At 56.3% G+C, this 57,671-nt stretch carries 47 protein-coding genes (2 of these 47 running past the window's edge); 26 read left to right on the top strand and 21 right to left on the bottom strand.

All coding sequences use genetic code 11. The features are described from left to right. The 5 genes from ileS to rihC form a co-directional block, all read left to right on the top strand. Positions 1–1,907 carry the 3' portion of an isoleucine--tRNA ligase gene (gene ileS / locus IYV58_RS04045; protein WP_195729438.1) on the top strand. Its footprint begins 910 nt before the window's first position, so 1,907 of the gene's 2,817 nt are visible here — the last part of the coding sequence; the start codon falls outside the window, past its left edge; its stop codon occupies positions 1,905–1,907. Continuing rightward, a complete protein-coding gene (gene lspA / locus IYV58_RS04050) occupies positions 1,907–2,407 on the top strand; it encodes a signal peptidase II (protein WP_004098485.1) in 501 nt (166 codons plus the stop codon). The genes ileS and lspA overlap by 1 nt, the downstream gene beginning before the upstream one ends. A 54-nt stretch (positions 2,408–2,461) precedes the next feature. After that, positions 2,462–2,911, top strand: coding sequence for an FKBP-type peptidyl-prolyl cis-trans isomerase (fkpB, locus tag IYV58_RS04055; protein ID WP_004128778.1), 450 nt, complete (start codon positions 2,462–2,464; stop codon positions 2,909–2,911). A gap of 1 nt (position 2,912) precedes the next feature. Next, positions 2,913–3,863: a 4-hydroxy-3-methylbut-2-enyl diphosphate reductase gene (gene ispH, locus IYV58_RS04060; RefSeq protein WP_004128779.1), complete on the top strand. Its 951-nt coding sequence runs from the start codon at positions 2,913–2,915 to the stop codon at positions 3,861–3,863. Positions 3,864–3,928: 65 nt separating this feature from the next. Beyond that, positions 3,929–4,843 carry a ribonucleoside hydrolase RihC gene (rihC, locus tag IYV58_RS04065; RefSeq protein ID WP_004098488.1) on the top strand — a complete coding sequence of 305 codons (915 nt, stop codon included), beginning with the start codon at positions 3,929–3,931 and terminating at the stop codon, positions 4,841–4,843. Between the two features lie 29 nt (positions 4,844–4,872). On the opposite strand, the gene IYV58_RS04070 is transcribed toward rihC, so the two are convergent. Further along, entirely contained in the window at positions 4,873–5,811 is a 939-nt protein-coding gene (locus IYV58_RS04070) for a LysR family transcriptional regulator (RefSeq protein WP_004128780.1), read from the bottom strand. 278 nt (positions 5,812–6,089) lie between these two features. On the opposite strand from IYV58_RS04070, the gene IYV58_RS04075 reads away from it, so the two are divergent. From IYV58_RS04075 to IYV58_RS04095, 5 genes are all read left to right on the top strand, one after another. Then, on the top strand, positions 6,090–7,145 hold the full coding sequence (locus tag IYV58_RS04075) for a 4-oxalomesaconate tautomerase (protein WP_004128782.1): 1,056 nt from the start codon (positions 6,090–6,092) through the stop codon (positions 7,143–7,145). 107 nt (positions 7,146–7,252) lie between these two features. Beyond that, positions 7,253–8,686, top strand: coding sequence for an anion permease (locus tag IYV58_RS04080; RefSeq protein ID WP_032742245.1), 1,434 nt, complete (start codon positions 7,253–7,255; stop codon positions 8,684–8,686). A 179-nt stretch (positions 8,687–8,865) separates the two neighbouring features. Further along, a complete protein-coding gene (locus IYV58_RS04085) occupies positions 8,866–10,125 on the top strand; it encodes an SLC13 family permease (RefSeq protein WP_142481028.1) in 1,260 nt (419 codons plus the stop codon). Positions 10,126–10,202: 77 nt separating this feature from the next. Further along, on the top strand, positions 10,203–12,494 hold the full coding sequence (locus tag IYV58_RS04090; protein ID WP_004128791.1) for a hydratase: 2,292 nt from the start codon (positions 10,203–10,205) through the stop codon (positions 12,492–12,494). Positions 12,495–12,679: 185 nt separating this feature from the next. Next, complete coding sequence (locus IYV58_RS04095) at positions 12,680–13,042, top strand: DUF805 domain-containing protein (RefSeq protein WP_087828609.1); 363 nt, start codon at positions 12,680–12,682, stop codon at positions 13,040–13,042. Here the strand turns inward: IYV58_RS04095 and IYV58_RS04100 are convergent. Then, the gene (locus IYV58_RS04100) at positions 12,975–13,919 is read right to left on the bottom strand and encodes a LysR family transcriptional regulator (RefSeq protein WP_049123170.1); all 945 of its coding nucleotides are present in this window, start codon (positions 13,917–13,919) and stop codon (positions 12,975–12,977) included. The genes IYV58_RS04095 and IYV58_RS04100 overlap by 68 nt on opposite strands. A 92-nt stretch (positions 13,920–14,011) precedes the next feature. Between IYV58_RS04100 and IYV58_RS04105 the strand changes: the two genes are divergently transcribed. Then, entirely contained in the window at positions 14,012–14,641 is a 630-nt protein-coding gene (locus tag IYV58_RS04105; RefSeq protein ID WP_004128797.1) for an alanyl-tRNA editing protein, read from the top strand. Between the two features lie 44 nt (positions 14,642–14,685). Here the strand turns inward: IYV58_RS04105 and IYV58_RS04110 are convergent, their stop codons facing one another. The 6 genes from IYV58_RS04110 to citS form a co-directional block, all read right to left on the bottom strand. Continuing rightward, positions 14,686–15,384 (bottom strand): citrate response regulator transcription factor CitB, encoded by a 699-nt coding sequence (locus IYV58_RS04110; protein WP_004128800.1) that lies wholly within the window; start codon positions 15,382–15,384, stop codon positions 14,686–14,688. Further along, positions 15,377–17,005, bottom strand: a complete 1,629-nt coding sequence (locus IYV58_RS04115) for a citrate sensor histidine kinase CitA (protein WP_004128802.1) — start codon at positions 17,003–17,005, stop codon at positions 15,377–15,379. The genes IYV58_RS04110 and IYV58_RS04115 overlap by 8 nt, the downstream gene beginning before the upstream one ends. Positions 17,006–17,260: 255 nt before the next feature. After that, positions 17,261–18,562 carry an oxaloacetate decarboxylase subunit beta gene (locus IYV58_RS04120; protein ID WP_004125763.1) on the bottom strand — a complete coding sequence of 434 codons (1,302 nt, stop codon included), beginning with the start codon at positions 18,560–18,562 and terminating at the stop codon, positions 17,261–17,263. 15 nt (positions 18,563–18,577) lie between these two features. Further along, positions 18,578–20,353 carry a sodium-extruding oxaloacetate decarboxylase subunit alpha gene (gene oadA / locus IYV58_RS04125; RefSeq protein WP_004125768.1) on the bottom strand — a complete coding sequence of 592 codons (1,776 nt, stop codon included), beginning with the start codon at positions 20,351–20,353 and terminating at the stop codon, positions 18,578–18,580. A gap of 15 nt (positions 20,354–20,368) precedes the next feature. Continuing rightward, positions 20,369–20,614 carry an oxaloacetate decarboxylase subunit gamma gene (locus tag IYV58_RS04130; RefSeq protein ID WP_142481962.1) on the bottom strand — a complete coding sequence of 82 codons (246 nt, stop codon included), beginning with the start codon at positions 20,612–20,614 and terminating at the stop codon, positions 20,369–20,371. 160 nt (positions 20,615–20,774) lie between these two features. Next, positions 20,775–22,115, bottom strand: a complete 1,341-nt coding sequence (gene citS, locus IYV58_RS04135) for a citrate/sodium symporter CitS (protein WP_004128807.1) — start codon at positions 22,113–22,115, stop codon at positions 20,775–20,777. Between the two features lie 403 nt (positions 22,116–22,518). On the opposite strand from citS, the gene citC reads away from it, so the two are divergent. The 12 genes from citC to folA all read left to right on the top strand — a co-directional run bounded on the left by citC (position 22,519) and on the right by folA (position 36,978). Next, complete coding sequence (citC, locus tag IYV58_RS04140) at positions 22,519–23,547, top strand: [citrate (pro-3S)-lyase] ligase (protein WP_195729439.1); 1,029 nt, start codon at positions 22,519–22,521, stop codon at positions 23,545–23,547. Between the two features lie 29 nt (positions 23,548–23,576). Continuing rightward, positions 23,577–23,870 (top strand): citrate lyase acyl carrier protein, encoded by a 294-nt coding sequence (citD, locus tag IYV58_RS04145; RefSeq protein WP_004128811.1) that lies wholly within the window; start codon positions 23,577–23,579, stop codon positions 23,868–23,870. Beyond that, positions 23,867–24,736, top strand: a complete 870-nt coding sequence (gene citE / locus IYV58_RS04150; protein WP_004128813.1) for a citrate (pro-3S)-lyase subunit beta — start codon at positions 23,867–23,869, stop codon at positions 24,734–24,736. The genes citD and citE overlap by 4 nt, the downstream gene beginning before the upstream one ends. A 10-nt stretch (positions 24,737–24,746) precedes the next feature. After that, positions 24,747–26,273, top strand: a complete 1,527-nt coding sequence (gene citF, locus IYV58_RS04155; RefSeq protein WP_049122859.1) for a citrate lyase subunit alpha — start codon at positions 24,747–24,749, stop codon at positions 26,271–26,273. A 33-nt stretch (positions 26,274–26,306) separates the two neighbouring features. After that, the gene (gene citG, locus IYV58_RS04160; protein WP_369894326.1) at positions 26,307–27,200 is read left to right on the top strand and encodes a triphosphoribosyl-dephospho-CoA synthase CitG; all 894 of its coding nucleotides are present in this window, start codon (positions 26,307–26,309) and stop codon (positions 27,198–27,200) included. A gap of 247 nt (positions 27,201–27,447) precedes the next feature. Then, on the top strand, positions 27,448–28,269 hold the full coding sequence (gene dapB, locus IYV58_RS04165; protein WP_004128819.1) for a 4-hydroxy-tetrahydrodipicolinate reductase: 822 nt from the start codon (positions 27,448–27,450) through the stop codon (positions 28,267–28,269). A 457-nt stretch (positions 28,270–28,726) separates the two neighbouring features. Beyond that, entirely contained in the window at positions 28,727–29,875 is a 1,149-nt protein-coding gene (gene carA, locus IYV58_RS04170; RefSeq protein ID WP_004128821.1) for a glutamine-hydrolyzing carbamoyl-phosphate synthase small subunit, read from the top strand. 18 nt (positions 29,876–29,893) lie between these two features. Next, positions 29,894–33,118, top strand: coding sequence for a carbamoyl-phosphate synthase large subunit (gene carB / locus IYV58_RS04175; RefSeq protein ID WP_004098519.1), 3,225 nt, complete (start codon positions 29,894–29,896; stop codon positions 33,116–33,118). 390 nt (positions 33,119–33,508) lie between these two features. Beyond that, positions 33,509–33,742 carry a YgdI/YgdR family lipoprotein gene (locus IYV58_RS04180; RefSeq protein ID WP_004098521.1) on the top strand — a complete coding sequence of 78 codons (234 nt, stop codon included), beginning with the start codon at positions 33,509–33,511 and terminating at the stop codon, positions 33,740–33,742. Between the two features lie 167 nt (positions 33,743–33,909). Continuing rightward, a complete protein-coding gene (kefF, locus tag IYV58_RS04185; protein ID WP_004128823.1) occupies positions 33,910–34,443 on the top strand; it encodes a glutathione-regulated potassium-efflux system oxidoreductase KefF in 534 nt (177 codons plus the stop codon). Further along, positions 34,436–36,301, top strand: a complete 1,866-nt coding sequence (gene kefC, locus IYV58_RS04190; RefSeq protein ID WP_004128825.1) for a glutathione-regulated potassium-efflux system protein KefC — start codon at positions 34,436–34,438, stop codon at positions 36,299–36,301. Before kefF ends, kefC begins: the two co-directional genes overlap by 8 nt. Before the next feature lie 197 nt (positions 36,302–36,498). Continuing rightward, positions 36,499–36,978, top strand: coding sequence for a type 3 dihydrofolate reductase (gene folA, locus IYV58_RS04195; protein ID WP_004128826.1), 480 nt, complete (start codon positions 36,499–36,501; stop codon positions 36,976–36,978). Positions 36,979–37,016: 38 nt separating this feature from the next. Here the strand turns inward: folA and apaH are convergent, their stop codons facing one another. The 6 genes from apaH to lptD form a co-directional block, all read right to left on the bottom strand. Next, a complete protein-coding gene (gene apaH / locus IYV58_RS04200; RefSeq protein WP_004128827.1) occupies positions 37,017–37,865 on the bottom strand; it encodes a bis(5'-nucleosyl)-tetraphosphatase (symmetrical) ApaH in 849 nt (282 codons plus the stop codon). Between the two features lie 4 nt (positions 37,866–37,869). Further along, a complete protein-coding gene (gene apaG / locus IYV58_RS04205; protein ID WP_004128828.1) occupies positions 37,870–38,247 on the bottom strand; it encodes a Co2+/Mg2+ efflux protein ApaG in 378 nt (125 codons plus the stop codon). Positions 38,248–38,249: 2 nt separating this feature from the next. Next, the gene (gene rsmA / locus IYV58_RS04210) at positions 38,250–39,071 is read right to left on the bottom strand and encodes a 16S rRNA (adenine(1518)-N(6)/adenine(1519)-N(6))-dimethyltransferase RsmA (protein ID WP_004098527.1); all 822 of its coding nucleotides are present in this window, start codon (positions 39,069–39,071) and stop codon (positions 38,250–38,252) included. After that, entirely contained in the window at positions 39,068–40,048 is a 981-nt protein-coding gene (pdxA, locus tag IYV58_RS04215; RefSeq protein WP_087828470.1) for a 4-hydroxythreonine-4-phosphate dehydrogenase PdxA, read from the bottom strand. Before pdxA ends, rsmA begins: the two co-directional genes overlap by 4 nt. Before the next feature lie 121 nt (positions 40,049–40,169). Beyond that, positions 40,170–41,456, bottom strand: coding sequence for a peptidylprolyl isomerase SurA (surA, locus tag IYV58_RS04220; RefSeq protein ID WP_004128832.1), 1,287 nt, complete (start codon positions 41,454–41,456; stop codon positions 40,170–40,172). 54 nt (positions 41,457–41,510) lie between these two features. Then, positions 41,511–43,853: an LPS assembly protein LptD gene (gene lptD / locus IYV58_RS04225; protein WP_032742034.1), complete on the bottom strand. Its 2,343-nt coding sequence runs from the start codon at positions 43,851–43,853 to the stop codon at positions 41,511–41,513. A gap of 244 nt (positions 43,854–44,097) precedes the next feature. On the opposite strand from lptD, the gene djlA reads away from it, so the two are divergent. Next, positions 44,098–44,925 (top strand): co-chaperone DjlA, encoded by an 828-nt coding sequence (djlA, locus tag IYV58_RS04230; RefSeq protein ID WP_195729440.1) that lies wholly within the window; start codon positions 44,098–44,100, stop codon positions 44,923–44,925. Positions 44,926–44,955: 30 nt separating this feature from the next. On the opposite strand, the gene IYV58_RS04235 is transcribed toward djlA, so the two are convergent. Further along, on the bottom strand, positions 44,956–45,654 hold the full coding sequence (locus IYV58_RS04235; RefSeq protein ID WP_195729441.1) for a response regulator: 699 nt from the start codon (positions 45,652–45,654) through the stop codon (positions 44,956–44,958). Continuing rightward, positions 45,644–47,269 (bottom strand): ATP-binding protein, encoded by a 1,626-nt coding sequence (locus IYV58_RS04240; RefSeq protein WP_004128840.1) that lies wholly within the window; start codon positions 47,267–47,269, stop codon positions 45,644–45,646. Before IYV58_RS04240 ends, IYV58_RS04235 begins: the two co-directional genes overlap by 11 nt. 515 nt (positions 47,270–47,784) lie before the next feature. Here IYV58_RS04240 and IYV58_RS04245 point away from each other — a divergent pair. Next, positions 47,785–49,140 (top strand): 2-hydroxycarboxylate transporter family protein, encoded by a 1,356-nt coding sequence (locus tag IYV58_RS04245; protein ID WP_004128842.1) that lies wholly within the window; start codon positions 47,785–47,787, stop codon positions 49,138–49,140. A gap of 168 nt (positions 49,141–49,308) precedes the next feature. Continuing rightward, positions 49,309–49,848, top strand: a complete 540-nt coding sequence (citX, locus tag IYV58_RS04250) for a citrate lyase holo-[acyl-carrier protein] synthase (RefSeq protein ID WP_004098536.1) — start codon at positions 49,309–49,311, stop codon at positions 49,846–49,848. Between the two features lie 81 nt (positions 49,849–49,929). On the opposite strand, the gene rluA is transcribed toward citX, so the two are convergent. From rluA to araA, 5 genes are all read right to left on the bottom strand, one after another. Next, a complete protein-coding gene (gene rluA, locus IYV58_RS04255; RefSeq protein ID WP_049112711.1) occupies positions 49,930–50,589 on the bottom strand; it encodes a bifunctional tRNA pseudouridine(32) synthase/23S rRNA pseudouridine(746) synthase RluA in 660 nt (219 codons plus the stop codon). A gap of 12 nt (positions 50,590–50,601) precedes the next feature. Then, a complete protein-coding gene (gene rapA / locus IYV58_RS04260) occupies positions 50,602–53,508 on the bottom strand; it encodes an RNA polymerase-associated protein RapA (RefSeq protein WP_004128858.1) in 2,907 nt (968 codons plus the stop codon). Between the two features lie 187 nt (positions 53,509–53,695). Next, positions 53,696–56,053 (bottom strand): DNA polymerase II, encoded by a 2,358-nt coding sequence (gene polB / locus IYV58_RS04265; protein WP_195729442.1) that lies wholly within the window; start codon positions 56,051–56,053, stop codon positions 53,696–53,698. A 197-nt stretch (positions 56,054–56,250) separates the two neighbouring features. Beyond that, a complete protein-coding gene (gene araD / locus IYV58_RS04270; protein WP_195729443.1) occupies positions 56,251–56,946 on the bottom strand; it encodes an L-ribulose-5-phosphate 4-epimerase in 696 nt (231 codons plus the stop codon). A gap of 67 nt (positions 56,947–57,013) precedes the next feature. Further along, positions 57,014–57,671: the 3' portion of an L-arabinose isomerase gene (araA, locus tag IYV58_RS04275; protein WP_195729444.1), read on the bottom strand. 845 nt of this gene lie beyond the right edge of the window; the window shows 658 of its 1,503 coding nt (coding positions 846–1,503); its start codon lies beyond the right edge, outside the window — the gene reads right to left on this strand; the stop codon is at positions 57,014–57,016.

A 57,671-nucleotide genomic window follows, 5' to 3' on the forward strand; every position in this document is an offset into this window, starting at 1 on the left:
TGCGCTTTAAGCATCCGTTCCTCGATTTCGACGTCCCGGCGATCCTGGGCGATCACGTCACGCTGGACGCGGGTACCGGTGCGGTACATACCGCGCCAGGCCACGGCCCGGATGACTATGTCATCGGTCAAAAATATGGTCTGGAAGTCGCTAACCCGGTTGGCCCGGACGGCGCCTATCTGCCGGGAACTTACCCGACGCTGGACGGCGTAAACGTCTTCAAAGCCAACGAGGTTGTCGTTGCGCTGTTGTCAGAAAAAGGCGCGCTGCTGCACGTTGAAAAAATGCAGCACAGCTACCCGTGCTGCTGGCGCCACAAAACGCCAATCATCTTCCGCGCCACGCCGCAGTGGTTCGTGAGCATGGATCAAAAAGGCCTGCGCGCGCAGTCGCTTTCCGAAATCAAAGGCGTGCAGTGGATCCCGGACTGGGGCCAGGCGCGTATCGAATCGATGGTCGCCAACCGTCCTGACTGGTGTATCTCCCGTCAGCGCACCTGGGGCGTACCGATGTCGCTGTTCGTGCATAAAGAGACGCAAGAGCTGCACCCGCGTACGCTGGAGCTGATGGAAGAAGTCGCTAAACGCGTAGAAGTCGACGGCATCCAGGCGTGGTGGGATCTCGATTCCCGCGATATCCTCGGCGCCGACGCGGATAGCTACGAGAAGGTGCCGGATACGCTGGACGTGTGGTTTGACTCCGGGTCGACCCACTCCTCCGTTGTTGACGTGCGTCCGGAATTTACCGGTCACGCCGCCGATATGTATCTGGAAGGTTCCGACCAGCACCGCGGCTGGTTCATGTCATCCCTGATGATCTCTACCGCGATGAAGGGCAAAGCGCCTTATCGCCAGGTACTGACCCACGGCTTTACCGTTGATGGTCAGGGCCGCAAGATGTCCAAATCCATCGGCAACACCGTTTCTCCGCAGGACGTGATGAACAAGCTGGGGGCGGATATTCTGCGCCTGTGGGTGGCTTCCACCGACTACACCGGCGAGATGGCCGTCTCCGACGAGATCCTCAAACGCGCCGCCGACAGCTATCGTCGTATCCGTAACACCGCGCGCTTCCTGCTGGCGAACCTCAACGGCTTCGACCCGGCAAAAGACATGGTGAAACCGGAAGAGATGGTCGTGCTGGACCGCTGGGCCGTAGGCTGTGCGCAAGCAGCGCAGGACGATATCGTCAAAGCCTACGAATCTTACGATTTCCACGAAGTGGTGCAGCGCCTGATGCGCTTCTGCTCCATCGAAATGGGTTCGTTCTGGCTCGATATCATTAAAGATCGCCAGTACACCACCAAGGCGGACAGCATCGCGCGTCGTAGCTGCCAGACCGCGCTGTACCATATTGCCGAAGCGCTGGTGCGCTGGATGGCGCCGATCATGTCCTTTACCGCTGACGAAATCTGGGGTTACCTGCCGGGCGACCGCGAGAAATACGTCTTTACCGGCGAATGGTATACCGGCCTGTTTGGCCTGGACGCGGACGAAGCGATGAACGACGGCTTCTGGGACGCGCTGCTGAAGGTGCGTGGCGAAGTCAATAAGGTCATTGAGCAGGCGCGTACGGATAAGCAGGTTGGCGGCTCGCTGGAGGCGGCAGTGACGCTCTACGCCGATGCCGATCTGGCGGCGAAGCTGAACGCGCTGGGCGATGAATTACGATTTGTCCTGTTGACCTCAGGGGCGAAAGTTGCCGATTATGCGCAGGCTCCGGCCGACGCCTGGCAGAGTGAGCTGCTGAAAGGCCTGAAAGTCGTGCTGAGCAAAGCCGAAGGTGACAAGTGCCCGCGCTGCTGGCATTACACCACGGATATCGGCAAGGTGGCGGAACACGCGGATATCTGCGGACGCTGTGTCAGCAACATCGCCGGTGACGGCGAAAAACGTAAGTTTGCCTGATGAGTAAACCGATTTGTTCAACGGGGCTACGCTGGCTGTGGGTCGTCGTAGCCGTGCTGATTATCGATTTAGGCAGTAAATTCCTGATCCTCCAGAACTTTGCTCTGGGGGATACGGTATCGCTGTTCCCATCGCTTAATCTGCACTATGCGCGCAACTATGGCGCGGCTTTTAGCTTCCTTGCCGACAGCGGCGGCTGGCAGCGCTGGTTCTTCGCCGGTATCGCTATCGGTATCTGCGTGATCCTCGCGGTGCTGATGTATCGTTCTAAGGCGACGCAGAAGCTGAATAACATTGCCTATGCGCTGATTATTGGCGGCGCGCTGGGGAATTTATTCGACAGGCTGTGGCATGGTTTTGTCGTCGATATGATCGATTTCTACGTCGGGAACTGGCACTTCGCCACCTTCAACCTCGCCGATACCGCTATCTGTATCGGCGCGGCGCTGATCGTGCTGGAAGGCTTCTTACCGAACGCGGCTGCGAAGAAACAGGCGTAACAAAACTCGCCCGGCGGCGCCACCGCCGCCGGGTAAAACAAGTGAGCAACCTGCATGTCTAAATCAGTACAGAGCAACAGTGCGGTGCTGGTGCACTTCACCTTAAAGCTCGACGACGGCTCCACCGCAGAGTCAACCCGCAATAACGGTAAACCCGCGCTCTTTCGCCTGGGCGATACCTCGCTTTCTGAAGGCCTGGAACAGCATCTGCTGGGGCTGAAAGAAGGGGATAAAACCACCTTTTCGCTGGAGCCGGACGCTGCATTTGGCGTACCGAGCCCGGACCTGATCCAATACTTCTCGCGCCGGGAATTTATCGACGCGGGCGAGCCGGAAGTCGGCGCGATTATGCTCTTTACAGCAATGGATGGCAGCGAAATGCCCGGCGTGATCCGCGAAGTGAACGGCGATTCGATCACCGTTGATTTCAACCACCCGCTGGCTGGGCGTACCGTTCATTTTGATGTTGACGTGCTGGAGATCGATCCGGCGCTGGAGGGGTAAGATGCAGATTCTGTTGGCTAACCCGCGCGGCTTCTGCGCAGGCGTTGACCGCGCTATCAGCATTGTTGAAAACGCGCTGACGCTATACGGCGCGCCGATCTACGTGCGTCATGAAGTCGTGCACAACCGTTATGTTGTCGACAGCCTGCGTCAACGCGGTGCGATTTTTATCGAGCAGATTAGCGAAGTGCCGGACGGCGCAATCCTGATCTTCTCCGCCCACGGCGTCTCTCAGGCCGTTCGCAACGAGGCGAAAAGCCGCGATCTGACGGTGTTTGACGCCACCTGTCCTCTGGTCACCAAAGTGCATATGGAAGTCGCCCGCGCCAGCCGTCGCGGCGAAGAATCCATTTTGATTGGCCACGCTGGTCACCCGGAAGTCGAAGGCACCATGGGCCAGTACAGCAACCCGCTGGGGGGAATGTACCTGGTGGAATCGCCGGACGATGTCTGGACGCTGGACGTGAAAAACGACGCTAAACTGTCGTTTATGACCCAGACGACGCTCTCCGTCGACGATACCTCCGACGTGATTGACGCTCTGCGCGAGCGTTTCCCGAAAATCGTCGGGCCGCGTAAAGATGATATCTGCTACGCCACGACTAACCGTCAGGAAGCCGTCCGCGCGCTGGCCGGGCAGGCCGATGTGGTGCTGGTGGTGGGGTCGAAGAACTCCTCGAACTCAAACCGCCTTGCCGAGCTGGCCCAGCGGATGGGAAAAGCGGCCTATCTGATTGACGACGCGACCGATATCCAGGAAGCCTGGGTGAAAGAAGCGGGCTGCGTCGGCGTGACCGCGGGCGCATCGGCGCCGGATATCCTGGTACAGAACGTGATTTCGCGTTTGCAGGAGCTGGGCGGTGGCGATGCGGTGCCGCTGGAAGGCCGCGAAGAGAACATTGTTTTCGAGGTGCCGAAAGAGCTGCGCGTAGATGTCCGTGAAGTAGAGTAAGTTCTTTTCAGCTGCAGTATGAGAAGATGCCAGACTTAACGTCTGGCATTTTTTATGGAGAAACGATGCGCTTACCTATCATTCTGGATACCGATCCCGGCATTGATGATGCCGCGGCGATTGCCGCCGCGCTATTCGCCCCCGAGCTTGATCTGCAGCTGATGACCACGGTAGCGGGCAACGTGTCGGTGGAGAAAACGACCCGCAACGCCCTTCAGCTTCTGCATTTCTGGAACGCCGATGTTCCCCTGGCCCAGGGCGCGTCGATGCCGCTGGTTCGCCCTCTGCGCGACGCCGCCTCGGTGCACGGCGAGTCCGGGATGGAAGGCTACGATTTCGTTGAACATCACCGCCAGCCGCTGGCGAAACCGGCGTTTCAGGCGATCCGCGACGCGCTGATGCACGCCCCGGAGCCGATGACCCTGGTGGCGATCGGCCCGCTAACCAATATTGCGCTACTGCTGACCCAGTACCCAGAATGCCGCTTTAATATCCGTCGCCTGGTGATCATGGGCGGCTCCGCCGGGCGCGGCAATTTTACGCCGAACGCGGAATTTAACATCGCCATCGACCCGGAAGCGGCGGCTAAAGTGTTCAACAGCGGGTTGGATATCGTCATGTGCGGGCTGGACGTCACTAATCAGGCGATGCTGGCGCCGGATTATCTCGCCACTCTGCCGACGTTGAATCAGACCGGGAAAATGCTGCACGCGCTGTTTAGCCACTACCGTAGCGGCAGCATGAGCAGCGGTCTGCGTATGCATGACCTGTGCGCGATTGCGTGGCTGGTTCGCCCGCAGCTTTTTACCCTTGCACCGTGCTTCGTGGCGGTAGAAACCCAGGGTACATGGACTTCAGGCACCACGGTGGTGGATATCGAAGGTAAACTTGGCCAACCGGCAAATGCGCAGGTGGCGCTGGGGCTGGATGTCGAAGGATTTCAGCGCTGGGCGGCCGAGGTGATTGCGTTGGCGCCCTAGCCCGGTAATAAAGCGGCCGGGCATGGTGCTCAGGTGTTTTGAATGGGGTCGACGACGTTGCGCCATAACGTGCCCGCTTCATCGGTCCACATCAGCAGTAGTAGCGACGCTAATCGTTCTGCCGCCGCGGAAAGGGGCCGGTTCTTTACGCGGATCATACCAAGCGTGCGCCGGATCACCGGCTCGACAAGCGGAACGCTCACGACGGTGCTGTTGCCGCTATGGGGCATCGCCAGACAGGGGAGCGCTGAGACGCCCAGCCCGGCTTCGACAAGACCGAGCGAGGTCGACAAGTGTCGGACTTCATAAAACCAATCCAGTCGCCAGGGCTTATCCGCCAGGCATTTCTCGATTAACTGTCTGTTGCCGCTTGATTTCCTGACGCCGATTAAGGTTTGGCTCACCAGTTCACGCCACTCGACTAATTGTCTCCCCGCCAGCGGATGGTCTTGCCGACACGCCAGAACGAAAGGTTCATTCACCAGAGGGATAAAATCGATGTCTGGATATGTGATGAAGTTCATATTTATTCCAAAATCAACATCGCCTTTGCGTACTGAGTTCATGCACGTTTCTATACCTTGTTCATAAATTCGTACTTTGATGTTGGGATAGCTTTGATTAAATTGCACGATAGCACGCGGTAAAAAGTAAAATACGGCGGTCGGAATGCAAGATAGCGTCACCGTATCATGTATTTGAGACGTTAAATCGTTGAGGTTAAATATTGCCGCATCAAGGCTGGCAATCAACGCTTTGGCCTTTGGGAGAAGCATTTTTCCGGCCTGAGTAAGCGCAATTTTTCGCGTGGTTCGTTCGAACAACGCAATGTTCAGATTACCCTCTATTTTTTTTATTTTTTTGGTCAGCGCGGGTTGCGTGAGATTGAGCTGCTCGGCTGCTTTACTAAATGAGCCAAGCTCCGCAACCGTGACAAAGGCTTTCATACCGGATAGTTCATTTTTCATTATTGCTCCGTAGGGTTTAATAAGCGTTTCTCTAAGTAGATGACAAGTCATTATTAAGCGGGAGTATTTTTTAATTAATGCTCAGCAGGAATAACTCTTATGGCAAAATTTTATCAACCGGTGGAATTCTTGCAAGTAGAATGAATTTGTAAAATGCCTGAGGTGATTGTTTTGGCCGTTAATTAAGTAAATAAAAATCTTAAAAAACATAAAACCAATTAAATTCACGAAGCCGTTTTACACCATTCTTCTATTTCTTAGCGAATAAGGAACATGCTATGAAGAGCATTCCCTGTGTATTAATGCGTGGCGGGACATCGAAAGGTGCCTTTTTATTAGCAGATGATTTACCCAAGGATATTCAGCAACGTGATGACTGCTTATTAGCGATCATGGGCTCGGGTCATGAGCTGGAAATTGACGGCATTGGCGGAGGGAGCCCACAAACCAGTAAGGTGGCGATTATCAGTCAATCGCTTAGCGAAGAAGCGGATATCGATTATCTGTTTGTTCAGGTCATCGTCAATGAACGGCGGGTGGATACGACGCCAAACTGCGGCAATATGCTGTGTGCGGTAGGCGGCTTTGCGATTGAGCATGGGTTAGTTGAGGCGGCGTCTCCGGTTACGCGAGTGCGTATAAGAAACGTGAACACCAATACTTTTATTGATGCTGACGTTCAAACACCTGAAGGAAAGGTTATCTATGAAGGGGATAGCCAAATCGATGGCGTTCCGGGCCGCGCTGCGCCGGTGGCATTGACTTTTTTGAATGCGGCGGGGGCAAAATCCGGACGCCTTTTTCCGACAGGTAATCGCATGGACGTATTCGATAATGTGCGAGTGACCTGTATTGATATGGCGATGCCCATGGTGGTGATCCCGGCTCAGAGTCTGGGCAAAACCGGATATGAATCTGCAAGTGAATTAGATCGGGATAGCGCGTTATTAAAATCGCTTGAATCTATTCGTATCCAGGCTGGCAAGGCGATGGGGTTTGGGGATGTAACTAATATGGTTATCCCTAAACCGGTTCTGATTTCTCCTGCGCTAAGTGGCGGAAGTATAAACGTACGCTATTTTATGCCGCATAATTGCCATAAATCGCTGGCGATTACCGGTGCTATCGGTCTGGCAAGCGCATGTATTATTCCGGAAACCATTGCTAATGAACTGACGAATCTATCAGGCGACGGAATCATTAAAGTCGAACATCCCAGCGGCGGTATTGAAGTCGACTTAAGTCAGACTGCTGAACGCCCAGAAAATATCCGCGCATCGGTTATTCGCACCGCGCGGAAGATCCTTTCAGGAACGGTTTACATTCCCGAATAAATACCCACTCTCTTAGTATCTATAAAAATACCCGGAATCGGGGAGGGGAGTGATGTGAATACGTTTCACCAGCATCCTTAAATATTGATTACAGGGAAAGAATGGAAATGCAAAAGAATAAATTATGGAAGCTGCTTGTTATAATAGCAATACCGTTACTCATCAGTTTATTCCCAGCGCCAGAAGGGTTATCAAAACTTGCCTGGGTATTATCCGGTATCTATCTGGCAGCGATCGTCGGGTTAGTCATTAAACCCTTTGCTGAGCCCGTGGTCCTCCTGATCGCGGTAGCCGCATCAATGGTGGTCGTGGGAAATTTAGGCGACGGTTCGATAAAAGCGGCCAGCGTGTTAAGCGGATATTCATCAGGTACCACCTGGTTGGTGTTTTCTGCATTTACTCTGAGCGCGGCATTTGTCATTACCGGATTGGGTAAAAGAATTGCGTATATTCTGATCGGCAAAATTGGTAGTACGACGTTGGGCCTGGGCTATGTTACCGCTTTTCTTGACCTGATTCTGGCGCCCGCCACGCCGTCGAATACGGCCCGTGCCGGCGGCATCGTCTTACCCATAATCAATAGTGTCGCCGTCGCCTTAGGGTCAGAGCCGGAGAGGAGCGCGAAGCGCGTGGGCCATTACCTCATGCTGAACATCTATATGGTCACTAAAACGACCAGCTACATGTTCTTCACCGCTATGGCCGGGAATATCCTTGCGCTGAAAATGATCGAAGATATTTGCCACATAAAATTGAGCTGGGGAGGATGGGCGCTGGCCGCTGGACTACCTGGCATCATTATGTTGCTGCTGACGCCGCTGATTACCTACAAGCTATATCCGCCAGAATTAAAGCGAGTTGATAATAAAAAGATCGCTCAGACAGGCATAGACGCTTTGGGGCCCATGACGGTGCGGGAAAAGATGCTGTCTTGCCTCTTTGTTCTTGCGCTCGGCGGTTGGGTATTCAGCAGCGCCCTGGGGGTCAATGAGTCTACTGTTGCAATCTGTGTAATGGCGCTGATGCTGGTATTGAAAATCGTGACCTGGGATGACGTGATTAAGAATAAGGGGGGGTGGAATACGCTCATATGGTACGGTGGTATTATTGGTTTAAGTTCCCTGCTCTCTAAAGTTGGCTTTTTCTTATGGCTGGCTGAATTATTAAAAAATAATATTTCATTTAACGGTCATGGTAATGTTGCTTTCATCGTTATTGTTGCCTTAAGCATTTTAGTTCGTTACTTCTTTGCGTCGGGTAGCGCTTATATTGTCGCCATGGTACCGGTCTTTGCCATGCTGGCGAATGTTTCTGGCGCGCCGGTCATGCTAACCGCGCTGGCCTTACTCTTCAGCAACTCTTATGGTGGCATGGTAACCCACTACGGCGGGGCTGCAGGGCCAGTTATTTTTGGCGTTGGCTATAATGATATTAAATCATGGTGGATTATCGGTGGAATATTAGCGTTACTTACTTTCCTCCTGCAAATCACGCTAGGGGTATGGTGGTGGGAAATATTAATCGCCTGGAAGGTAATTTAAACTATTCTTGAGAAAATGATGGATTACCTGGGCATCGCAGGATGCCCATGGGCAAGATTTATTATTCAGAGCGGCATGGAGCTTTTCTGTTGTTTTATTTGAGCGTTTAAGTGTGGGTGAAGTTACCTGATTTTAAATATGATTATATGGCCTTTGATAAGGTGAGGTGTGATATATTTATGTCTCCAGTTACGATTACATTGTCGCTATTGGTTTTTTCTGTAGTAATGTTTGTGTGGGAAAAAATCCCTTTGGCTGTAACGGCCATGATTGTTTGTATTACCTTGGTGGTTACCGGCGTTTTTGATGTGCAAACGGCATTTTCCGGTTTTATTAATCAAAATGTCATTTTGTTTGTGGCAATGTTTGTGGTTGGCGGAGCCTTATTTGAAACCGGCGTAACGGATAAGATTGGCGGTATTGTGACGCGTTATGCGCGGAGCGAAAAGCAGCTCATTGTCATCATTATGTTAGTCTGTGGGATCCTTTCCGGAGTATTGTCCAATACCGGCACGGCGGCGGTTTTAATTCCTGTGGTGATAGGCGCAGCGATAAAATCAGGGTACGCCCGCTCTCGACTGCTTATGCCACTGGCGTGTGCCTCTGCGTTGGGCGGAAATCTTTCGCTGATCGGTTCACCCGGCAACCTGATCGCGCAATCGGCGCTGGAACAGGTTGGCCAAAGTTTTAGCTTTTTTGAATATGCTAAGTTAGGTATTCCCATGTTAGCCTGCGGTATTCTCTATTTTGTGACTATCGGCTACCGGATATTACCCGACAAAAATACGCTCCAGAAGCACGGCGTTGAAAGCATCAGGACGGTCGATTGCCCGACGTACAAGCAGGTGATTGCGCTGGCGGTATTGATCGCGACGGTATTGGGCATGATCTTCGAAAAGAGCATTGGTATACCGATTGCGATTATTGGTTCGATTGGTGCTTTATCGTTGGTTATTACCCGGGTGATTACTGAAAAACAGGCCTACCAGGCCATCGACTCGCAAACGATTTTCCTGTTCGGCGGCACTCTGGCATTAGCAAAGGCGCTGGAAACCACCGGTGCTGGGGCGATCATGGCGCGCTCAATAATAGATTTGCTCGGGGACCAGGCCTCGCCTTTCTTACTTTTAAGCGCCGTATTAATCATCTCCTGTATTTTAACCAATTTTATGTCGAATACGGCAACGGCGGCTTTATTAATGCCGATTGGCCTGTCTATTGCCCATTCGATGGGCGCCGATCCTCGGGCGGTGTTAATGGCGATTGTTATCGGCTGTTCATGCGCTTATGCGACGCCAGTGGGAACGCCTGCCAATATGATGATTTTTTCCGCCGGCGGATATAAGTTTGTCGACTATGTAAAAGTTGGCTTGCCGCTTATGTTGATATCGGCAATTGTGAGCTTTATCTTGCTGCCCATTTTCTTTCCATTTTATTAATTGCGGTCAGCGATTTTTTAAAATAAGTAGGGCTAATCGTTCAGGCGTGATTTTTTCTACATCTAAGGATATATGTCATGATTAAATTATATGACCATGGAGTCTATATCTCGCATCAGCATGGTATTATTTGTGCTGATAATCACTCAGCCGCGGTAGAGGAGAAGGAGGAGGCGCGCAAGAGAACGATCTCGTGGTCGATTCTCTCCGCACATAATACGTCAGGGAATGATCGTAAGTTAAAAATTAAGTTTGATTCGATGGCTTCCCACGATATTACTTTTGTGGGCATCATCCAGACCGCTAAGGCATCAGGAATGGAGCGTTTTCCATTACCATATGTTTTAACGAATTGTCATAACTCGCTTTGCGCAGTCGGCGGCACGATCAATAGCGATGACCATATATTTGGTTTGTCATCAGCGCAAAAATATGGCGGCATTTATGTCCCGCCCCATATTTCCGTTATTCATCAATATATGCGTGAGATGATGGCCGGCGGCGGGAAAATGATACTGGGCTCAGACAGTCATACCCGGTATGGCGCGCTGGGAACGATGGCGGTTGGCGAGGGGGGCGGAGAGTTAGTTAAACAGCTGCTGGGTGAGACCTGGGATATTGATTATCCAGAGGTGGTTGCGGTGTATCTGACGGGTAAACCTTCGCCCGGCGTTGGCCCTCAGGATATTGCCCTGGCGATAATTGGCGCGGTGTTCGAGCGCGGTTACGTGAAAAATAAAATTATGGAATTTGTTGGCCCGGGCGTGGCGACGATGTCTACCGACTTCAGAAATAGCGTGGATGTGATGACAACAGAGACCACGTGTCTATCGTCTATCTGGCAAACCGATGAAGAGACCAAACACTACTTACGTATTCATGGCAGGGAGCAGGACTATTGTCCGCTCTCAGCGAAAGAGATGGCATACTATGATGGCTGCATAGAGGTGGACTTAAGTAGTATCAAGCCGATGATCGCCTTGCCCTTTCATCCCGCCAACGTCTACGAAATTGATACGCTTAATGACAATTTGCAGGATATTTTGCATGAGGTCGAAACGGCGGCCGATAAAATTTCCCAGGGACGCGCAGCGCTCACCCTGCGGGATAAAATCGAAAATGGTAAGCTGCGGATTCAGCAAGGGATCATCGCCGGTTGCGCCGGCGGAAACTATGTTAACGTGGTCGAAGCGGCGCATGCCTTAAAAAACCACTCCTGTGGTGACAACGCTTTCTCTCTGTCGATATATCCCTCCTCCCAACCGGTATTGATGGACCTGACTAAAAAAGGCATGACCAGCGCGCTGTTGAGCGCCGGCGCGATTATGCGCACCGCATTTTGTGGACCCTGTTTTGGCGCAGGCGATACGCCCATGCATAACGGATTAAGCATTCGCCACACGACGCGTAATTTTCCAAACCGGGAAGGATCAAAACCGGGGAATGGGCAAATGTCGGCTGTCGCGCTGATGGATGCCCGCTCCATTGCGGCGACGGCAGCCAATGGGGGCGTGCTGACATCGGCTTGCGAACTCGATTGCTGGGAAAACATTCCGCAGTATGAATTTGATGCTTCGCCTTATAAAAATCGCGTTTATCAAGGCTTTATTAAGGGGGCGACGCAACAATCGCTGATTTATGGTCCGAATATTAAAGACTGGCCGGAGATGAGTGCGCTAACGGAAAATATTCTGTTAAACGTGACCTCAAAGATAATGGATCCGGTGACCACCACCGATGAACTAATTCCATCCGGAGAAACCTCATCATTCCGCTCCAATCCTTTAGGGCTGGCCGAGTTTACCCTTTCACGACGCGATCCGGGCTACGTTGGCCGCAGTAAGAAGATTGCCGCTCTGGAAACACTGCGGATGACAGGCGACAACCCTTGCCGTCTGGAGCCGGAGCTTGAGGCGGTTTTTTCTCGGATCCGGCAACTGCCGGGACAGGAAAATGTCACCCTCGAGCAGACGGAGATAGGCAGTATGGTGTATGCGGTTAAACCCGGCGATGGCTCCGCGCGCGAGCAGGCTGCCAGCTGCCAGCGAGTCCTTGGCGGCCTGGCGAATATTGCCCAGCAGTATGCGACCAAGCGCTATCGTTCAAACGTTATCAACTGGGGGATGCTGCCGCTGCAGATGGAGGCGCTGCCGGAGTTTGAAGTGGGCGACTTTATCTATATCCCGGGAATCAAGTCAGCTTTGGAAAGCGATCTGAGCCAGATTACCGCCTTCGTGATTAGCCCTCAGCATCCCGTCAAAGAGATCTCGCTTTATATGGAGGGATTAACCGCATCAGAGCGGGAGATTATTAAAGCGGGGAGCTTAATTAATTATAATAAATTACACTTAACAACCCACCAACATTAAATGATATTCATCGTCAAGATGAATAAGCGGGGATGATATATCATCCCCGTTTTATTTATAGTCGAGATAAAATAACTCACGTTCAAAATTCTTGCTGCTTTACGCTATCGCACGATGGGTTATTCTGGCGTAATCTCTCCGGTACGCAGCCAATACTGGATTGGGCTATGAACAGGGAGAGAAAAATGACGAATGGACAAGCGTATTTTAACGGATGGAAAAAGGGCCTCGATTTTAGCGGAGTGGCCAGCAGGCAGGAGTTTTGGTCTTTTTTGCTCATCAACCTGTTGATTCTTGCCTTGCCGCTGGCGACCTGGTTTTTGGCGGTGCAGCATAACTCTGAGTACGGCGTGTTCATTTTTTTCGCTGTGCCGCTCAGCGGTATTCTGTTACTGCTGATGATTGTCCCGCTGCTGGCCGTTGGCTGCCGCAGGATGCACGATATCGGTCGTTCAGGATGGTGGTTCGCCCTGTGCCTTATTATTCCATGGTTTTTGATCGTCGCACTATGGCTGTGCTGCCTGAAGCCGGCTGCATCTTCTCGCTAAGATAATCAATCATCGCCCGCATTCTGGCGGGCATATGCTTATTGCCCGACCACAGTAGCCACAGCTGGCCGGAATAGCTGCTGATAAACTCCCACTCCGGTAAAACCTGCACAATCTCGCCGCGCGCCAGCGCCTCACGGGCGGTAAACAGCGGCAGGCTACCGATCCCCAGATTCTGCTTCACGGCATCGAGGCGTACGGCGGTGTGGTTGGCGGCGTAGCGGCCGTGGGTCTGGATCGTCTCCGTTTTCCCCCCTCGGCGGAACTTCCAGCGCGCATCGGCGGGCGTTTCGCCAAGGCTGATACAGCTATGATCGCGCAGGTCCTGCGGCGTTCGCGGCTTTCCATATTGCTCCAGGTAGCCGGGCGTCGCGCAGATGACGTGGCTGATGGTCATCAAAGGCTTACCGTGTAGCCCCGGTGAGGGAGTAGGGGTGATACGCAGCGCCAGGTCAATACCGTCATCAATAAAATCGAGAACCCGATCCTCGAGCCGCAGACAGACGTCGACCTGTGGATAGCGGGTAAAAAATTCCAGCATGAGCGGGTGAATGGCAAACCGGCCCACGGCTTTCGGCACGCTTAGCGTGAGCTTGCCCTGCGCCACCGCCTGGGTACTGCTGGCGGAATCGATAGCCAGACGCGCCGACTCCAGCATCTCCAGCGCATGTTCATACACCGTCTTACCGGGCTCGCTGAGGCGTAGCTTGCGCGTTGTACGGTGCAGCAGCTTGCAGCCCATCTCCTGTTCAAGGCGCGAAACGCTGCGGCTGATAGCTGAAGGCGTCGCGCCCGCCTGGCGCGCGACGGCGGAAAAGCTGCCCTGTTCGACAATCTGCACAAACAGGGCGAGGTCGGGCAGTAGGCTCAGATTCATTCGTGCTTCCAGAGCAAAATTGCATTGATGTCAGGCGGGATTATCGCCACCAGTAATATCAATATACTGTCCTGACAGAGAGGAGGACAACCATGACTGAACGCCTTTATTACACCAGCGACGCCACTGAATGCCTGGCGCGAGTCGTCAACTGCCTGAGCGAAGCCGATGGCCGCTATGCCATTGAGTTGGACCGCACGCTGTTTCACCCGCAGGGTGGCGGGCAGCCGGCGGATCGCGGCTGGATTGCCGATCTGGCGGTCGAAGGCGTGGTTTCGCGCGGCGATAGCGTAGCGCATATCGTTTCACAGCCGCTGCCGCCAGGCGAGGTCACGATCCGTATCGATGCCGAAAGCCGGCGGCTTCACGCGCGCCTGCACTCCGCCGGGCACGTGCTTGCCCAGGCCGGCGAGCAGTCAGGCTGGCAGCCGATGAAAGGACATCACTGGCCGGGAGAAAGCCGTATCATTTTTGCCGTGGGGGCTAACGGTGGGCTGCCCGAAGCCAGCGCACTGCTGGAAAAAGTCGCCGCCTGGCAGGCAGAAAATTTACCGCTTCAGGTCGCTTTTGCCGATGGCCTGCGCCAGGTTGGGTTCGGCGATATGCAGAGCTATCCTTGCGGCGGTACGCACGTTGCCAGCCTGTCCGAGCTGGGGAAAATCGTCATTAACCAGGTGAAGATGAAAAAAGGCCAAATTATTGTCAGCTACACCGTGGAATAAGCGCATGAAAGGAGATGCGCGATGAACAGGGCATCTCCTGGGACTTAAATATGCGCAGGATGTTTACCGTGATAAATCCGCTCCGGTCTGCCGACTTTGCCATAGCTGATTTCAGCTTCAAGAAAATCGTTTTTAACCCCCTGCTCAAGGTATCGGCGGGCGGTGGTTTTACTGCTGCCGAGAATACGGGCGAGCGTGTCTGCGGTATGGACCGTTTCCGGGTCGGCGAAAAGCTGTAATACCCGGTTAAAGGTGCTCTCATCAATACCGCGCAGCGGAGAGCCTGCGGCTTCCGTATGCTCTTTTGCCTGGATATTGAACAGGGCGTCAACATGGGTTTGGCTTGCCTGTTCGCTCGAGCGCAGAGAGCTGCGATAGCGGGCAAAACGCTCAAGGGTATGCTGTAATCGCTGATAATGAACCGGTTTAATCAGGTAATCAAAAACGCCCATCCGCAGGGCTTCGCTGATGGTATCCATATGGTTATCGGCAGTGATGAAAATGATGCGCCCTTGATAATGCGTGTTGACGGCGTGGCGGATCAAATCGAGCCCTTTACCATCGGGCAAGAAGTTATCCAGCAGAGTGAGCTGGGGCTGATAGAGGCGAAGCAGCTTTTTCGCGCTTTCCAGTTTATCGGCAATACCAATGACTTCGAACTGGGGAAATTGCTTGATCGTATCCACCAGGATTTCCGCCAGCATAGGTTCGTCTTCAACGATGAGAGTTGTAATGCTATCCATGATGTTCATCTCTGGTCAGGGGGATATAAAGGGTAAAAATGGTGCCAAAAGGAATGTTGTTATCGACGACGATATTACCGCCGGCCTGCTCAACGTAACTGCGAACCAGCCAGAGTCCAATGCCGTGATCGCCGCTGCCGCTGCTGGTGACGCCGCGTTCAAAAATACGATCGCGCAGCGATTCGTCAATTCCACAGCCCTGGTCGGCGATCTCGACAATCGCTTCGTCGCCCTCGCTGTTGATCAGGCATTCGATCTGCCTTGAACCTGTCGGCTGGCGCAAGGTGGCGTTGTAGGCATTGTCCAGCAAATTACCGACGATCGAGATCCACTCATTATGCGAAAGCGACGAGGGTAAGCTCTCAACGTGGCAGGCGGGATCGAATACCAGCTCTATTCCGAGCTCTTTGGCGCGGTAATACTTGCCGATCAGCAGCCCGGCAAGGTGATTCACTTTAAAATTACGGGCAATAAAATCGAGCACCTTCTGGTGGCTTTCAGATTGCTGCTGAATAAGATCCAGCGCGTTGTCATAGCGTTTTAAAAACAGCAGCCCGGCTATGGTGGAGATCAGATTGCGATGCTCGTGCTGCACGGCCCGCAGATTATCCGCGTACTGCTGAACCTGGCTGAGCTGCAGGCTCAGGGTGTTGATATCGTCTTTACTGCGAAAGCTAATGACCCAGCCCTGAGGCTCGCTATTGAGCGTGACGGCCATGCGGCTGGCGATCACTTTAATCTGGTTAAAGGTGACGATTTCGTCTTTTTTATTGGTCTGCGGCGCGTCATAGAAGAATGTCTCCTGAGAGATCACGCTGCTGATGCTTTTGCCAATCAGAATGGTTTCCGGCTGGCTCAGGTTTAATAGCCTCCTTGCGGTTTGATTGATGGCGGTAATTCGGTAGTGGGAGTCAATGGCTATCAGCCCCTCAAAGACCGATTCAAACAGGACGCTCTGCTGGATAAGCAGCTGTGAGAGCTGCTGGGGTTCCATATTCAGCATCTGTTTTTTAATGTGGAGCGAGAAGCGCCGGGCGCAGTAGAGCAGCAGAAGCAGCATGATCGCCATCGGGATCATCAGCGATCCGATTTGCAGACTCAGCCAGTTTTCTAACTGTTCGATGGTGTAGCCCACCGATACAATACCGATCACCTTCCCGGTGCTGTCCTGGATCGGCGACTTGCCGCGTAGTGAAGAACCGAGCGATCCTTTACGCACCGACACGTAGCTTTTAGCGTTATATAGCGCCTCGTCGCTGTCTCCGCCTTCCATCGATTTACCGATCTCCTCTGGATTCACGTGATACAGGCGCCGGCCTTTCGCGTCGCCGACGGTGATATAGGTAGCGTCGGAAAACGAACGCATCGGGTCGATAAGTGCTTTAATGCGCGGTAGATCATGTTTCTCCACCGCGTCAACCAGTTCGGGCATAGCGGAGATCTGCATCGCCTGAATCAGCGCGCGCTGTCCGACCTGGTAATGCAGGCGCTCCTCGGTAATGCTGGTGAGATACCATGACATCGCCAGCATCACGATTGTCGAGGTAAACAGGATCAACAGGAAGATGCGGTTCTGAAACGAACGTCGGGCAAACCAGTGCGTGATTTTTCGGGCAAACATTGGGCGAATTGATATCAAAAGGTTATTTTCTCTTTTTTAGCGGCCGACGGCGCGGAATTGGCCCACAAATTTACTGATTTCAGAACACGTTTAGTCGGAATACGACGTTTTACGTACCTCCGGTTTGGGCTTTGGCGCCGCCTGGGATATTTCCCGGAGGCGGCGCGTAGCGCCTGTCCGGGCTCCCTATCCGCAGACGGCGGTGCATTTGTAGCCCGGATAAGGCGTCAGCCATAATCCGGGAAAGGTAACGGTTTACATCGCCAGCACGTACTTGAGCATCACCCCGGCGGCAATCGCCGAGCCAATCACTCCCGCCACGTTCGGGCCCATCGCGTGCATCAGCAGGAAGTTCTGCGCATCCGACTCCAGCCCCACTTTGTTCGACACCCGCGCCGCCATCGGTACCGCCGACACGCCCGCCGAGCCAATCAGCGGGTTGATTTTGTGCTTACTGCACAGGTTCAGCAGCTTCGCCATCAGCACGCCCGCCGCCGTCCCCACGCAGAACGCAATCACCCCCAGCACCAGTATCCCCAGCGTCTGCGGCTGCAGGAACTTGTCCGCCACCAGCTTCGCCCCTACCGATAACCCGAGGAATATCGTCACGATATTTATCAGCCCGTTCTGCACCGTGTCGCTCAGGCGCTCCACCACCCCGCTCTCGCGCATCAGGTTGCCGAAGCAGAACATCCCCAGCAGCGGCGCCGCGTCCGGCAGCAGCAGCGCCACCAGCAGCAGCAGTACCGCCGGGAACAGAATCTTCTCCCGCTTACTCACCGTGCGCAGCTGCACCATGCGGATTTTCCGCTCCTTCTCGCTGGTCAGCGCCTTCATAATCGGCGGCTGGATTAACGGCACCAGCGCCATATACGAGTACGCCGCCACCGCGATGGCGCCCAGCAGCTCCGGCGCCAGTTTCCCGGAGAGGTAAATCGCCGTCGGCCCGTCCGCGCCGCCGATGATGCCGATGGCCGCCGCCTGCGGCAGGGTGAAGCTGATAATCCCGAAGTAGTTCAGCGTCAGCGCCCCGAGCACCGTGGCGAAGATGCCGAACTGCGCCGCCGCCCCCAGCAGCAGGGTCCTCGGGTTGGCCAGCAGCGGGCCGAAGTCGGTCATCGCCCCGACGCCCATAAATATCACCAGCGGGGCGATGCCCGAGCCGATGGCGACCTTATAAAAAATCGCCAGCACCCCGGCGGAGTAGCCCATATCCACGGCGAGGTCTTCCATCTGCCCCTGCACCGACGGCAGCGCCAGGGCCAGCGCCTCCTTGATGGCATGAACGTCCGGCGTACAGTTAAGCTTCGCCGCAATCACCGCCAGCTGCCCGGCGTCGTGATGGGCCAGCAGGCTCTCCAGGGCGGTCAGCGCCAGCCCGGCCTCGGGAATATTCGACAGCAGCCCGCCGAAGCCAATCGGCAGCAGCAGCAGCGGCTCGAACTTCTTCGCGATGGCCAGCCACAGCAGCAGCAGGCTCACCAGCAGCATGACGGCCTGGCCGCCGCCGAGGTGCATCAGCCCCATGCCCTGAATCAGGGCGTTCAGACTTTCCATTTCCGTTCCTCTTCCTTACGCCAGGGCCAGCAGGGTGTCGCCCACCGCGACCGCGTCCCCGGATTTCACCGCGATACCGCGCACGGTCCCGGCCTGCGCGGCGCGGATTTCGGTTTCCATCTTCATGGCCTCCAGAATCAGCAGTACGTCGCCCTCGGCCACGCTCTGGCCCTCGGTGGCCAGCACCTTCCAGATAGTGCCCGCCAGCGGCGCGGTCACCGGCGTACCGGCGCCTGCCGGGGCGGCAGCCTGAGCCGGGGCGGAAGGCGCCGCCGGAGCGGCCGCTGTCAGCGGGCTGATATCGCCGCCGTCGCTGACCTTCACCACAAAGGCTTTCCCTTCCACTTCCACGGTGTAGACGCCGGAAGCGGCAGCTTTCACCGGAGCGGCGGCAGGTTTTGCCTCTTCCGCCTGCGGCAGCGGCTCAAAGGCCGCCGGGTTATGGCGGTTCTCAAGGAACTTCAGGCCGACCTGCGGGAACAGCGCCACGGTGAGCACGTCGTCGATGGCGTTCTCCGCAAGCGTGATGCCCTTCTCCTGCGCCTGGCGCTTCACGTCGGCTTCCAGCTCCGCCAGCTCCGGCTTCAGCAGGTCCGCCGGGCGGCAGGTGATGGCTTCGGCGCCGTCCAGTACGCGGGCCTGTAATGCCGCGTTGACCGGCACCGGGGTGTGGCCGTACTCGCCCTTCAGAATGCCGGCGGTCTCCTTCGCAATGGTTTTGTAGCGCTCCCCGGTGAGGACGTTAAGCACCGCCTGGGTGCCGACAATCTGCGAGGTGGGGGTGACCAGCGGGATAAAGCCGAGGTCTTCGCGCACGCGGGGGATTTCCGCCAGCACCTCATCCAGACGGTGGGCGGCGTTCTGCTGCTTCAGCTGGCCTTCGAGGTTGGTGAGCATGCCGCCCGGCACCTGGGCCACGAGGATACGGCTGTCGGTGCCCTTCAGCTGGCCTTCGAAGGCGTGGTATTTTCTGCGCACTTCGCGGAAGTACGCGGCGATGCTCTCCAGCTTCAGGATATCCAGCCCGGTGTCATGCTCCGTTCCGGCCAGCGTCGCCACCAGCGCCTCGGTGGCCGGGTGGCCGTAGGTGGCACTCATGGACGAGATGGCGGTATCGACGCCGTCGACGCCGGCCTCGATGGCCTTCAGCAGGGCCATCTCCGCCATCCCGGTGGTGGCGTGACAGTGCAGGTGCAGCTTCACGTCATAACGTTTTTTGATTTCACTCACCAGCTCAAAGGCGGCCATCGGGGTGAGAATGCCCGACATGTCTTTAATCGCAATGGAATCGACGCCGGTTTCCAGCAGCTGTTCGGTCAGGTCGAGCCAGGTCTGCAGGGTGTGAGCCGGACTGGTGGTGTAGGAGAGCGTGCCCTGGGCGTGCGCGCCGTGGCTGCGCACTGCCTGCAGGGCGGCCTGCATATTGCGCGGGTCGTTCATGGCGTCGAAGACGCGGAACACGTCCATGCCGTTTTTGACGGCGCGCTCAACGAAGCGCTGCACCACGTCATCGGCGTAGTGGCGGTAGCCGAGCAGATTCTGGCCGCGGAGCAGCATCTGCAGCGGGGTCTTCGGCATGGCCTTTTTCAGTTCGCGCAGGCGGACCCAGGGGTCTTCGCCGAGGAAGCGGATGCAGGCGTCGAAGGTGGCGCCGCCCCAGCATTCGAGGGAGCCGTAGCCCACGTCGTCGAGCCGCGCGGCGACGGGGAGCATATCGTCGAGGCGCAGGCGGGTGGCAAAAAGGGACTGGTGGGCGTCGCGCAGGACGACATCGGTAATGGCAACGGTCATGGATTCCTCCGTGAATTAAGGGTTAAGGCGGCGATGGTGGTGAATAGCGGCGACAATTACCGGCTTTAAGCGGGCGAAGTCGTCAGCGGGCGCGGCGGCAGGTGTGGCCTTCAGCGCGGGAGCCGGTTCCGGGAAGAAGCGGTTGACGGCGGCGGACATGCTGCGGATGGCGAAAATCAGCAGGAACAGAAACGACAGCACAAAGCCCATGCCGAGGCACATCAGGGTGAAGCCTTCACCCAGCAGAACTGCATCACTCATGAAAAGATCCAAAAGTAAGGGCACGATGGCGTGCCTGAAGGCTAACCAACCGGTGCTTCCGGCTAAGGAGTAGGGTGGATTTCCCGAAGCCGCCCCCGGCTCTGGACCCTAAATAGCACCGCTGTGGTTGACGCTCAAACATCGCCATCGTGCGTGTTGGTTACATCATCATGCCGAACACGATGCTGGCAATGACCAGCACAATACCGCCGCCCAGACGGGAGGAGATTTGCGCATAAGAGATAAGATTCATACGGTTACAGGCAGAGAGTACTTCCAGGTCGCCCGAGCCGCCGCGGTTAGCCATGCACAGACCGGCGGTGATCGCGGATTCAATCGGGAAGAAGCCAATCATCCAGCCGCCGATGGCCGCGCCGATGACCGCGCCCACGACGATCACCGCCGCGATGATGACGTTCGCAAAGGTAATCGCGTCGATAATTTCCTGCAGGTCGGTGTAGCACACGCCGACGCCGACCATCAGTACCCACAGCAGTTGCTTAGAGAAGAAGTCAGACAGGCGTTTAGCGCCAGCTTTAATCTCAGGCGAGCAGAGGCCGGAAGCGTTCAGCGCCGCGACGATCAGCACCATCCAGGCGAAATAGTGGATAGATACGCCGCCAATGCTTGGCAGAATTTTCTTGGCGATAACGTAGGCCAGCAGGAAGCAGGTTGTGGCGAGCACCAGGCCGACGGCCGTTTCGCGATGGGTAATCTGGCCCGCTTTTTCATCATCTTCTACTTTGAAAGAGGCCTTGCGCACCAGCTCGCCTTCGCCGCTCAGCCAGGTGTGCTTTTTACCGATAATATCGAGCAGCGCGGCAAACACGATGGCAAAGATGTTGGCGATGGTCAGGATAGCAATCGCGGTGGAGTAGTACTCTTCACGCGAACGGCCGGTGACGGAGTGATAAATTTCAGATAGCGGCACCGCGCCCGCGCCGTTGCCGCCACCCATAATAGGCAGGACGTACAGCATCATAATGCGGTCGATGGAGATACCGAAGCACAAGCCGATGAGAATCCCGAAGATGGATGCGCCGAGGATCCCCATTAAAATGGTCGGAATATAACCCAGCAGAGATTTCAGCAGCAGCTTACGGTTAACCGAGAGGATTGCACCAGTAATCAATACTGCGATGAATAAGTTCAGGAAGTTACTTTTATCCATCACATTAGTGATCGCATCAATTTCTTTCTGGGTGAAAATGCCTGCATAAACGAAATAGGCGGCCACGAGGAAGATCATCACCGGCGCGCCGCCGATATATTTATTGAAGATCGGCAGGCGTTTGCCAATTTCTCCAAAAACGGCGCCAATAATAAACATGATGGCGAAGCCGCCGACAATGTCGGTCGGCAGGGCATTATAAAAGTGTGAAAGTAGTAAAGTGATTAACGCAAAGGCGTAAAGCGGTAGCGGCATGCCGAAGATTTTAAACCCCAGAATATCGCTAACGCCTTTTTTCTCTGCAGATGGAGCCTGGCTCATATTAGTCATATGACGTCACCCTGTTAAAAAAAGGAATATACACATCATCCTTCAAGCTCCCTCTTTGTTGGCAGCCTTCACTCACCCCAGTCACTTACTATGCGTAAGCTCCTGGGATTCATTCAGTTACCGCCTCGATGCAACTTGAATGATTTTGTGTATTAATGCCGTTAGAAAAAGCAATAATAGGACGGCGGCATAATAATAAATGTACCTCAGGATGATATGTGATTATCTTCACTTATTGGCCGTGTTTTTAATTAATTTAATTGTTTTTATTCTTCTGAATTAATTAACAACATAAAAACCATAAAGCCAATTAAGGTTCGGGGAAAAGTGTGATTTAAATAAAAGAACCGCTATGCGAACGATGGCGAAATACAGCTCGTTTTGGTTAATGAAGCGCAGAAAAATGAATCTGATATTAAAACGCGTCGCGTTGCAAAAAGATCCCCGGCGGCGAGAGGCGATTGACCTCTTTCTTCACCAGCATCAGCTTTCGCTGGAGGTGGACTGCGAAATCGTGATTGTTGCCGAATACCAGCGGCGGATTGTCGGCTGCGGCGCGATTGCCGGCTGCGTGCTCAAATGTATTGCCGTCGATCCTTCGCTCCAGGGGGAGGGGCTCAGTCTGAAGCTGCTGACTGAATTGATGACCCAGGCGTATGAACTGGGCCGTAGCGAACTGTTTTTGTTCACCAAACCCTACAATGCGGCGCTATTTTCCTGTGCCGGATTCTGGCCTATCGCCCGCGCGGGGGATCAGGCTGTATTAATGGAGAATAGCCGCGAGCGTCTGTCGCGCTATTGCCGCCAGCTGACGATGTATCGCCAGCCCGGGGAGAAAATCGGCGCCATCGTGATGAACGCCAATCCCTTTACCCTGGGGCATCATTGGCTGGTGGAGCAAGCCGCTCGCCAGTGTGACTGGCTGCACCTGTTCGTGGTGAAGGAAGATGCTTCGTTTTTCAGCTATCGCGATCGCGTGGCGCTGATTGAACAGGGGATCGCCGGGATCGCCAATGTGACCCTGCATCCCGGATCGGCCTACCTGATCTCCCGGGCCACGTTTCCGGGCTACTTCCTTAAAGATCAGGGCGTGGTTGACGATTGTCACTGTCAGATCGATCTACAACTCTTCCGTGAACGTTTAGCCCCGGCGCTGGGCGTAACCCACCGCTTTGTCGGCAGCGAACCGCTGTGCGAATTAACCCGCCAGTACAACCTGCGCATGCGCCAACTGCTGGAAGCGCCCGGCGACGCGCCGGCCATTCAGGTGGTTGAGCTGGCGCGGGTTGAGAAAGAGGGTGGGCCGATTTCCGCCTCTCGGGTGCGCAGGCTATATCAGCAGCGCCAGTGGTCGGCGATTGCGCCGCTGGTACCGCCGGGAACTCTCTCTTTTCTAATGCATCTGGCGGAAAGCGAACATCAAACCGCCTGATTTACCTCCATAACTAAGGATCAGCTTCTATGGAAATGAAGATTGACGCCCTGGCCGGCACGCTGGAATCCAGCGATGTGATGGTCAGGATCGGGCCGGCTAATGAGCCAGGCATTCAGCTTGAGATCGACAGCATTGTGAAGCAGCAGTTTGGCGCGGCGATTGAACGGGTGGTCAGAGAGACGCTGACGCAGCTTGGCGTTACCCGGGCGAACGTCGTCGTCGATGATAAAGGCGCGCTCGAATGCGTGCTGAAGGCTCGCGTTCAGGCCGCGGCGCTGCGCGCGGCGCAACAATCTCAACCGCAATGGAGCCAGATATGAAACCTCGTCGCAGTATGCTGTTTATCCCCGGCGCCAACGCCGCGATGTTAAGCACCTCGTTTGTGTACGGCGCTGACGCGGTGATGTTTGACCTCGAAGATGCCGTCTCGCTCCGTGAAAAAGATACCGCCCGCCTGCTGGTGCATCACGCGCTACAGCATCCGCTCTATCGGGATGTGGAAACCGTGGTGCGTATTAACCCGCTCAATACGCCGTTTGGTCTCGCCGATCTTGAAGCGGTAGTGCGCGCGGGCGTGGACATGGTGCGCCTGCCGAAAACCGACAGCAAAGAAGATATCCACGAACTGGAAGCGCACGTCGAGCGGATTGAACGCGAGTGCGGACGGGAAGTAGGGAGCACTAAGCTAATGGCGGCGATTGAGTCGGCGCTGGGCGTGGTGAACGCCGTTGAGATTGCTCGCGCCAGCCCGCGCCTGTCGGCGATCGCGCTGGCGGCTTTCGATTACGTCATGGATATGGGCACCTGCCGCGGCGACGGCACCGAGCTGTTTTACGCCCGCTGCGCGGTGCTGCACGCGGCGCGAGTCGCCGGGATCGCGGCTTACGACGTGGTGTGGTCGGATATTAACAATGAAGAGGGGTTCCTCGCGGAAGCGAACCTGGCGAAAAATCTTGGCTTTAACGGCAAATCGCTGGTCAACCCGCGCCAGATCGAACTGCTGCATCAGGTCTATGCCCCAACGCTGAAAGACGTTGAGCATGCGCGGGACGTTATCGCGGCGGCGGAAGAGGCGGAACAGCGCGGTCTGGGCGTGGTATCGCTGAACGGTAAGATGATAGATGGACCGATTATCGACCATGCGCGCAAAGTCGTGGCGCTGTCGGCTTCCGGCATTCGTGATTAAGGAGCAAATAATGAAAGAAACCGTAGCAATGCTTAATCAGCAGTACGTGATGCCGGAAGGATTAGCGCCCTATGCGGGTGTGACGGCGAAAAGCCCGTGGCTGGCCAGTGAAAGCGAAAAGCGCCAACGTAAAATCTGCGCCTCGCTGGAGGAGGCGATTCGCCGTTCGGGCCTGCAAAACGGCATGACCATCTCCTTTCACCACGCCTTTCGCGGCGGCGACAAAGTGATCAATATGGTGATGGCGAAGCTGGCTGAAATGGGTTTTCGCGATCTGACGCTGGCCTCAAGTTCGTTGATCGATGCCCACTGGCCGCTGATTGAGCATATTAAAAATGGCGTGGTCCGCCAGATTTACACCTCCGGCCTGCGCGGTAAACTGGGAGAAGAGATTTCCGCTGGTCTGATGGAAAACCCGGTACAAATCCACTCCCACGGCGGCCGCGCGCATTTAGTACAAACTGGCGAGCTGACCATTGATGTGGCATTTCTTGGCGTGCCCTGTTGCGATGAATATGGCAATGCCAACGGCTTTAGCGGTAAATCCCGCTGCGGCTCGCTGGGTTACGCCAAAGTCGATGCAGAAGCCGCAAAATGCGTGGTGCTACTAACCGAAGAGTGGGTTGATTATCCGAATTACCCGGCGAGCATTGCCCAGGATCAGGTTGATCTGATCGTTCAGGTCGATGAAGTCGGCGATCCGGCAAAAATTACCGCCGGGGCGATCCGGTTGACCAGTAATCCGCGTGAGCTGCTGATCGCGCGCCAGGCAGCCAAAGTGATCGAACACTCAGGCTACTTCAAAGATGGATTCTCTTTGCAAACCGGCACCGGCGGCGCGTCGCTGGCGGTGACTCGATTCCTCGAAGATAAAATGCGTCGCAATGAGATCACCGCCAGCTTTGGTCTGGGTGGGATCACCGGCACGATGGTCGATCTGCATGAAAAGGGCCTGATTAAAGCGCTGCTGGATACTCAGTCCTTCGACGGAGATGCCGCGCGTTCGCTGGCGAATAACCCCAACCATATTGAAATTTCTGCTAACCAATATGCCAACCCAAGCTCTAAAGGTATCGCTTGCGAACGCCTGAATGTGGTGATGCTGAGCGCCCTGGAAATCGATATCGGATTCAACGTTAACGTGATGACCGGTTCTAACGGCGTGCTGCGCGGGGCATCCGGCGGCCACAGCGATACGGCGGCAGGCGCTGATTTAACCATTATCACCGCACCGCTGGTGCGCGGACGCATTCCGTGCGTGGTAGAGAAAGTGCTGACGCGCGTGACGCCGGGCGCCAGCGTAGATGTGCTGGTAACCGATCACGGTATCGCTGTTAACCCGGCTCGTCAGGATCTGATTGATACCCTACGCAATGCCGGTATCCCATTGATGACCATCGAAGAGCTGCAGCAGCGCGCCGAGCTGTTAACCGGTAAACCTGAGCCTATCGAATTTACCGACCGCGTCGTGGCCGTCGTGCGCTATCGCGACGGTTCGGTAATTGATGTGATTCATCAGGTTAAAAACGCCAGCTAACGCATCGAGGAGGAAGGCATGAGCGAAGTGATAATGAGCCAGCAACGCCCGTTGAGCCGTCAAACGGTGGCGGCGGAGGAGATGGTTTCTCGCGTAGAACGGGCGCTGTTGACCGAAGTTCGCCTGACGCCGAAGCCCGGGCTGGTGGATATTCGTAACGCCGGCGCCCATCGGGATATGGATCTCGCCTCTTTTGAGGCCAGCACGGCGGTTGTCGCCCCATGGATGGAGAAGTTTTTCATTATGGGCCACGACACGGCCAATATCATGCCGGAACAGGTGCTGACTATGCTGCGTCCGGTGGGCATGGCCTGCGAGACGGATATGCTGGCAGCTACCGGCGGGGTGAATACCCATCGCGGCGCGATCTTCGCTTTTGGCCTACTCAGCGCGGCGGCGGGAAGGCTGGTGGCCAGAGGGGAGCCAGTTGAGCAGCATCGGGTTTGCGATCAGGTGGCCCGCTTCTGCCGGGGCCTGGTCGGGCGAGAGCTCTCCTCTCCCGAAGGAAAGAAGGTGAGTAAAGGCGAGGGGCATTTCCTGCGCTACGGGCTATCCGGCGCACGGGGCGAAGCGGAAAGCGGCTTTCGCACTGTGCGCACCCAGGCGATGCCGGTATTCAATCGCGTTATGGCGGAGACCGGCGATACCAATCTGGCGTTATTGCAGACCTTGCTGCACCTGATGGCCTGGAATGACGACACCAACCTGGTGTCGCGTGGCGGGCTTGAAGGGCTGAATTTTGTTCAGCAGCAGGCGCAAAGGCTACTGTGGGAAGGTGGTGTGCTGACTGACGGCGGCCTGGAAGCGCTCCGCCAGCTGGATGATGAACTGATTGTCCGCCACCTTAGCCCCGGTGGCAGCGCCGACCTGCTGGCGGTCACCTCGTTCCTGTCCGGTTTCCCGGCCGGGGAGCTGTTCCTGCACTAATCGCTCGCTTTTATCTCGACGGTTCACCCGGATTGGCCAGCAGAGGGCCGATCCGGGGTTGCGGACCGCGCTTGCTCCTTTCTCCTCACTACTCAACGGCAAATTCACGGCACAATCTTATAGTTTTTACTGATATCGGCGGCAGTTTGTCATAAATTTCTAATTATTGGTGTTTTTGAGTAGCGGCCCATCGATGGGCTGGTTACTCTGAAAACAATTTACGTAGTGTTAACAAAAGAGAATAGCTATGCATGATGCACAAATCCGCGTGGCCATCGCGGGCGCGGGCGGCCGGATGGGACGCCAGTTAATTCAGGCGGTACAGCAGATGGACGGCGCGGCGCTTGGCGCGGCGCTGGAACGCGAAGGTTCGTCGCTGCTCGGCAGCGATGCGGGCGAGCTGGCGGGCGTAGGCAAGGCGGGGGTTGTGGTGCAAAGCAGCCTTGAGGCGGTAAAAGACGATTTCGACGTTTTCATCGACTTTACCCGCCCGGAAGGCACGCTGAACCATCTCGCCTTTTGCCGTCAACACGGTAAAGGAATGGTTATCGGCACCACCGGGTTTGACGACGCCGGCAAACAGGCCATTCGCGAGGCTTCGCAGGAGATCGCCATCGTCTTTGCCGCCAACTTCAGCGTTGGGGTCAACGTGATGCTCAAGCTGCTGGAGAAGGCGGCGAAGGTGATGGGCAACTATACCGATATTGAGATTATCGAAGCGCATCATCGCCACAAAGTGGATGCGCCATCGGGTACGGCGCTGGCGATGGGAGAAGCGATTGCCGGTGCGCTGGATAAAGATCTGAAAGCGTGTGCGGTCTACAGTCGCGAAGGCTACACCGGCGAACGTGTTCCCGGCACTATCGGTTTTGCGACCGTCCGCGCCGGGGATATCGTCGGCGAGCACACGGCGATGTTTGCGGATATCGGTGAACGCATTGAAATCAGTCACAAGGCCTCCAGCCGGATGACATTTGCGAATGGCGCCGTACGCTCTGCTTTATGGTTAAAAGGTAAGAAAAACGGCCTTTTTGATATGCGAGATGTGCTTGAACTGAACTCTTTATAATGATTATTACCCATCGTGATGTGGTTATTGCATTCAATAAGTAATTGATTGCAAGGGGCAATGCTTTATTGCCCTTTTTTATTTTTGGTTGTTTAGATGATTTTCATCGTTAAGCGTTCAAAATAGTACGTTATCTATGTTTTTTTTGTTGTTTTATTGTGAATTTTGACCGTCTGGTCTACTTTTTCGATCCCTGCGCTAAGATTCTACAATCATTCTCTTCCGCAAGCGTTTTCCCAGTCTAGTTAGTTGATCTTTTTGCCCATTAAGACCGATATTGCTGAATAGTCGCCTGAAACAAGATTAAAAATATCCGCTTTAAGTTGACTTTTACCGGCCATCTCTCCAGAATGCCGCCGTTTGCCAAAATTCTGCGGGCAACAGATTTGCATTGATTCAGATCTACATTATGAATTAATATGCAAATAAAGTGAGTGGATATTCTCTGGAGGGTGTTTTGATTAAGTCAGCGCTATTGGTTCTGGAAGACGGAACCCAGTTTCACGGTCGGGCCATAGGGGCTACCGGCACGGCGGTTGGGGAAGTCGTTTTCAATACTTCAATGACCGGTTATCAAGAAATCCTCACTGATCCTTCCTATTCCCGCCAAATCGTCACTCTAACCTATCCCCATATCGGCAACGTCGGCACCAATGCCGCCGATGAAGAGTCTTCTCAGGTACATGCTCAGGGTCTGGTCATTCGCGATCTGCCGCTGATTGCCAGCAACTTCCGCAATACCGAAGACCTCTCTTCTTATCTGAAGCGCCATAACATCGTGGCGATTGCCGATATTGATACGCGTAAGCTGACCCGTCTGCTGCGTGAAAAAGGCGCGCAGAACGGCTGCATCATCGCCGGCGACAGCCCGGACGCGCAGCTGGCGCTGGAAAAAGCGAAAGCGTTCCCGGGCCTCAACGGTATGGATCTGGCGAAGGAAGTTACGACCGCAGAAACCTACAGCTGGACGCAGGGGAGCTGGACGCTGGCGGGAGACCTGCCGGAAGCCAAAGCGGAAAGCGAGCTGCCGTTCCACGTGGTGGCCTACGATTTCGGCGCCAAGCGCAACATTCTGCGCATGCTGGTCGATCGTGGCTGCCGCCTGACGGTGGTTCCGGCGCAGACCTCCGCCGAAGAGGTGCTGAAGATGAATCCGGACGGTATTTTCCTGTCCAACGGCCCTGGCGACCCGGCGCCTTGTGATTACGCTATCGACGCGATTACGAAGTTCCTGGAAACCGACATTCCAGTATTCGGCATCTGCCTCGGCCATCAGCTGCTGGCGCTGGCGAGCGGTGCAAAGACCGTGAAGATGAAGTTCGGCCACCACGGCGGCAACCATCCGGTAAAAGATATGGATAACAACGTGGTGATGATCACCGCGCAGAACCACGGTTTTGCGGTGGATGAAGCGTCGATGCCCGCTAACCTGCGCGTGACCCACAAGTCGCTGTTCGACGGCACCCTGCAGGGCATTCACCGTACCGACAAACCGGCGTTCAGCTTCCAGGGGCACCCGGAAGCGAGCCCTGGCCCGCACGATGCCGCACCGCTGTTCGACCATTTTATCGAATTAATTGAGCAGTACCGTCAGTCCGCGAAATAATCAGGAGTTAAGAGAGCCATGCCAAAACGTACAGATATAAAAAGCATCCTGATTCTGGGCGCGGGCCCGATTGTTATCGGTCAGGCGTGTGAGTTTGACTACTCCGGCGCCCAGGCGTGTAAAGCGCTGCGCGAAGAGGGTTACCGCGTCATTCTGGTAAACTCTAACCCGGCTACCATCATGACCGACCCGGAAATGGCCGATGCCACCTACATCGAGCCGATTCACTGGGAAGTGGTGCGCAAGATTATTGAGAAAGAGCGTCCGGATGCGGTTCTGCCGACCATGGGCGGCCAGACGGCGCTGAACTGCGCGCTGGAGCTGGAGCGTCAGGGCGTGCTTGAAGAATTCGGCGTGACCATGATTGGCGCGACCGCCGATGCGATTGATAAAGCCGAAGACCGCCGCCGTTTCGACGTGGCGATGAAGAAAATCGGCCTCGACACCGCGCGTTCCGGTATCGCGCATACTATGGAAGAAGCGCTGGCGGTTGCCGCTGACGTTGGTTTCCCATGTATCATCCGTCCCTCCTTTACCATGGGCGGCACCGGCGGTGGTATCGCCTATAACCGCGAAGAATTCGAAGAGATTTGCGAGCGCGGGCTGGATCTCTCCCCAACCAATGAACTGCTGATTGATGAGTCGCTGATTGGCTGGAAAGAGTACGAGATGGAAGTGGTGCGTGATAAAAACGACAACTGTATCATCGTCTGCTCTATCGAAAACTTTGACGCCATGGGCATCCATACCGGTGACTCCATCACCGTTGCGCCGGCGCAGACCCTGACCGATAAAGAATACCAAATCATGCGTAACGCCTCGATGGCGGTACTGCGTGAAATCGGCGTTGAGACCGGCGGTTCCAACGTTCAGTTCTCGGTGAACCCGAAAGACGGTCGCCTGATCGTTATCGAAATGAACCCGCGCGTATCCCGCTCCTCGGCGCTGGCCTCGAAAGCCACCGGCTTCCCGATTGCCAAGGTCGCGGCGAAGCTGGCGGTAGGTTACACCCTTGATGAGCTGATGAACGATATCACCGGCGGCCGTACCCCGGCGTCGTTTGAGCCGTCCATCGACTACGTCGTGACTAAAATCCCGCGCTTCAACTTCGAAAAATTCGTTGGCGCTAACGATCGCCTGACCACCCAGATGAAATCTGTCGGTGAAGTGATGGCGATTGGCCGCACGCAGCAGGAGTCCCTGCAAAAAGCGCTGCGTGGCCTGGAAGTGGGCGCCACCGGTTTCGATCCGAAGGTGAGCCTTGACGACCCGGAAGCGCTGACCAAGATTCGCCGCGAGCTGAAAGACGCGGGCGCTGAGCGTATCTGGTACATCGCCGATGCCTTCCGCGCCGGCCTGTCCGTCGACGGCGTTTTCAACCTGACCAATATCGACCGCTGGTTCCTGGTGCAGATTGAAGAGCTGGTGCGTCTGGAAGAGAAAGTGGCCGAAGTCGGTATTACCGGCCTCGACGCCGACTTCCTGCGTCAGCTTAAGCGCAAAGGCTTTGCCGATGCGCGTCTGGCGAAGCTGGCGGGCGTGCGCGAAGCGGAAATCCGCAAGCTGCGCGACCAGTACGACCTGCACCCGGTCTACAAGCGTGTGGATACCTGTGCGGCGGAATTCGCCACCGACACCGCCTACATGTACTCCACCTATGAAGACGAGTGCGAAGCGAACCCGTCCGTTGACCGCGATAAAATCATGGTACTCGGCGGCGGCCCGAACCGTATTGGTCAGGGTATCGAGTTTGACTACTGCTGCGTACACGCCTCCCTGGCACTGCGCGAAGACGGCTATGAGACCATTATGGTCAACTGTAACCCGGAAACCGTCTCCACCGACTACGACACCTCCGACCGTCTCTACTTCGAACCGGTGACGCTGGAAGATGTACTGGAAATCGTGCGTATCGAGAAGCCGAAAGGCGTTATCGTACAGTACGGCGGTCAGACTCCGCTGAAGCTGGCGCGCGCGCTGGAAGCGGCTGGCGTGCCGGTTATCGGCACCAGCCCGGATGCGATTGACCGTGCGGAAGACCGTGAGCGCTTCCAGCATGCGGTTGACCGCCTGAAGCTGAAGCAGCCGGCGAACGCCACTGTGACCGCGATCGAAATGGCTGTCGAAAAAGCGAAAGAGATTGGCTACCCGCTGGTGGTGCGCCCGTCCTACGTTCTCGGCGGTCGCGCGATGGAGATCGTCTATGACGAGATCGACCTGCGCCGTTACTTCCAGACCGCGGTCAGCGTATCTAACGATGCGCCGGTACTGCTGGACCGTTTCCTTGACGATGCGGTTGAAGTTGACGTTGATGCGATCTGCGACGGCGAAATGGTGCTGATTGGCGGCATCATGGAGCATATCGAGCAGGCGGGCGTGCACTCCGGCGACTCCGCGTGTTCACTGCCGGCCTACACCCTGAGTCAGGAAATTCAGGATGTGATGCGCGAGCAGGTGCAGAAGCTGGCCTTTGAGCTGCAGGTTCGCGGCCTGATGAACGTGCAGTTTGCGGTCAAAAACAACGAAGTCTACCTGATTGAAGTCAACCCGCGCGCGGCGCGTACCGTCCCGTTTGTCTCGAAAGCCACCGGCGTACCGCTGGCGAAAGTCGCGGCGCGCGTGATGGCCGGGAAAACGTTGGCGCAGCAAGGCGTGACCAAAGAAATCATTCCGCCGTACTACTCGGTGAAAGAGGTGGTGCTGCCGTTCAACAAATTCCCGGGCGTTGACCCGCTGTTAGGGCCAGAAATGCGCTCGACCGGTGAAGTGATGGGCGTGGGACGTACCTTTGCGGAAGCCTTCGCCAAGGCGCAGCTGGGCAGCAACTCCACGATGAAGAAACAGGGGCGCGCGTTGCTCTCCGTTCGCGAAGGCGACAAAGAGCGCGTGGTGGATCTGGCGGCAAAACTGCTGAAGTTCGGTTTTGAGCTGGATGCCACTCACGGTACCGCGATTGTGCTGGGCGAAGCCGGCATCAACCCGCGTCTGGTGAACAAGGTGCATGAAGGTCGTCCGCACATTCAGGACCGTATTAAGAATGGCGAATATACCTATATCATCAACACCACCGCAGGTCGTCAGGCGATTGAAGACTCCAAGCTGATTCGCCGCAGTGCGCTGCAGTACAAAGTGCACTATGACACCACGCTGAACGGCGGTTTCGCCACCGCAATGGCGCTGAACGCCAACGCGATGGAGAAGGTGACATCGGTACAAGAAATGCACGCGCAGATTAAAAAGTAATCTCATCTGCCACTAATAGCGCCTCCGGTGGCCAACGCCGGAGGCGCTTTTTTTTTTGCGTGGCGCTAAGCCCGGGCGGAATAAAGTGACGCTCCCCGCGGCGCTGAACGCCGATCAAAAATAGAGGGCCTGGCGCTAACAGGCCACTTCGGAGAGTTCTGGTTTTCTCCCTCGGTTCAGTCAGCTAGCCTAAAGTGGTTAGGGTGATAATTAATATGACTTAGAGCCTATCCCAGTAGGCGTTATTGGCGCAGCCAGTTTGGATACGGACAGCGCGGAGAAACCGGAGCGTACACGTAGTACGTGAGGATTTCGAGCACTGCCCAGGTCCAAAATGGCAAGTGAAATAGTCCTAATGGGATAGGCTCTTAATAACGGGAGAGAAACACGATGCAATATAAACCCCTCACTGCTGCTGTTTTCGCCGCTGCCGCGCTTTTTACCGTCGCTGGCTGCTCATCCAATCAGTCGCTAAAAACGACCGACGGCAAAACCATTGTGACCGATGGCAAGCCGCAGGTGGACGATGATACCGGGCTTGTGTCCTACAAAAATGCCGAGACTGGCCGCACCGAGCAGATCAATCGCGATCAGGTTAAATCGATGGATGAACTGGATAACTAAGCGTTCTCCATGGCCCCGTGCGGCGGGGTCATATCTGGCCTCACCTTTGCGCACATCTGACAGCCCCTCATCCTGAATGAGATTTAAATCACACTTATCATTGTAAGCGATTCGATTAACTGTCTACACTCTTGCTGATTACAACAAGAACTAACGCAGGCTAATCAATGATTCTCATAATTTATGCGCACCCTTATCCGCAGCACTCGCATGCGAATAAGCGGATGCTTGAACAGGCAGGAACGCTTGACGGCGTAGAGATACGCTCCCTCTATCAACTTTATCCCGATTTCAATATCGATATCGCCGCCGAGCAGGCCGCGCTGGCCCGAGCCGATCTGGTTATCTGGCAGCATCCGATGCAGTGGTACAGCGTACCGCCGTTGCTGAAGCTGTGGCTGGATAAGGTACTGGCGCACGGCTGGGCATACGGGCACAACGGTATCGCGCTGCACGGTAAATCGCTAATGTGGGCGGTCACCACCGGCGGCGGCGAAAGCCACTTTGATATCGGTTCCTTCCCCGGTTTCGACGTGCTGGCGCAGCCGCTGCAGGCCACCGCGCTGTATTGCGGCATGAAATGGCTGCCGCCGTTCGCGATGCATTGCACTTTTATCTGCGATGATGAAACCCTTCAGGCGCAGGCGCGCCGCTATCGTCAACGTTTAATCGAATGGCAGGAGGCGCACAACCATGGATAGCCATACGCTGATACAGGCGCTGATCTATTTAGGATCCGCTGCGCTAATTGTGCCGATTGCCGTACGTCTTGGACTGGGGTCGGTACTCGGCTATTTAATTGCTGGCTGTATTATTGGCCCGTGGGGGCTGCGGCTGGTCACCGACGCCGAGTCGATTCTGCACTTTGCCGAAATCGGCGTGGTGCTGATGCTTTTTGTCATCGGCCTGGAGCTGGATCCCCAACGACTGTGGAAACTGCGCGCCTCGGTGTTCGGCGGCGGGGCGCTGCAGATGGTCGTCTGCGGCGTGCTGATCGGCCTGTTCTGCATGTCGCTTGGTCTGCGCTGGCAGGTTGCCGAGCTGATTGGTATGACCCTGGCGCTCTCCTCAACGGCGATCGCCATGCAGGCGATGAACGAACGTAACCTGACGGTTACGCAACTGGGCCGCAGCGCTTTCGCGGTGCTGCTGTTTCAGGATATCGCGGCCATTCCTCTGGTGGCGATGATCCCGCTGCTGGCGGCAAGCGGCGGCTCGACGACCTTGGGCGCGTTTGCGCTCTCGGCGCTGAAAGTAGCGGGCGCGCTGGCGCTGGTGGTGGCGCTCGGACGTTATCTGACCCGGCCTATGCTGCGTTTTGTCGCGCGCTCCGGGCTGCGCGAAGTCTTCAGCGCCGTGGCCCTGTTCCTGGTATTTGGCTTCGGACTGCTGCTGGAAGAGGTCGGGCTGTCGATGGCGATGGGGGCCTTCCTCGCCGGGGTGCTGCTGGCGAGCTCGGAGTACCGCCACGCCCTGGAGAGCGATATTGAACCGTTTAAGGGGCTGCTGCTGGGGCTGTTTTTTATCGGTGTCGGCATGTCTATCGACTTCGGTACCCTGGTCACTCATCCGCTGCGGATCCTGATTTTGCTGGTGGGATTCCTGGTGATTAAGTCCCTGATGCTGTGGCTGATCGCCAGGCCGTTAGGCGTACCTCGCGCCCAGCGCCGCTGGTTTGCGGTGCTGCTGGGGCAGGGGAGTGAATTCGCCTTTGTGGTCTTCGGCGCGGCGCAGATGGCCGATGTCCTGGACGGCGAATGGGCGAAGGCGTTGACCCTGGCGGTGGCGCTATCGATGGCTGCCACGCCAATCTTGCTGGTATTGCTGACCCGTCTGGAGAAATCCGCCAGCGGTCAGGAGCGCGAAGCCGATGAAATTGATGAAGAGCAGCCGCGGGTAATTATCGCCGGCTTCGGTCGTTACGGGCAGATTGCCGGCCGCGTGCTGCTCTCCAGCGGCGTGAAGATGGTGATCCTCGATCACGATCCTGACCACGTCGATACCCTGCGTAAGTTTGATATGAAGGTGTTCTACGGCGATGCGACGCGGGTTGACCTGCTGGAATCGGCGGGGGCGGAAAAAGCGGAAGTGCTGATTAACGCCATCGACGATCCGCAGACGAACCTGCAGCTGGCGGAGCTGGCAAAAGAGCATTTCCCACATCTGCAGATCATCTCCCGCGCCCGCGATGTCGATCATTATATTAAGCTGCGCCAGGCCGGAGTCGAAGCGCCGGAGCGCGAAACCTTTGAAGCTGCGCTGAAGTCCGGGCGTATGACGCTGGAGGCGCTGGGCCTCGGCGCCTATGAGGCCCGGGAACGCGCCGACCTGTTCCGCCGTTTCAACCTGCAAATGGTTGAAGAGATGGTGGCGATGGCGGAAAACGATGCGGCTTCGCGGGTGGCGGTGTTCAAACGTACCAGCGATATGCTGACCGGCATTATTAACGAGGACCGCAATCATTTATCGCTGGTTCAGCGTCACGGCTGGCAGGGGACGGAAGAGGGACGGCATACCGGCGACATCGCTGATGAACCGGAGAATAAGCCCTCGGTATAGGGTAAATTAAGGGTGTTACGTTAGCTTTACAAGTAACATTTTGTTTTCAATTTAAATCCTGTTCTGGCGGCTCACGGGGCTTACGTGGGCTCGCCAGCAAAACTTAAAATTTTCTGATTCTTTACCCTTTGCCCAGTCGACGAAGTATTACGCTTTCCGTATAGTGGCGACAATTTTTTGCATTCGGGAATTATTTAATGATCAGTCTGATTGCGGCGTTAGCGGTAGATCGCGTCATTGGTATGGAAAACGCCATGCCATGGAACCTGCCTGCCGATCTCGCCTGGTTTAAGCGCAATACCTTAAACAAACCGGTAGTGATGGGACGTCTTACCTGGGAATCCATCGGTCGTCCGTTACCGGGACGTAAAAATATCGTGATTAGCAGCCAGCCCGGAACCGACGAGCGCGTGGAGTGGGTCAAATCGGTCGATGAAGCTATTGCCGCCTGCGGCGACGTGGAAGAGATGATGGTGATCGGCGGCGGTCGCGTGTATGAGCAGTTCCTGCCGAAAGCACACAAGCTCTATCTGACGCATATTGATGCGGAAGTGGAGGGCGATACTCATTTCCCGGATTACGACCCGGACGAGTGGGAGTCGGTATTCAGCGAGTTCCACGATGCTGATGCGCAGAATTCCCATAGCTACTGCTTCGAGATTCTGGAGCGCCGCTAAAGCTTTCCCCGGTGGCTTAGCCCACCGGGGGACTATCTTCAGGAGGCGATTGCCTCATCCCCATCAAGATTTACCTGCCGGTTTGATGGCTGCGTAAAATATGTCTTATCTTCCCAGCGCAGGCAGGTCAGATCGCCGCCCCAGCAGCAGCCGGTATCCAGCGCGTAAATGCCTTCCGGCGTGCCTTTTCCTTCCAGTGAAGCCCAATGACCGAAAGCAATACTGTACTCGTTGGCCACCGGTCCGGGAATGGCAAACCACGGCTTGAGCGGCGCGGGGGCGTTTTCCGGCGCCTCTTTGGCGTACATATCCAACTGCCCGTTCGGGAAGCAGTAGCGCATGCGGGTAAAGGCGTTGGAGATAAAGCGCAGGCGCGCCAGGCCGCTGAGCTCGTTACTCCAGTTGTTCGGCATATCGCCGTACATCGCGTCGAGGAAGAACGGATAGGAGTCGCTGGCGAGCACGGCTTCCACATCGCGGGCGCACTGTTTGGCGGTTTCCAGATCCCATTGCGGGGTGATCCCGGCATGGGCCATGACCAGCTTTTTCTCTTCATCGATTTGCATCATTGGCTGACGACGCAGCCAGTTGAGCAGATCGTCGGCATCCGGTGCCTCGAGTAGCGATTTCAGCCGATCTTTGGGTTTATTGCGGCTAATGCCCGCAAAGACCGCCAGCAGGTGCAGGTCATGATTGCCCAGGACGATGCGAACGCTATCGCCAAGCTGTTTCACGAAACGCAGCACTTCCAGAGAACCGGGGCCGCGCGCGACCAGGTCGCCCGTGAGCCACAGCGTATCAACCTCAGGGTTAAACTCCACCTGCTCTAATAATGCGATCAGTTCATCGTAGCAACCGTGAACGTCGCCAATAAGGTATGTAGACATTGTTTTAATGGATGAGGGTTGGTACTGCGAGACGGAAAACAGGGACTTCAATGGAGAACGGCGCGCCGTTCACATCGATCATCTCATAATGTCCCTGCATGGTGCCCAGCGGCGTTTCAATGACCGCGCCGCTGGTATATTGATACTCACCGCCAGCGGGAATATGCGGCTGCTCGCCGACAACCCCTTCACCCTGGACTTCGGTCTCGCGACCGTGGCCGTTGGTGATAAGCCAGTAGCGGCCAAGAAGCTGAACCTGAGTTCGCCCCAGATTGCGAATGGTGACGGTATAAGCAAAGACGTAACGCTCTTCTTCCGGAGAAGATTGCGATTCGATATAGACGCTTTGTACCTGCACACATACTCGGGGCGAATTAATCATGGTTAGCTCTCCTTGGTGGGCGCGTTCTCTGATAACCAGTTAGCTAGCTGACAGTACTGCGCCACGGAAATATTCTCTGCGCGCTTCGCCGGGTCGATACCCAGTTCGGTCAGAACCTCAACGCTGAACAGGTTGCCGAGGCTGTTGCGGATCGTTTTCCGACGCTGGTTAAACGCTTCTGTCGTGATACGGCTCAGTACGCGTACTTCTTTCACCGGATGCGGCAGCGTGCGGTAAGGCACCAGACGCACTACGGCGGAATCGACTTTAGGCGGCGGCGTAAAGGCGCTCGGCGGCACTTCAAGTACCGGGATGATCTGGCAGTAGTACTGCGCCATTACGCTTAACCGACCATACGCCTTACTGTTCGGCCCGGCAACCAGGCGATTGACGACCTCTTTTTGCAGCATAAAGTGCATATCGGCAATGGCATCAGTATAGCTGAACAGATGGAACATCAGCGGGGTCGAGATATTGTACGGCAGGTTGCCGAAGACGCGCAGCGGCTGGCCCATGCTCTGCGACAGCTCACCAAAGTTCATGGTCATCGCATCCTGCTGATAAATCGTCAGCTTAGGTCCGAGGAACGGATGCGTTTGCAGACGAGCGGCCAGGTCGCGGTCCAGCTCGATAACGGTGAGCTGGTCGAGGCGTTCGCCAACCGGTTCGGTCAGCGCGGCGAGGCCGGGGCCGATTTCAACAATCGCCTGGCCTTTTTGTGGATTGATGGCCGAGACAATGCTGTCGATCACAAATTGATCGTTGAGAAAGTTTTGCCCGAAGCGTTTACGGGCTAAGTGGCCCTGATGGACTCGATTATTCATTGAGTATTAACAATCATTTTAATGGCGAGATTAAGCGCCGTGATAAAACTGCCGACTTCCGCTTTCCCCTGGCCCGCAAGTTCAAGCGCGGTGCCGTGGTCAACGGAAGTGCGAATAAATGGTAAACCGAGCGTAATATTCACGCCGCGGCCAAAGCCCTGGTATTTTAGCACGGGCAGGCCCTGATCGTGATACATCGCGAGCACGGCATCGGCATGGTCGAGATATTTCGGCTGAAACAGGGTATCCGCCGGCAGCGGGCCGCTGAGATTCATGCCCTTCGCGCGCATCTCTTCGAGCACCGGAATGATGGTATCGATCTCTTCCGTCCCCATATGGCCGCCTTCGCCGGCGTGCGGGTTCAGGCCGCAAACCAGCACGTGCGGGTTGCTGATGCCAAATTTGGTGCGCAGATCGTGATCCAGGATAGTGATGATTTCCCGCAGCAGCTCAGGGGTAATCGCATCGCTTATCGCTTTTAGCGGCAGGTGAGTGGTCACCAGCGCCACGCGCAGCGCTTCCGTCGCCAGCATCATCACCACTTTACTGGCCTGCGAGCGCTCTTCAAAGAACTCGGTATGACCGGTAAATGCGATCCCCGCATCGTTAATAATGCCCTTGTGCACCGGACCGGTAATCAGCGCGGCGAACTCGCCGTTCAGGCAACCATCGCAGGCGCGGGCCAGCGTGTCCACTACGTAGCTGCCGTTGCTGACGTTGAGCACGCCCGGTTCAACCGGTGCGTTGAGCGCGACGTGGAGAAGCGTCAGGGTGCCTGCGCGCTGCGGCGTAGCGGGGGCGGAGGGGTCGTAAGGCAGAAGCGCTAAAGGAAGACCGAGCAGCTTCGCCCGGTCGGATAACAGAGCGCCATCGGCGCAGATCACCAGCTCTACCGGCCAGTCGCGCTGCGCAAGCTGCACAACGAGGTCGGGGCCAATCCCGGCGGGTTCACCGGGAGTGATAACAACTCGATTCATACACTTCATCCTTCAGGCGGTCTCTTACTGGCTGCGCTTCGTCGCCCCCGTCAGAGACCGGGGCGATTTGCTCAGCCGCCTCGATACACCCTGAGTGATGTTGTGTATGAGGCTAATGCGATTAGTTGCTCAGAACCTTCACGTAGGCGCTGGCGCGCTGTTCCTGCATCCAGGTCGCTGCTTCCTCAGAGAACTTACGGTTCATCAGCATGCGATAAGCGCGATCTTTCTGCGCGGCGTCGGTTCTGTCGACGTTGCGGGTATCCAGCAGCTCAATCAGGTGCCAGCCGAAGGAGGAGTGAACCGGAGCGCTGGTCTGGCCTTTATTGAGGCGCAGAATGGCGTCGCGGAAAGCCGGATCGAAGATATCCGGCGTCGCCCAACCTAAATCGCCGCCCTGGTTGGCAGAGCCCGGATCTTCAGAGAACTCTTTCGCCGCTTTGGCAAACGTGGTTTTCCCGCTCTTGATGTCAGCCGCGATCTGCTCCAGCTTCGCCCGAGCCTGATCGTCGTTCATGATCGGCGACGGTTTCAGCAGGATGTGGCGGGCGTGAACTTCGGTCACGGAGATATTCTGGCTGCCGCCGCGCATATCGTTAATTTTCAGGATATGGAAGCCAACGCCGGAGCGTATTGGGCCGACGATATCGCCTTTTTTCGCGGTGCTCAGCGCCTGGGCGAAGATGCCCGGCAGCTCCTGAATCCGGCCCCAGCCCATCTGGCCGCCTTTCAGCGCCTGCTGGTCAGCAGAGTAGGTGATAGCCAGCTTGCCGAAGTTCGCACCGCTGCGCGCCTGCTCAACCACGGAGTTTGCCTGGTCCTGAGCTTCAGCAACCTGCTCAGAAGTCGGGTTTTCCGGCAGCGGGATCAGGATGTGGCTGAGGTTCAGTTCGGTACTGGCGTCGTTCTGATCGCCGATCTGTTTTGCCAGAGTTTCAACTTCCTGCGGCAGAACGGTGATGCGACGACGAACTTCATTGTTACGCACTTCCGAAATAATCATCTCTTTACGAATCTGATTACGGTAGGTGTTGTAGTTAATGCCGTCATAGGCCAGACGGCTACGCATCTGATCCATGGTCATGTTGTTCTGTTTTGCAATGTTGGCGATCGCCTGGTCGAGCTGATCGTCAGAGATCTTCACGCCCATTTTCTGGCCCATTTGCAGGACAATCTGGTCCATGATTAGACGTTCAAGGATCTGATGACGCAGGGTGGCGTCATCCGGCAGCTGCTGCCCGGCCTGGCCGGCGTTAAGTTTTACCGATTGCATCAAGCCATCGACGTCGCTTTCCAGAACAACGCCATTATTGACGACAGCCGCTACTTTATCGACAACCTGTGGGGCAGCGAAACTGGTATTCGCGATCATGGCGATACCGAGAAGCAGCGTTTTCCAGTTCTTCATACTTTTTCCATTTCAATTAACCGCAATTGCGGATTACGTTTTAAACCAGCCACATCACAGGGAGCTCTGGTACGGTAAAATGTTCGAACGCAGCATCTGCTGGGTGCCGAGACCGTAATTGGAGCTCAGGCCGCGCAGCTCAATGTTAAAGCCGAAAGTGTTGTCGTATTTGCTTTCGCTGCTGCTGTTATCCCAGCCGTTGATCTTACGTTCATAGCCGACGCGGATAGCGTAGCAGCAGGAGCTATACTGAACCCCTAACATCTGGTTCGCTGACTTTCTGGTATTCGTGTCGTAGTAATACGCGCCGACGACTGCCCAACGATCGACGATTGGCCAGCTGGCGGTCATCCCCACCTGCGAGATACCATCTTTGTACTGCTTAGCGGTGGAATAAGACGGCAGGGTCGCCTGAATGTATTCCGGGCTCGCATAACGATAGTTAAGTTGTACTAAACGGTTTTCGTCGCGACGGTATTCCACGGTTCCGCTGCCGGTAGCGACGTTATCCAGACGCGTATCGTACTGAATTCCCCCGCGTAAACCCCAGTCGTCGGTGATGCGCCAGTAAGTATCGCCAGCCCATACCAGTGAACCTCGCGTGTCGTTGTTCTCCCAGTTGATGTTGTCGTCACCGGTACGTGCCTCGGTGAAATAGTAGATTTGACCAACGGAAATATTAAAACGTTCAACGGCGGCGGCATCATAAACGCGAGATGTGACGCCGGTGGAGACCTGATTGGCGGAAGCTATACGATCGAGACCGCTGTAGGTGCGGTCGCGGAACAGGCCGCTGTAGTCCGATTGCAGCAGCGTTGAGTCGTAGCTGCCGATCTTGCTTTGGTCGCGATAAGGGATATACAGATACTGCATCCGCGGTTCAAGCGTCTGGGTATAGTTCTCCTGCATATCACGCTCGAAAACCATTTTGCCATCGACTTTAAACTGCGGCATCACGCGGTTAACGGAGTCTTTATAATCGGTACCGTTGGCCGCGTTGTAGTCGTCAAGGTTGCTTTGCTGGTAATGGGTTGCCAGCAGTTTGGCCTCAGTATTGATGCTTCCCCAACCGTTAGACAGCGGCAGGTTGATGGTTGGCTCGAAGTGAACGCGCGTCGCTTCCGGCATTCTGCTGTTCGAGTTAACAAAATGCACCGCCTGGCCATAAAGATGGGTATCAAACGGGCCGACATCGTTCTGGTAGTAGTTCACGTCCAGCTGCGGCTCGGCGGAATAGGCATTGCTTGAGTCGCGGTCAAAGACCTGGAACTGCTTGGTCGATACGGTGGCGTCAAAGTTCTGATTAGCGTAGCCGGCGCTGAGTTTCTGCGTGGCGTAGCCATCGGTACTGGAACCGTATTTCGAGCTGAAGTCGTTAAAGTAGTCCGGGTCGCTGACTTTGGTGTAATCGGCGTTGAAGCGCCATACCTGGTCTACGACGCCGGAATGGTTCCAGTAGAACAGCCAACGGCGGCTATTGGAGTCGCCTGAGTGATCGTCCTGGTAGATTTTATCCGAAGGCAGGTAATCGAACTCGATTAAACCGGTTCCTGCTTTGGTCAGATAGCGGAATTCGTTCTCCCACATGACGCCGCCGCGCTTGCTCATATAGTGCGGCGTCAGCGTGGCGTCGAAGTTCGGGGCGATGTTCCAGTAGTAAGGAAGATAGAACTCCGCGCCGTTTTTGGTGCTGTATTTGGCGTTGGGGATCAGGAAGCCCGAACGACGCTTGTCGCCCACCGGCAGCTGCAGGTAAGGGCTGTAAAAAATCGGCACGGAACCGAGCTTGAAGCGGGCGTTCCAGATCTCAGCGACCTGTTCTTCGCGGTCGTGGATAACTTCACTGCCGACCACGCTCCAGGTGTCAGAGCCGGGCAGACACGAGGTGAAGCTGCCGTTTTCTAAAATGGTGTAGCGGTTTTCGCCGCGCTGTTTCATCAGGTCAGCGGTACCGCGTCCCTGACGGCCAACCATTTGGTAATCGCCCTGCCAGACGTTGGTATCTTTGGTGTTCAGGTTCGACCAGGCTTTCGGCCCTTTGAGGATCACCTGATTGTCGTCATAGTGAACGTTGCCGAGGGCATCAACTGTACGCACCGGCTGCGGCTGACCGGCGGCCTGCTGCTGGTGAAGCTGAACTTCATCGGCCTGCAGTCGGCTGTTCCCCTGATTGATATCAACGTTGCCGGTAAATACGGCGTTATCAGGATAGTTGCCTTTCGCATGATCGGCATCGATCGTCACCGGCAGGTCGTTGGGTTTCCCTTCAACCAGAGGACGATTGTAGCTTGGTACGCCAAGCATACACTGCGTGGCGAGATCGGCAGCGAGGCCCTGTTGGCTATACAAGGCGCTGGCAATCATGGTGGCCAGGAGGCTGGGAATACGTTTTTTCATACGTTGTATTTGTTGTTCCGTCATCGTGTGGCAGCGGCTTGCAAACGGTCAGAGCCTAACGTACTCGTCTAAATCGCGCTAGTGTTAATCCTGCCCGTTTACTTCCCGAGCGTTAGGCACCGTGTAGAATGACGAGTATGATAAAGCAAATTATAGGCTATGTCCCACAATTGACCGAGGCGTAAACGCTTTGTAACGTGCGGTCAGATATAGCTTAACTGGCGGCAGAGAGATTGGGGAGTCTATGCAGTATTTGGGTAAAATAATTGGCGTTGCGGTTGCGTTGATGATGGGGGGCGGCTTCTGGGGCGTGGTGCTGGGGTTCTTAGTCGGGCATATGTTTGACCGCGCGCGCAGTCGCCGGCTGAATGTCTTCGTCAACCAGCAGGAGCGCCAGTCGCTGTTCTTCTCCACCACTTTTGAAGTGATGGGGCATCTGACCAAATCGAAAGGACGCGTCACTGAAGCCGATATTCATGTCGCCAATTTGCTGATGGATCGCATGAATCTGCATGGCGAAGCGCGTACCGCGGCGCAGCACGCGTTTCGGGTAGGGAAATCAGATGATTATCCGCTGCGTGAGAAAATGCGTCAGCTGCGCAGCGTCTGTTTTGGGCGTTTTGATTTAATTCGGATGTTTCTGGAAATTCAGTTGCAGGCGGCTTTCGCCGACGGTGAACTGCATCCCAACGAACGTGATGTGCTGTTTGTCATTGCCGATGAACTGGGTATCTCCCGGGCTCAGTTCGAGCAGTTCCTGCGCATGATGCAGGGCGGGGCGCAGTTTGGCGGTGGTTCGCAGCAGCATTCATACGGGCAGCGCGGCGGCAACGCTGGCTGGCAGCAGGCGCAGCGCGGGCCAACCCTGGAAGATGCCTGCAATGTGCTGGGGGTTAAAACGACCGACGATGCCGCTACCGTCAAGCGCGCCTATCGTAAGCTGATGAGCGAACACCATCCGGATAAGCTGGTGGCGAAAGGGTTACCGCCGGAAATGATGGAGATGGCTAAGCAGAAAGCGCAGGAGATCCAGAAAGCCTGGGAGCTGGTTAAAGAGCAGCGCGGCTTCTGAACGACCGGCCTCTCCCGGGCGGGAGAGGCGTCACGATGCGCTGGCGGCGCGGCGGTACATGCGCCGCGGATGGCCTATCTTGCCGTACAGCATTTCCACCTGCAGAAAGCCGATTTCCACGCAGTGCTCCAGATAGCGCCGGGCCGTGGTTTTGCTCAATCCAGCCTCGCTCACCACGTCATCTACCGAAAAGCAGCGCGCTTCTTCGCCGGTAAACAGACTCTGCACCAGCGCCAGCGTTTTTTCTTCAATACCTTTACTGCCGCTATCGGCTCGGTAGTTTTTAGCCTGCAACTGATACAGCGAATCCACGTTCTGCTGGTCGACAATTTTCCATTCGCGCTGCTGGTCGTAGAACTGCACGAACCGTTCAAGGGACTGGCTCAGGCGTTTCCACGACACCGGTTTGAGAATGTAGTCGAAGGCGCCGTTGCGGATCGCCTGGCTACAGGTTTCCATATCGCTGGCGGCGGTGATAAAGATCACCGAGCAGCTAGCGTGGGCCATGCTAGGATCGTTCATCAGGGTGACCCCTTTGCCGTCCGGCAGGTAGTTATCCAGCAGCACCAGCTGCGGCGGCCTGGCATTGAGTATCTGCCGCGCCTGGGCGAGAGAAGCCGCCGTGCCCGCCAGCCGCATACGCGGGTGTTTCTGGATAAGCTCGGCGTGCAGCCGCGCCAGTTCGCTTTCATCTTCAACGATCAGGACATCGACCAGGTCATGATGCATAGTGCGTCTCTTCTTGCGGATGGGCTGGCCCGCTGGCGGGAATAAACAGCGTGAAAATCGCCCCGCGCGGCGCGTTGTCGGCCACTTCAATCGTACCGCCAGCCTGGGTGACATAGCGCTCAATAAGATACAGTCCAATACCGTGATCGCCCCGGGTTTTGGTGGTGACGCCGCGTTCAAAGATATGCTCGCGGATCTCCGGGCGAATACCGACGCCGCGATCGGCGACTTCAATCATTAATTCCCTGGCGTTGAGCTGAATCAGGATCTCTACCGGTTCGTGCGGCAGTTCGGCGCGCTGGGTGGCCTCAATGGCGTTATCCAGCAGATTACCGATGATAGAGATAAGCTCGGACTCTATCAATGATGGCAGCGGGCGGTCGATGCGGCAGGCCGGGTCAAAGCTCAGCTCAACTCCTTTTTCCCGCGCGCGGGCGGCTTTACCCAGCAGCAGGCCGCACAGGGTCGGCGAATTAAAGTGCGAGGAGATAAAGTCCAGCAGCTCCTGGGCATGCTCCGACTGCGCCTGAATATAGCGAATTGCCTCATCATAGTGGCCCATATGCAGCAGGCCGGAGAGGGTCGTCATCCGGTTGAGCTGTTCATGGCGCATGATGCGCAGATTATCAACGTAGCGTTTTACCTGGCTGAGCTGGGCGCTCAGGGAGTTGATTTCATCGCGGTCGCGGAAGGTGATCACCCAGCCCTGGAGCGAATTCTCCAGCATGATTCGCACCCGGCTGGCGAGCACGGTAAGCTGATTAAAACGGCACAGCTCGTCGTGGGTATCGCTTTCGAACATCTCTCCGCCGGCGAAAAACGGCTGCGGGGTAATGACGCTATCGATCGACTTACCGCGCAGCTGGTGCGCGGGCTGGCTCAGTCCGAGCAGGCTGCGGGCGGCGTGGTTTATCACTTCGATACGCCGGTGATGGTCAATCACAATCACCCCTTCGTATATCGACTCCATCATCGCTTTTTGCTGACGCACCAGCAGGCCGATTTCCCGCGGCTCCAGCGAGAAGATTTGTTTCTTAATGCTGCGGGTGAAGTACCAGGAAAAGGTAAACAGCGCGATAAGTAGCAGCACCGCGGCGATGAAGATATTGATGACTTTTGCCAGCGTGATGCTGTCGAGATAGCTGGTGAGGTAGCCGACGGAGACAATGCCAACGACCCGACCCGCGTCATCGAAAATGGGCGCTTTGCTGCGCAGAGAAATACCGAGTCCCCCTTTGCGGATGGTGGTCGTGCTTTTCCCCTCAAGTACCGACTGGTTATCGCCGCCAACCAGCCGCGTGCCGACCCACTCCGGATGGACAGAGTGAAACAGATGCACGCCCCGCTTATCGCCAATGACGATAAAACTGGCGTCGCTGTGGGCGGCGATATTTTGCATAAAAGGCTTTATTGCCAGCGCGTCTTCACGCGCCACCTGCTGACGTAAATCCGGCATCAGCGCGATTTCTTCTGCCTGTATTTTCGCGCGGGCGCTCATTTCCTGATAAAGCTGATGGCTGGCGTCGAAATAGTAATACACGCCCAGCAGCGCAAACAGCACTGAGAAAAAAGCGACCAGCGAAATGAACAGCTTAAACTGAAATGAAACCTTCATAAGTATAATGCACAGTATCAGGGATACGGCAGCGTATCTTTTTTCGCTGCCGGCATCGTGGCTGAGGGAAACCGGTGAACGTCACAAGAGTGTCCGGCAACCACAATTATCCGCTGGCGGGGAATTTATCAAGGTTAATCAGGCGCTGGATTTAAAAACCTTAAAAACCACGGTAATAAATCAGAGCGGTTTCACAATAATAATATACCCGTCATACTTCAAGTTGCATGTGCGTTGGCCGCGTTCGTTCACCCCAGTCACTTACCGGAGTAAACTCCTGGGGATTAATGAGAGGCTCCTGCCTCTCACCGGAGGCCAGCCTTCGGCTGGTCAAATTCGTTCCCGACGAATTTGTCACTCACTTGCCGCCTTCCTGCAACTCGGATTATTTAGGGTATAGAAACCATAAAAACCATAGTGACCATTAAAACTTCTTTTTTAATCTGCCGATCCTCACATTAACTCCGCGCGTGGCCCTCTAACCTGAAAAGTAATAATAACCAGAGGGCTTAATTATGAGCACCACAGACAATGCATTCTCTGCAACCATCGACCCTATTAATACGCCGAAACCCGCGCTTAAGCAGCGCTGGTGGCATATCCTCGATAACTGGAAAGTCGGTATTATCCCGCTGCCGCTCTTTCTGCTGGCCGGCGGCCTGATCGCGCTGGACTGTCTGGGCGGCAAGCTGCCGAGCGATATCGTCGTGATGGTGGCGACGCTGGCCTTTTTCGGCTTTGCCTGCGGCGAATTCGGTAAACGCCTGCCGGTACTCGGCAAGCTTGGCGCGGCGGCCATCTGCGCGACCTTCATCCCTTCTGCGCTGGTGCATTACGGCCTGCTGCCGGAGGTGGTGGTGGAGTCGACCACCAAATTCTATAAGTCGACCAACATTCTTTACCTTTATATCTGCTGCATTATCGTCGGCAGCATTATGAGCATGAACCGCACCACGCTGATTCAGGGCTTTCTGCGGATTTTCTTCCCGATGCTGTGCGGCGAAATCGTCGGCATGGTGGTCGGCGTCGGCGTCGGTACCGCCCTGGGGCTGGAGCCGTTTCAGGTGTTCTTCTTTATCGTCCTGCCGATCATGGCCGGCGGCGTCGGCGAGGGGGCGATTCCGCTGTCGATTGGCTACGCCGCGCTGATGCATATGGATCAGGGCGTTGCGCTCGGGCGCGTGCTGCCGATGGTGATGCTGGGCAGCCTGACGGCGATTGTGATCGCCGGCTGTTTAAACCAACTGGGCAAGCGTTTCCCGCATTTGACCGGCGAGGGGCAACTGATGCCTAACCGCCGCAACGAGACGCACCGCGAAACGCCCGCCGAGGGCAAAATGGAGGTGACGACGCTGGCCTCCGGCGCGCTATTGGCGGTGCTGCTCTATATGTTGGGTATGCTTGGCCAGAAGACCATCGGCCTGCCCGCGCCGGTGGGCATGCTGTTCCTCGCGGTGCTGCTGAAGTTGGTAAACGGCGTCTCTCCGCGCCTGCAGGAGGGCTCGCAGATGGTGTATAAGTTCTTCCGCACGGCGGTGACCTATCCGATTCTGTTTGCCGTCGGCGTGGCGATCACGCCATGGCAGGAGCTGGTCAACGCCTTTACCCTTACCAATTTGCTGGTGATTATCAGCACCGTATCGGCGCTGGTGGCGACCGGTTTCCTGGTCGGCAAAAAGATTGGCATGCACCCGATTGACGTGGCGATTGTCTCCTGCTGCCAGAGCGGCCAGGGCGGTACCGGCGATGTGGCGATTCTGACATCCGGCAACCGCATGAACCTGATGCCGTTCGCCCAGATCGCAACCCGGATCGGCGGCGCGATTAATGTTTCGCTGGGTCTGCTGTTCCTCAGTCATTTTTTGGCCTGATTTAACTTTTTTATAACCGCTAAGTCTGCTTTTTCGTGCTAAATGGCGCAGAAAATATCTGCGCCCCGTCTCCAAAACAGGGATCGTTTAGCGATACAATCAGCGCCATTATTCGCGACTGCGACGGCAGCCTGTCCGCTGCCTTTTATTAAGTGAGGAGAAAAACAAATGTCAGTGGATACTCTCGCCCGTGAGGGCGTAAGCATGGAAGCGCTGCTGGCGGCGAAAGAGCAGCGCGCCGCGCGCCAGGCCGACTGGTTAGCCCATTATCAGCGGCCGGTGATTTCGCTGACCCTGGTGACGCCGGGCGCGGTGAAAGACAGCATTCGCTACCGTAATATGATGGGCGTGGCGCTGCAGGCCTGCGATCAGATGCTGTGGAAACACCGCTGGCAGACGCTGGATCGCCAGGTGCTGTGGCTGCCGACCGGGCCGGAAGCGCTGTGGTGCGTCGATCACGCCGCCAGTGAAATCAAAGCCTTCTGTACCGATCTTGAGCATACTCATCCGCTGGGCCGTCTGTGGGATATTGACGTGATTTGCCCGAAAAATGGTCTGGTGGGCCGTCAGTCAATGGGGGAGAACCAGCGCCGCTGCCTGCTGTGCGACGAGCCCGCGCACGCCTGCGCGCGCAGCCGCCGTCATGACACCGGGCAGGTTGTGGCCCGCGTTGAGCAGATGATTGATGCGTGGTTTGCCCGCGACTGACGCCCGTTTTCCGCGGCATTGATGAGCGAGGAGTAGCCCGGGTGAGCCGCTGGCGGCACGACCCGGGACAGAGATAAACGGTCAGAAGTCGATCGGCGCGCGGAAGGTCATCGAATTACCGAAAGCGGGATGGGTGATGGTCAGCGTTTCGGCGTGCAGCAGCAGACGCGGCGCCATCGCCAGCGCTTCCGGCGACGCATAAAAGCGGTCGCCGAGAATCGGATGGCCCAGCGCCAGCATATGTACGCGCAGCTGATGCGAACGCCCGGTAATCGGCTTCAGGCGCACGCGGGCGGTGTTGTCCGCCGCGAACTCCAGCACTTCATACTCGGTTTGCGCCGCTTTGCCGGTTTCGTAACACACCTTCTGCTTTGGCCGGTTCGGCCAGTCGCAAATCAGCGGTAAATCCACCAGACCTTCCGCTTTTTCCGGGTGCCCCCAGACGCGGGCGACATACTGTTTTTTCGGCTCGCGTTCGCGGAACTGCCGCTTTAGCTCGCGCTCTGCCGCTTTGGTCAGGGCCACCACAATCACGCCGCTGGTCGCCATATCCAGCCGGTGCACCGATTCGGCCTGCGGGAAGTCGCGCTGAACGCGCGCCATCACGCTGTCTTTGTGCTCGTCAAGCCGGCCCGGCACGGACAACAGGCCGCTAGGCTTGTTGACCACCATAATGTGCTCATCCTGGTAAAGAATAACCAGCCAGGGATCCTGCGGCGGATTGTAGTTTTCCATCGCCATATTCGCGTTCCGTTACTGGTGGGTGACGACGATTAAGCGCAGCGCATCAAGACGCCAGCCTGCCTGAGCCAGCGCGTCCATCACCTGCTGACGATTGCTCTCGATAGCCGCCAGTTCATCATCGCGGATGTTCGGGTTCACGGCGCGCAGCGCTTCCAGGCGCGACAGCTCGGCCGTCAGCTTGTCGTCGGCTTCTTTACGCGCGGCGTCGATCAGCGCCTGGGCCGCTTTGGCGACCTGGCCTTCACCCTGCTGTAAAATCGCGTGGACGTCCTGCTGGACGGCATTAACCAACTTACTGCCTGTGTGGCGATTAACCGCGCTCAGCTGACGGTTAAAGCTTTCGAACTCCACCTGACCGGCGAGGTTGTTGCCGTTTTTGTCGAGCAGCATGCGTACCGGCGTCGGCGGCAGGAAGCGGTTGAGCTGCAGATGCTTCGGCGCCTGCGCTTCAACGACGTAAATCAGCTCCAGCAGCAGAGTGCCGACCGGCAGCGCTTTGTTCTTCAGCAGCGAAATGGTGCTGCTTCCGGTATCGCCGGAAAGGATCAGATCCAGACCGTTGATAATCAGCGGATGCTCCCAGGTGATGAACTGTGCGTCTTCGCGGGACAGGGCAACATCACGCTCAAAAGTAATGGTGCAGCCATCTTCCGGCAGACCCGGGAAATCCGGGACCAGCATATGGTCGGAGGGGGTCAGGACAATCAGATTCTCACCGCGATCGTCCTGGTTGATGCCGACGATATCAAACAGGTTCATGGAGAAAGCGATCAGGCTGGTGTCGTCATCCTGCTCTTCAATGCTTTCCGCAAGCTGCTGGGCTTTTTCACCGCCGTTGGAGTGGATCTCCAGCAGGCGGTCGCGGCCCTGCTCCAGCTGCGCTTTCAGCGCGTCATGCTGCTGGCGGCAAGCTTTGATCAGCTCGTCGAAGCCGTCGGTATTTTCCGGGGCGGCGAGATAGTTAATCAGTTCGTTATGCACGCTGTCGTAGACGGTACGGCCGGTCGGGCAGGTGTGCTCGAAAGCGTCCAGACCTTCGTGATACCAGCGCACCAGCACCGACTGGGCGGTTCTTTCCAGATAGGGAACGTGGATCTGAATATCGTGAGCCTGGCCGATACGGTCAAGACGGCCGATACGCTGTTCCAGCAGATCCGGGTTGAACGGCAGATCGAACATCACCAGGTTACTGGCGAACTGGAAGTTACGGCCTTCTGAGCCGATTTCAGAACACAGCAGCACCTGAGCGCCGGTATCTTCTTCGGCAAACCAGGCTGCAGCGCGGTCACGTTCAATAATCGACATCCCTTCGTGGAACACCGCCGCACGGATGCCTTCGCGTTCGCGCAGGACCTGCTCCAGCTGCAGCGCAGTAGCTGCCTTGGCGCAGATCACCAGCACTTTCTGCGAACGGTGGCTGGTGAGGTGGCCCATCAGCCACTCAACGCGCGGGTCGAAGTTCCACCAGGTGCCGGTATCGCCTTCAAACTCTTGATAAATCTGCTCCGGATAGAGCATATCGCGGGCGCGCTCTTCGGCAGTTTTACGGGCACCCATAATCCCGGAAACCTTGATAGCTGTCTGGTACTGGGTCGGCAGCGGCAGACGAATTGTATGCAGCTCGCGTTTCGGGAAACCTTTGACGCCGTTACGCGTGTTGCGGAACAGCACGCGGCTGGTGCCGTGGCGGTCCATTAGCATCGACACCAGCTCCTGACGAGCAGCCTGGGCATCATCGCGATCGCTGTTGGCGGCCTGCAATAGCGGTTCGATATCTTGTTCGCCGATCAGATCGCTCAGCGCGTTCAGCTCGGCGTCGTTCAGTTTATTCCCGGCCAGCAGCAGGGCCACGGCGTCGGCGACCGGACGGTAGTTCTGCTGCTCTTCAACAAACTGAGCGAAATCGTGGAAACGGTTAGGGTCGAGCAGGCGCAGGCGGGCGAAGTGGCTCTCCATCCCCAGCTGTTCCGGCGTCGCGGTGAGCAGCAGAATGCCCGGCACGCGCTCGGCCAACTGCTCAATGGCCTGATATTCGCGGCTTGGCGCGTCTTCACTCCACACCAGATGGTGCGCTTCATCGACGACCATCAGGTCCCATTCGGCATCGCACAGGTGCTCCAGGCGCTGCTTGCTGCGGCGCACGAAGTCCAGCGAGCAGATAACCAGCTGTTCGGTTTCGAACGGGTTAATGGCGTCGTGCTGCGCTTCGGCGTAGCGCTCATCGTCAAACAGCGAAAAGCGCAGGTTAAAGCGGCGCAGCATTTCCACCAGCCACTGGTGCTGCAGGGTTTCCGGAACGACGATCAGAACGCGTTCGGCAGCGCCGGAGAGCAGCTGCTGATGCAGGATCATCCCGGCTTCAATGGTTTTACCTAAACCCACTTCGTCCGCCAGCAGGACGCGCGGCGCGTGGCGGCGGCCAACGTCGTGAGCGATATTCAGCTGATGCGGGATCAGGCTGGTGCGCTGGCCGCGCAGGCCGCTCCACGGCATACGGTACTGTTCGCTCTGAAATTTACGCGCACGATAGCGCAGGGCGAAACGGTCCATACGGTCGATCTGCCCGGCGAACAGACGGTCCTGCGGTTTGCTGAAGACCAGTTTGCTGTCGAGCAGCACTTCACGCAGGGTGACGTTGGCTTCCTGGGTATCGAGGCGGGTACCGGTGTAGGCCAGCAGACCGTTCTCTTCATTAACTTCGTCAACCTGGAGCTGCCAGCCTTCATGGCTGGTGATGGTATCGCCCGGGTTGAACATCACGCGGGTGATCGGGGAGTCGTTGCGTGCGTACAGACGGTTTTCGCCGATGGCGGGGAAAAGCAGAGTCACCATGCGCGCGTCCAGCGCAACGACCGTCCCTAATCCCAGTTCGCTCTCTGTGTCGCTAATCCAGCGTTGACCAAGTGTAAAAGGCATATATGTTCGGCTCTTTAGTTCTTTGATTGCAGGCAATAGTTGATCATCTCCATGGAGAATCGGAGATACGTCAAAATTGGGTCCAGGAATGGAAAGGGCGCTATATTACTGGATGGCGGAACGTTCGTCACGTCCTCCTCACCCTTCATTTTACGGCTTTTGCGCCAGCGGAATGGGTGAGGAAAAATCAAAATAGCCCCAGTTGCCCCGTCACTATTGTAGCAAAATCGTCGTCGACAAAGGGAAGTATTCCTTCGGCGACAGGCTCTAATTGCTTAGAAAGGTAGTGTTCATAATCCAGCGGTGATTGCTGATAGTCCACCGGCTCCGGCCCGCCGGTGGTCCAGACATATTTAATGCTGCCGCGCTGCTGGTACTGTTGCGGCCTGCCTAACCTGACGTTTTGCTCATCAGCGAGCCTGGCCGCGCGCACGTGCGGCGGCACGTTGCGCTGATACTCCGCCAGCGGACGACGCAGGCGTTTACGGTAAATCAGACGATCGTCAAGCTCGCCGTTCATCAGCTTATCGATGGTTTCGCGTACGTAATCTTGATAGGGCTGATGACGAAAAATGCGCAGATAAAGCTCCTGCTGAAACTGCTGGGCCAGCGGCGTCCAGTCGGTACGTACCGTCTCCAGCCCTTTAAACACCATTCGCTGCTCGCCGCCTTCCTGAATCATCCCGGCGTAGCGCTTTTTACTGCCGGTGTCCGCGCCGCGAATGGTGGGCATGAGAAAGCGGCAGAAGTGGGTTTCGAACTCCAGCTCCAGTGTGCTGGCAAGTCCCTCTTTGCTGAGCTCCGCCGCCCACCATGCGTTGACGAAGTCCACCAGCGAGCGGCCGATACCGTTGGCTTCCTCTTCGCTGTGGGCCCGCTTGAGCCACACGAACGTGGAGTCGGTATCGCCGTAGATAACGTCGTAGCCCTGGGATTCAATCAGCGCTTTGGTCTGGCGCATAATCGCGTGGCCGCGCATGGTGATGGAGGAGGCCAGACGGGGATCGAAAAAGCGGCAGGCGCTGGTGCCGAGTACGCCGTAGAAGGCGTTCATAATGATCTTCAGCGCCTGCGACAGCGGCTTGTTTTTATGCTGCTTGGCCTCGTCGCGACCGTGCCAGATCTGCCCGACAATGCCCGGCAGGCAGTGTTTTTCTCGCGAAAAGCGCGCGCCGAGAAAGCCTTCGGTGCTATGAGCGTCATCGGGATGCGCCAGCCCTTCAACCAGCCCCACGGGATCAATCAGGAAGGTGCGGATAATCGACGGATACAGGCTTTTGTAGTCCAGCACCAGCACCGAGTCGTAGAGGCCGGGGCGCGAGTCCATCACGTAGCCGCCGGGACTGGCCTGCGGCGGTACTGCGCCAAGGTTCGGCGCAACGTAGCCGAGCCGGTGCATGCGCGGGAAATAGAGATGGCTGAAGGCGGCGACCGAACCGCCGTGGCGATCAGCAGGCAGGCCGTTGACCGTCGCGCGCTCTAGTAAAAAAGGCATGATCTCGGTTTTATGGAAGATGCGCGTAACCAGCTCGCAGTCCTGCAGGTTGTATGTCGCCAGCGCCGGTTTATCCTGGTGAAAACGGCGATCGATTTCATCCATCCGATCCCAAGGGTTATCAATGGCTTTGCCCTCACCGAGCAGTTCGCGGGCCACCGATTCCAGGGCAAAAGAGGAGAAGTTCCAGAACGCGGATTTCAGCGCCTCGATGCCATCGATAATCAGTCGGCCGTTGGCCTGAGCAAAGAAGACGCCATTTTTAAAACCGTGCTCGCGCCACTCCAGTTCGCTGTTGCCGCGCCCGAGCATCAGCGGGATACGATAGCGCTCGGCGTGCTTTTGCAGAACGCGTAAATCGAACTGCACCACGTTCCAGCCGATCAGCACGTCCGGGTCGTGAGCGGCAAACCAGGCGTTAAGCTTTTCCAGCAGCAGCGGGCGGCTGGCGACGTACTCCAGCGTGAAGTTGACGGCTGGCAGCGAGGCGGGCTCCGGCCCGAGCATATAGACGACCCGCTGGCCGCAGCCTTCAAGACCAATGCAGTAGAGTTCGCCGTGGCGGCTGGTTTCGATGTCCAGCGACACCCATTTCAGCGGCGGACGGTAGTGGGGGTTGGGCTTCATTCGCGCGTTAACCAGCCGCTGGCCGCGCGCCTCGCCTTCCACCCACACCGGGGCGGTAATAAAGCGCTCCATCAGATAGCGCTCCGGCGGGCGAATGTCGCCTTCATATACCGTGATGCCGTTTTCGCGCAGCTTTTTTTCCAGCCGCATCAGCTGGCGGTGAGCGCGGCAGTAGAGGCCAAATACCGGCTGGCGATGAAAATCTTGCAGATTGAGCGCAGCAAGGCGATGGCCGTTTTCGCCCTGCAGCAGGCGTTCAACTTGCGGACGCTGAGATTCGGCAATGAACGCCACGGATTCCTGCGGCGGCAGCGTGACCTCAAGCGGGCCGTCATCAGTCGCCAGCCAGAAAGTCAGTTCGGTGCCCTGTGGGGTATCCCGCCAGTGACGGGTGAGTAAAAAACCTGCTCGTGGCTGCGTCACGCCGTGCTCTCATGAGTCAAAACCAGGCCTGATTATAGCCTGGTTCACGAAATGATGCTGGGGTTTTATACAGGTATAGGCCGGAGGTTGTGTTGCGCGCTGTTTCCCGGATTGCGGCGTAAACGCCTTATCCGGGCTACTCGTCCGCAGAGGGTAGCCCGGCTAAGCGTAGAGCGAGCCGGGACTACTGTGGAGGTTTACTGTCCGTAATAGGCTTTCGCGCCGTGCTTGCGCAGATAGTGTTTATCCAGCAGCGTTTGCTGCATCTCCGGCAGCTGCGGTGCCAGCTGGCGGCAGAAGATACCCATATAGGCGATCTCTTCCAGAACGATAGCGTTATGCACCGCATCTTCGGCGTTTTTCCCCCAGGCAAACGGGCCATGCGAGTGCACCAGCACGCCGGGCATTTGCGCTGGATCGATCCCTTTTTCACGGAAGGTTTCGACGATCACCGCGCCGGTTTCCCATTCGTACTCGCCGTTGATCTCCTCGTCGGTCATCAGACGGGTACAGGGGACCGCGCCGTAGAAGTAGTCGGCGTGGGTGGTGCCGGAGGCGGGAATCGACTGTCCGGCCTGCGCCCAGATGGTGGCGTGACGCGAGTGAGTATGAACAATGCCGCCCAGCGTCGGGAATGCCTGATACAGCAAACGGTGGGTTGGCGTATCCGACGAGGGTTTTTTCTCGCCTTCAACCACTTCGCCGGTCTCCAGGCTGACCACCACCATATCTTCGGCGCTCATTACGCTGTAGTCGACGCCGGAGGGTTTAATCACCAGCACGCCCCGTTCACGGTCGACGGCGCTGACGTTGCCCCAGGTGAGGGTGACCAGATTATGCTTTGGCAGGGCCAGGTTGGCTTCGAGAACCTGGCGTTTGAGATCTTCTAACATACTGTGCTCCGAATTGCTGGCGAGTCAGTTCCCCTCACCCCAAGGGAGAGGGTGAGGGAACGGCCTCTTAGCGTTTTGAACCGTAATACACTTCGTTCCAGCGCAGCGCGTCCTTGAAGGAGGGCAGACGGGTTTCGTTATCAATCACGGTCAGCTCAATATCCTGCAGCTCAGCAAACTGGCGCATGTCGTCGAGGGTTAGCGCATGGCTGAAGACAGTGTGGTGCGCGCCGCCGGCGATGATCCACGCTTCAGACGCGGTGCGCAGATCCGGATGCGCTTTCCACAGGGCGTTGGCGACCGGCAGCTTCGGCAGCTCGTGCGGGGTTTTCACCGTCTCAATGGTGTTCACCAGCAGACGATAGCGATCGCCGAGATCGATCAGGCTGGCAACGATCGCCGGGCCGGTCTGGGTGTTAAAGATGATGCGCGCCGGATCGGCTTTACCACCGATACCCAGAGGCTGGACGTCGAGAATCGGTTTCTCCGCGGTGGCGATGGTCGGGCAGACTTCCAGCATATGCGAGCCCAGAGCCAGATCGTTGCCTTTCTCGAAGTGATAGGTGTAATCCTCCATAAAGGAGGTGCCGCCCTGCAGACCAGTTGCCATCACCTTCATGATGCGAAGCAGAGCGGCGGTTTTCCAGTCGCCCTCGCCCGCAAAGCCGTAGCCCTGCTGCATCAGACGCTGCACGGCGAGACCCGGAAGTTGTTTCAGGCCGTGT

The organism is Klebsiella sp. BDA134-6, assembly GCF_015601345.1.
Lineage (GTDB): Bacteria > Pseudomonadota > Gammaproteobacteria > Enterobacterales > Enterobacteriaceae > Klebsiella > Klebsiella grimontii.

Coding starts and splice junctions, on each gene's coding strand:
- lspA (WP_004098485.1), top strand. CDS start 1,907: ATGAGTAAACCGATTTGTTCAACGGGGCTACGCTGGCTGTGGGTCGTC.
- fkpB (WP_004128778.1), top strand. CDS start 2,462: ATGTCTAAATCAGTACAGAGCAACAGTGCGGTGCTGGTGCACTTCACC.
- ispH (WP_004128779.1), top strand. CDS start 2,913: ATGCAGATTCTGTTGGCTAACCCGCGCGGCTTCTGCGCAGGCGTTGAC.
- rihC (WP_004098488.1), top strand. CDS start 3,929: ATGCGCTTACCTATCATTCTGGATACCGATCCCGGCATTGATGATGCC.
- IYV58_RS04070 (WP_004128780.1), bottom strand. CDS start 5,811: ATGAAAAATGAACTATCCGGTATGAAAGCCTTTGTCACGGTTGCGGAG.
- IYV58_RS04075 (WP_004128782.1), top strand. CDS start 6,090: ATGAAGAGCATTCCCTGTGTATTAATGCGTGGCGGGACATCGAAAGGT.
- IYV58_RS04080 (WP_032742245.1), top strand. CDS start 7,253: ATGCAAAAGAATAAATTATGGAAGCTGCTTGTTATAATAGCAATACCG.
- IYV58_RS04085 (WP_142481028.1), top strand. CDS start 8,866: ATGTCTCCAGTTACGATTACATTGTCGCTATTGGTTTTTTCTGTAGTA.
- IYV58_RS04090 (WP_004128791.1), top strand. CDS start 10,203: ATGATTAAATTATATGACCATGGAGTCTATATCTCGCATCAGCATGGT.
- IYV58_RS04095 (WP_087828609.1), top strand. CDS start 12,680: ATGACGAATGGACAAGCGTATTTTAACGGATGGAAAAAGGGCCTCGAT.
- IYV58_RS04100 (WP_049123170.1), bottom strand. CDS start 13,919: ATGAATCTGAGCCTACTGCCCGACCTCGCCCTGTTTGTGCAGATTGTC.
- IYV58_RS04105 (WP_004128797.1), top strand. CDS start 14,012: ATGACTGAACGCCTTTATTACACCAGCGACGCCACTGAATGCCTGGCG.
- IYV58_RS04110 (WP_004128800.1), bottom strand. CDS start 15,384: ATGGATAGCATTACAACTCTCATCGTTGAAGACGAACCTATGCTGGCG.
- IYV58_RS04115 (WP_004128802.1), bottom strand. CDS start 17,005: ATGTTTGCCCGAAAAATCACGCACTGGTTTGCCCGACGTTCGTTTCAG.
- IYV58_RS04120 (WP_004125763.1), bottom strand. CDS start 18,562: ATGGAAAGTCTGAACGCCCTGATTCAGGGCATGGGGCTGATGCACCTC.
- oadA (WP_004125768.1), bottom strand. CDS start 20,353: ATGACCGTTGCCATTACCGATGTCGTCCTGCGCGACGCCCACCAGTCC.
- IYV58_RS04130 (WP_142481962.1), bottom strand. CDS start 20,614: ATGAGTGATGCAGTTCTGCTGGGTGAAGGCTTCACCCTGATGTGCCTC.
- citS (WP_004128807.1), bottom strand. CDS start 22,115: ATGACTAATATGAGCCAGGCTCCATCTGCAGAGAAAAAAGGCGTTAGC.
- citC (WP_195729439.1), top strand. CDS start 22,519: ATGAATCTGATATTAAAACGCGTCGCGTTGCAAAAAGATCCCCGGCGG.
- citD (WP_004128811.1), top strand. CDS start 23,577: ATGGAAATGAAGATTGACGCCCTGGCCGGCACGCTGGAATCCAGCGAT.
- citE (WP_004128813.1), top strand. CDS start 23,867: ATGAAACCTCGTCGCAGTATGCTGTTTATCCCCGGCGCCAACGCCGCG.
- citF (WP_049122859.1), top strand. CDS start 24,747: ATGAAAGAAACCGTAGCAATGCTTAATCAGCAGTACGTGATGCCGGAA.
- citG (WP_369894326.1), top strand. CDS start 26,307: ATGAGCCAGCAACGCCCGTTGAGCCGTCAAACGGTGGCGGCGGAGGAG.
- dapB (WP_004128819.1), top strand. CDS start 27,448: ATGCATGATGCACAAATCCGCGTGGCCATCGCGGGCGCGGGCGGCCGG.
- carB (WP_004098519.1), top strand. CDS start 29,894: ATGCCAAAACGTACAGATATAAAAAGCATCCTGATTCTGGGCGCGGGC.
- IYV58_RS04180 (WP_004098521.1), top strand. CDS start 33,509: ATGCAATATAAACCCCTCACTGCTGCTGTTTTCGCCGCTGCCGCGCTT.
- kefF (WP_004128823.1), top strand. CDS start 33,910: ATGATTCTCATAATTTATGCGCACCCTTATCCGCAGCACTCGCATGCG.
- kefC (WP_004128825.1), top strand. CDS start 34,436: ATGGATAGCCATACGCTGATACAGGCGCTGATCTATTTAGGATCCGCT.
- folA (WP_004128826.1), top strand. CDS start 36,499: ATGATCAGTCTGATTGCGGCGTTAGCGGTAGATCGCGTCATTGGTATG.
- apaH (WP_004128827.1), bottom strand. CDS start 37,865: ATGTCTACATACCTTATTGGCGACGTTCACGGTTGCTACGATGAACTG.
- apaG (WP_004128828.1), bottom strand. CDS start 38,247: ATGATTAATTCGCCCCGAGTATGTGTGCAGGTACAAAGCGTCTATATC.
- rsmA (WP_004098527.1), bottom strand. CDS start 39,071: ATGAATAATCGAGTCCATCAGGGCCACTTAGCCCGTAAACGCTTCGGG.
- pdxA (WP_087828470.1), bottom strand. CDS start 40,048: ATGAATCGAGTTGTTATCACTCCCGGTGAACCCGCCGGGATTGGCCCC.
- surA (WP_004128832.1), bottom strand. CDS start 41,456: ATGAAGAACTGGAAAACGCTGCTTCTCGGTATCGCCATGATCGCGAAT.
- lptD (WP_032742034.1), bottom strand. CDS start 43,853: ATGAAAAAACGTATTCCCAGCCTCCTGGCCACCATGATTGCCAGCGCC.
- djlA (WP_195729440.1), top strand. CDS start 44,098: ATGCAGTATTTGGGTAAAATAATTGGCGTTGCGGTTGCGTTGATGATG.
- IYV58_RS04235 (WP_195729441.1), bottom strand. CDS start 45,654: ATGCATCATGACCTGGTCGATGTCCTGATCGTTGAAGATGAAAGCGAA.
- IYV58_RS04240 (WP_004128840.1), bottom strand. CDS start 47,269: ATGAAGGTTTCATTTCAGTTTAAGCTGTTCATTTCGCTGGTCGCTTTT.
- IYV58_RS04245 (WP_004128842.1), top strand. CDS start 47,785: ATGAGCACCACAGACAATGCATTCTCTGCAACCATCGACCCTATTAAT.
- citX (WP_004098536.1), top strand. CDS start 49,309: ATGTCAGTGGATACTCTCGCCCGTGAGGGCGTAAGCATGGAAGCGCTG.
- rluA (WP_049112711.1), bottom strand. CDS start 50,589: ATGGCGATGGAAAACTACAATCCGCCGCAGGATCCCTGGCTGGTTATT.
- rapA (WP_004128858.1), bottom strand. CDS start 53,508: ATGCCTTTTACACTTGGTCAACGCTGGATTAGCGACACAGAGAGCGAA.
- araD (WP_195729443.1), bottom strand. CDS start 56,946: ATGTTAGAAGATCTCAAACGCCAGGTTCTCGAAGCCAACCTGGCCCTG.